The organism is Sphingopyxis sp. PAMC25046 (assembly GCF_004795895.1).
Classification (GTDB): Bacteria; Pseudomonadota; Alphaproteobacteria; order Sphingomonadales; family Sphingomonadaceae; genus Sphingopyxis.
The window spans coordinates 4393736-4448538 of record NZ_CP039250.1 but is presented as its reverse complement, the minus strand read 5'-3'; the positions used below and the strand labels follow the sequence as shown (position 1 = coordinate 4448538).

59 protein-coding genes (2 of these 59 running past the window's edge) are annotated in these 54803 nt (G+C 66.6%); 29 read left to right on the top strand and 30 right to left on the bottom strand.

Features of this window, described 5'->3' with window-relative positions; genetic code table 11:
* The 4 genes in view from E5675_RS21120 to hemC are tightly spaced (at most 41 nt apart) and all read right to left on the bottom strand, a layout consistent with a single transcriptional unit that may run on beyond the window.
* Positions 1 to 703, bottom strand: partial view of an acyl-CoA dehydrogenase gene (locus tag E5675_RS21120; protein ID WP_136176215.1) — the 5' portion only. It extends 500 nt beyond the left edge of the window; the window shows 703 of its 1203 coding nt (coding positions 1-703); it begins with the start codon at positions 701 to 703; its stop codon lies off the left edge, out of view.
* Positions 704 to 744: 41 nt separating this feature from the next.
* Complete coding sequence (locus tag E5675_RS21115; RefSeq protein WP_136176214.1) at positions 745 to 1653, bottom strand: mitofilin family membrane protein; 909 nt, start codon at positions 1651 to 1653, stop codon at positions 745 to 747.
* Between the two features lie 19 nt (positions 1654 to 1672).
* Positions 1673 to 2362: a uroporphyrinogen-III synthase gene (locus E5675_RS21110; RefSeq protein WP_136176213.1), complete on the bottom strand. Its 690-nt coding sequence runs from the start codon at positions 2360 to 2362 to the stop codon at positions 1673 to 1675.
* On the bottom strand, positions 2359 to 3306 hold the full coding sequence (gene hemC / locus E5675_RS21105; protein WP_136176212.1) for a hydroxymethylbilane synthase: 948 nt from the start codon (positions 3304 to 3306) through the stop codon (positions 2359 to 2361). The genes E5675_RS21110 and hemC overlap by 4 nt, the downstream gene beginning before the upstream one ends.
* 62 nt (positions 3307 to 3368) lie before the next feature.
* Between hemC and tsaD the strand changes: the two genes are divergently transcribed.
* The 3 genes from tsaD (at position 3369) to E5675_RS21090 (ending at position 6998) form a co-directional block, all read left to right on the top strand.
* Positions 3369 to 4403 (top strand): tRNA (adenosine(37)-N6)-threonylcarbamoyltransferase complex transferase subunit TsaD, encoded by a 1035-nt coding sequence (gene tsaD, locus E5675_RS21100; protein WP_136176211.1) that lies wholly within the window; start codon positions 3369 to 3371, stop codon positions 4401 to 4403.
* On the top strand, positions 4400 to 5392 hold the full coding sequence (locus E5675_RS21095; protein WP_136176210.1) for an NAD(P)H-dependent glycerol-3-phosphate dehydrogenase: 993 nt from the start codon (positions 4400 to 4402) through the stop codon (positions 5390 to 5392). Before tsaD ends, E5675_RS21095 begins: the two co-directional genes overlap by 4 nt.
* Before the next feature lie 76 nt (positions 5393 to 5468).
* Positions 5469 to 6998, top strand: a complete 1530-nt coding sequence (locus tag E5675_RS21090) for a lipopolysaccharide biosynthesis protein (RefSeq protein ID WP_136176209.1) — start codon at positions 5469 to 5471, stop codon at positions 6996 to 6998.
* Positions 6999 to 7001: 3 nt separating this feature from the next.
* Here E5675_RS21090 and E5675_RS21085 read toward each other — a convergent pair whose 3' ends face one another.
* Together E5675_RS21085 and E5675_RS21080 are read right to left on the bottom strand one after the other, a co-directional pair.
* Entirely contained in the window at positions 7002 to 7259 is a 258-nt protein-coding gene (locus E5675_RS21085; protein WP_037557465.1) for a hypothetical protein, read from the bottom strand.
* A 54-nt stretch (positions 7260 to 7313) separates the two neighbouring features.
* Complete coding sequence (locus E5675_RS21080; protein WP_136176208.1) at positions 7314 to 8312, bottom strand: adenosine kinase; 999 nt, start codon at positions 8310 to 8312, stop codon at positions 7314 to 7316.
* 109 nt (positions 8313 to 8421) lie between these two features.
* Between E5675_RS21080 and E5675_RS21075 the strand changes: the two genes are divergently transcribed.
* Together E5675_RS21075 and E5675_RS21070 are read left to right on the top strand one after the other, a co-directional pair.
* On the top strand, positions 8422 to 9105 hold the full coding sequence (locus E5675_RS21075) for an EI24 domain-containing protein (protein ID WP_136176207.1): 684 nt from the start codon (positions 8422 to 8424) through the stop codon (positions 9103 to 9105).
* Positions 9102 to 9476 carry a hypothetical protein gene (locus tag E5675_RS21070; RefSeq protein ID WP_136176206.1) on the top strand — a complete coding sequence of 125 codons (375 nt, stop codon included), beginning with the start codon at positions 9102 to 9104 and terminating at the stop codon, positions 9474 to 9476. Before E5675_RS21075 ends, E5675_RS21070 begins: the two co-directional genes overlap by 4 nt.
* A 31-nt stretch (positions 9477 to 9507) precedes the next feature.
* Here E5675_RS21070 and queG read toward each other — a convergent pair whose 3' ends face one another.
* Positions 9508 to 10560, bottom strand: coding sequence for a tRNA epoxyqueuosine(34) reductase QueG (gene queG / locus E5675_RS21065; RefSeq protein WP_136176205.1), 1053 nt, complete (start codon positions 10558 to 10560; stop codon positions 9508 to 9510).
* A 49-nt stretch (positions 10561 to 10609) separates the two neighbouring features.
* Here queG and E5675_RS21060 point away from each other — a divergent pair, with 49 nt between their 5' ends.
* From E5675_RS21060 to msrB, 4 genes are all read left to right on the top strand, one after another.
* Positions 10610 to 11584 carry an ATP-binding cassette domain-containing protein gene (locus E5675_RS21060; RefSeq protein ID WP_136176614.1) on the top strand — a complete coding sequence of 325 codons (975 nt, stop codon included), beginning with the start codon at positions 10610 to 10612 and terminating at the stop codon, positions 11582 to 11584.
* Positions 11581 to 12870 (top strand): ABC transporter permease, encoded by a 1290-nt coding sequence (locus E5675_RS21055; RefSeq protein ID WP_136176204.1) that lies wholly within the window; start codon positions 11581 to 11583, stop codon positions 12868 to 12870. Before E5675_RS21060 ends, E5675_RS21055 begins: the two co-directional genes overlap by 4 nt.
* A gap of 88 nt (positions 12871 to 12958) precedes the next feature.
* Complete coding sequence (locus E5675_RS21050; protein WP_136176203.1) at positions 12959 to 14194, top strand: cytochrome P450; 1236 nt, start codon at positions 12959 to 12961, stop codon at positions 14192 to 14194.
* Positions 14195 to 14237: 43 nt separating this feature from the next.
* Positions 14238 to 14723, top strand: coding sequence for a peptide-methionine (R)-S-oxide reductase MsrB (gene msrB, locus E5675_RS21045; RefSeq protein WP_136176202.1), 486 nt, complete (start codon positions 14238 to 14240; stop codon positions 14721 to 14723).
* Between the two features lie 3 nt (positions 14724 to 14726).
* On the opposite strand, the gene E5675_RS21040 is transcribed toward msrB, so the two are convergent.
* The 4 genes from E5675_RS21040 to E5675_RS21025 form a co-directional block, all read right to left on the bottom strand.
* Positions 14727 to 16568, bottom strand: a complete 1842-nt coding sequence (locus E5675_RS21040; protein WP_136176201.1) for a hypothetical protein — start codon at positions 16566 to 16568, stop codon at positions 14727 to 14729.
* The gene (locus E5675_RS21035; RefSeq protein ID WP_136176200.1) at positions 16565 to 16996 is read right to left on the bottom strand and encodes a GtrA family protein; all 432 of its coding nucleotides are present in this window, start codon (positions 16994 to 16996) and stop codon (positions 16565 to 16567) included. The genes E5675_RS21040 and E5675_RS21035 overlap by 4 nt, the downstream gene beginning before the upstream one ends.
* 23 nt (positions 16997 to 17019) lie before the next feature.
* Complete coding sequence (locus E5675_RS21030) at positions 17020 to 18555, bottom strand: NAD(P)/FAD-dependent oxidoreductase (protein WP_210727580.1); 1536 nt, start codon at positions 18553 to 18555, stop codon at positions 17020 to 17022.
* Positions 18556 to 18620: 65 nt separating this feature from the next.
* On the bottom strand, positions 18621 to 20453 hold the full coding sequence (locus E5675_RS21025) for a hypothetical protein (RefSeq protein ID WP_136176199.1): 1833 nt from the start codon (positions 20451 to 20453) through the stop codon (positions 18621 to 18623).
* Between the two features lie 175 nt (positions 20454 to 20628).
* Here E5675_RS21025 and E5675_RS21020 point away from each other — a divergent pair, with 175 nt between their 5' ends.
* The 4 genes from E5675_RS21020 to E5675_RS21005 all read left to right on the top strand — a co-directional run bounded on the left by E5675_RS21020 (position 20629) and on the right by E5675_RS21005 (position 24315).
* Complete coding sequence (locus tag E5675_RS21020; RefSeq protein WP_136176198.1) at positions 20629 to 21591, top strand: patatin-like phospholipase family protein; 963 nt, start codon at positions 20629 to 20631, stop codon at positions 21589 to 21591.
* A 71-nt stretch (positions 21592 to 21662) separates the two neighbouring features.
* A complete protein-coding gene (locus E5675_RS21015; protein WP_348769815.1) occupies positions 21663 to 21965 on the top strand; it encodes a PadR family transcriptional regulator in 303 nt (100 codons plus the stop codon).
* Positions 21966 to 21985: 20 nt separating this feature from the next.
* Positions 21986 to 22591: a hypothetical protein gene (locus tag E5675_RS21010; RefSeq protein WP_136176197.1), complete on the top strand. Its 606-nt coding sequence runs from the start codon at positions 21986 to 21988 to the stop codon at positions 22589 to 22591.
* A gap of 107 nt (positions 22592 to 22698) precedes the next feature.
* Complete coding sequence (locus tag E5675_RS21005; RefSeq protein WP_136176196.1) at positions 22699 to 24315, top strand: serine hydrolase domain-containing protein; 1617 nt, start codon at positions 22699 to 22701, stop codon at positions 24313 to 24315.
* Here the strand turns inward: E5675_RS21005 and E5675_RS21000 are convergent.
* The 10 genes from E5675_RS21000 to E5675_RS20955 all read right to left on the bottom strand — a co-directional run bounded on the left by E5675_RS21000 (position 24269) and on the right by E5675_RS20955 (position 35641).
* The gene (locus E5675_RS21000; RefSeq protein ID WP_136176195.1) at positions 24269 to 27022 is read right to left on the bottom strand and encodes a carboxypeptidase regulatory-like domain-containing protein; all 2754 of its coding nucleotides are present in this window, start codon (positions 27020 to 27022) and stop codon (positions 24269 to 24271) included. The genes E5675_RS21005 and E5675_RS21000 overlap by 47 nt on opposite strands.
* 31 nt (positions 27023 to 27053) lie before the next feature.
* Positions 27054 to 27881, bottom strand: a complete 828-nt coding sequence (locus E5675_RS20995; protein ID WP_136176194.1) for a molecular chaperone — start codon at positions 27879 to 27881, stop codon at positions 27054 to 27056.
* Positions 27882 to 28074: 193 nt separating this feature from the next.
* Entirely contained in the window at positions 28075 to 28572 is a 498-nt protein-coding gene (locus E5675_RS20990; RefSeq protein ID WP_037557523.1) for a DUF4402 domain-containing protein, read from the bottom strand.
* A 248-nt stretch (positions 28573 to 28820) separates the two neighbouring features.
* Positions 28821 to 29783 (bottom strand): ParB/RepB/Spo0J family partition protein, encoded by a 963-nt coding sequence (locus E5675_RS20985; protein WP_136176193.1) that lies wholly within the window; start codon positions 29781 to 29783, stop codon positions 28821 to 28823.
* Positions 29784 to 30566 carry an AAA family ATPase gene (locus E5675_RS20980; protein WP_136176192.1) on the bottom strand — a complete coding sequence of 261 codons (783 nt, stop codon included), beginning with the start codon at positions 30564 to 30566 and terminating at the stop codon, positions 29784 to 29786. It abuts the gene before it with no gap.
* A complete protein-coding gene (gene rsmG, locus E5675_RS20975; RefSeq protein ID WP_247594717.1) occupies positions 30563 to 31225 on the bottom strand; it encodes a 16S rRNA (guanine(527)-N(7))-methyltransferase RsmG in 663 nt (220 codons plus the stop codon). The genes E5675_RS20980 and rsmG overlap by 4 nt, the downstream gene beginning before the upstream one ends.
* Positions 31226 to 31531: 306 nt before the next feature.
* Entirely contained in the window at positions 31532 to 32038 is a 507-nt protein-coding gene (locus E5675_RS20970; protein ID WP_247594716.1) for a hypothetical protein, read from the bottom strand.
* A gap of 34 nt (positions 32039 to 32072) precedes the next feature.
* Entirely contained in the window at positions 32073 to 33941 is a 1869-nt protein-coding gene (gene mnmG / locus E5675_RS20965) for a tRNA uridine-5-carboxymethylaminomethyl(34) synthesis enzyme MnmG (protein WP_136176191.1), read from the bottom strand.
* 75 nt (positions 33942 to 34016) lie between these two features.
* Entirely contained in the window at positions 34017 to 35333 is a 1317-nt protein-coding gene (gene mnmE, locus E5675_RS20960) for a tRNA uridine-5-carboxymethylaminomethyl(34) synthesis GTPase MnmE (RefSeq protein ID WP_136176190.1), read from the bottom strand.
* Between the two features lie 11 nt (positions 35334 to 35344).
* Positions 35345 to 35641 carry a DUF6489 family protein gene (locus tag E5675_RS20955; RefSeq protein ID WP_136176189.1) on the bottom strand — a complete coding sequence of 99 codons (297 nt, stop codon included), beginning with the start codon at positions 35639 to 35641 and terminating at the stop codon, positions 35345 to 35347.
* A gap of 107 nt (positions 35642 to 35748) precedes the next feature.
* Here E5675_RS20955 and E5675_RS20950 point away from each other — a divergent pair, with 107 nt between their 5' ends.
* Together E5675_RS20950 and E5675_RS20945 are read left to right on the top strand one after the other, a co-directional pair.
* Positions 35749 to 36447, top strand: a complete 699-nt coding sequence (locus tag E5675_RS20950) for a dienelactone hydrolase family protein (RefSeq protein WP_136176188.1) — start codon at positions 35749 to 35751, stop codon at positions 36445 to 36447.
* On the top strand, positions 36444 to 36845 hold the full coding sequence (locus E5675_RS20945; RefSeq protein ID WP_136176187.1) for a nuclear transport factor 2 family protein: 402 nt from the start codon (positions 36444 to 36446) through the stop codon (positions 36843 to 36845). Before E5675_RS20950 ends, E5675_RS20945 begins: the two co-directional genes overlap by 4 nt.
* An 11-nt stretch (positions 36846 to 36856) precedes the next feature.
* On the opposite strand, the gene E5675_RS20940 is transcribed toward E5675_RS20945, so the two are convergent.
* The 6 genes from E5675_RS20940 to hemE all read right to left on the bottom strand — a co-directional run bounded on the left by E5675_RS20940 (position 36857) and on the right by hemE (position 41289).
* Complete coding sequence (locus E5675_RS20940; RefSeq protein WP_247594715.1) at positions 36857 to 37243, bottom strand: DUF1489 domain-containing protein; 387 nt, start codon at positions 37241 to 37243, stop codon at positions 36857 to 36859.
* 92 nt (positions 37244 to 37335) lie between these two features.
* Complete coding sequence (locus tag E5675_RS20935; protein WP_136176609.1) at positions 37336 to 38058, bottom strand: TerC family protein; 723 nt, start codon at positions 38056 to 38058, stop codon at positions 37336 to 37338.
* Positions 38058 to 38351 (bottom strand): antibiotic biosynthesis monooxygenase, encoded by a 294-nt coding sequence (locus E5675_RS20930; protein WP_136176185.1) that lies wholly within the window; start codon positions 38349 to 38351, stop codon positions 38058 to 38060. The genes E5675_RS20935 and E5675_RS20930 overlap by 1 nt, the downstream gene beginning before the upstream one ends.
* A 9-nt stretch (positions 38352 to 38360) precedes the next feature.
* Positions 38361 to 39617, bottom strand: coding sequence for a transcription termination factor Rho (gene rho, locus E5675_RS20925; protein WP_136176184.1), 1257 nt, complete (start codon positions 39615 to 39617; stop codon positions 38361 to 38363).
* Positions 39618 to 39810: 193 nt separating this feature from the next.
* Positions 39811 to 40257, bottom strand: coding sequence for a CopD family protein (locus E5675_RS20920; RefSeq protein ID WP_136176183.1), 447 nt, complete (start codon positions 40255 to 40257; stop codon positions 39811 to 39813).
* Positions 40258 to 40260: 3 nt separating this feature from the next.
* A complete protein-coding gene (gene hemE, locus E5675_RS20915) occupies positions 40261 to 41289 on the bottom strand; it encodes a uroporphyrinogen decarboxylase (protein ID WP_136176182.1) in 1029 nt (342 codons plus the stop codon).
* 348 nt (positions 41290 to 41637) lie between these two features.
* Between hemE and E5675_RS20910 the strand changes: the two genes are divergently transcribed.
* The 12 genes from E5675_RS20910 (at position 41638) to E5675_RS20855 (ending at position 50070) form a co-directional block, all read left to right on the top strand.
* Positions 41638 to 42450 carry a pyruvate, water dikinase regulatory protein gene (locus tag E5675_RS20910; RefSeq protein ID WP_037557493.1) on the top strand — a complete coding sequence of 271 codons (813 nt, stop codon included), beginning with the start codon at positions 41638 to 41640 and terminating at the stop codon, positions 42448 to 42450.
* Positions 42447 to 43043 carry a Maf family protein gene (locus tag E5675_RS20905; protein ID WP_136176181.1) on the top strand — a complete coding sequence of 199 codons (597 nt, stop codon included), beginning with the start codon at positions 42447 to 42449 and terminating at the stop codon, positions 43041 to 43043. The genes E5675_RS20910 and E5675_RS20905 overlap by 4 nt, the downstream gene beginning before the upstream one ends.
* Positions 43040 to 43858, top strand: coding sequence for a shikimate dehydrogenase (gene aroE / locus E5675_RS20900; RefSeq protein WP_210727579.1), 819 nt, complete (start codon positions 43040 to 43042; stop codon positions 43856 to 43858). The genes E5675_RS20905 and aroE overlap by 4 nt, the downstream gene beginning before the upstream one ends.
* Before the next feature lie 7 nt (positions 43859 to 43865).
* A complete protein-coding gene (coaE, locus tag E5675_RS20895; RefSeq protein WP_136176180.1) occupies positions 43866 to 44489 on the top strand; it encodes a dephospho-CoA kinase in 624 nt (207 codons plus the stop codon).
* A 19-nt stretch (positions 44490 to 44508) separates the two neighbouring features.
* On the top strand, positions 44509 to 45207 hold the full coding sequence (dnaQ, locus tag E5675_RS20890) for a DNA polymerase III subunit epsilon (RefSeq protein WP_136176179.1): 699 nt from the start codon (positions 44509 to 44511) through the stop codon (positions 45205 to 45207).
* A gap of 44 nt (positions 45208 to 45251) precedes the next feature.
* Positions 45252 to 45824, top strand: coding sequence for a ribosome-associated translation inhibitor RaiA (gene raiA, locus E5675_RS20885; RefSeq protein WP_037557496.1), 573 nt, complete (start codon positions 45252 to 45254; stop codon positions 45822 to 45824).
* Between the two features lie 148 nt (positions 45825 to 45972).
* Positions 45973 to 46437 (top strand): PTS sugar transporter subunit IIA, encoded by a 465-nt coding sequence (locus E5675_RS20880; RefSeq protein WP_037557497.1) that lies wholly within the window; start codon positions 45973 to 45975, stop codon positions 46435 to 46437.
* Between the two features lie 139 nt (positions 46438 to 46576).
* Positions 46577 to 46915 (top strand): DUF1491 family protein, encoded by a 339-nt coding sequence (locus E5675_RS20875; RefSeq protein ID WP_136176178.1) that lies wholly within the window; start codon positions 46577 to 46579, stop codon positions 46913 to 46915.
* A gap of 236 nt (positions 46916 to 47151) precedes the next feature.
* Positions 47152 to 47775: a cell wall hydrolase gene (locus E5675_RS20870; RefSeq protein WP_247594714.1), complete on the top strand. Its 624-nt coding sequence runs from the start codon at positions 47152 to 47154 to the stop codon at positions 47773 to 47775.
* A gap of 68 nt (positions 47776 to 47843) precedes the next feature.
* Positions 47844 to 48491, top strand: a complete 648-nt coding sequence (locus E5675_RS20865) for a DUF4136 domain-containing protein (protein WP_136176176.1) — start codon at positions 47844 to 47846, stop codon at positions 48489 to 48491.
* The gene (locus E5675_RS20860) at positions 48488 to 49597 is read left to right on the top strand and encodes a M14-type cytosolic carboxypeptidase (RefSeq protein WP_136176175.1); all 1110 of its coding nucleotides are present in this window, start codon (positions 48488 to 48490) and stop codon (positions 49595 to 49597) included. Before E5675_RS20865 ends, E5675_RS20860 begins: the two co-directional genes overlap by 4 nt.
* A complete protein-coding gene (locus tag E5675_RS20855; protein WP_210727578.1) occupies positions 49594 to 50070 on the top strand; it encodes a GNAT family N-acetyltransferase in 477 nt (158 codons plus the stop codon). The genes E5675_RS20860 and E5675_RS20855 overlap by 4 nt, the downstream gene beginning before the upstream one ends.
* Positions 50071 to 50137: 67 nt before the next feature.
* Here E5675_RS20855 and E5675_RS20850 read toward each other — a convergent pair whose 3' ends face one another.
* Positions 50138 to 50593, bottom strand: a complete 456-nt coding sequence (locus E5675_RS20850) for an Hsp20 family protein (RefSeq protein ID WP_136176174.1) — start codon at positions 50591 to 50593, stop codon at positions 50138 to 50140.
* A 188-nt stretch (positions 50594 to 50781) separates the two neighbouring features.
* On the opposite strand from E5675_RS20850, the gene gpmA reads away from it, so the two are divergent.
* Entirely contained in the window at positions 50782 to 51468 is a 687-nt protein-coding gene (gpmA, locus tag E5675_RS20845) for a 2,3-diphosphoglycerate-dependent phosphoglycerate mutase (protein ID WP_136176173.1), read from the top strand.
* A gap of 91 nt (positions 51469 to 51559) precedes the next feature.
* Here gpmA and dapD read toward each other — a convergent pair whose 3' ends face one another.
* Positions 51560 to 52402 carry a 2,3,4,5-tetrahydropyridine-2,6-dicarboxylate N-succinyltransferase gene (gene dapD / locus E5675_RS20840; RefSeq protein ID WP_136176172.1) on the bottom strand — a complete coding sequence of 281 codons (843 nt, stop codon included), beginning with the start codon at positions 52400 to 52402 and terminating at the stop codon, positions 51560 to 51562.
* Positions 52399 to 53076 carry a pyrimidine 5'-nucleotidase gene (locus E5675_RS20835; protein WP_136176171.1) on the bottom strand — a complete coding sequence of 226 codons (678 nt, stop codon included), beginning with the start codon at positions 53074 to 53076 and terminating at the stop codon, positions 52399 to 52401. Before E5675_RS20835 ends, dapD begins: the two co-directional genes overlap by 4 nt.
* A gap of 173 nt (positions 53077 to 53249) precedes the next feature.
* Here E5675_RS20835 and E5675_RS20830 point away from each other — a divergent pair, with 173 nt between their 5' ends.
* Positions 53250 to 54803, top strand: partial view of a S8 family peptidase gene (locus tag E5675_RS20830; RefSeq protein ID WP_136176170.1) — the 5' portion only. Its footprint extends 819 nt past the window's final position; the window shows 1554 of its 2373 coding nt (coding positions 1-1554); the start codon lies at positions 53250 to 53252; its stop codon lies beyond the right edge, outside the window.

Genomic DNA, 54803 nt, shown 5'->3' with positions numbered 1-54803 from the left:
CGACCCCGTCCATGACGATCTCGCCGGTGACCGAGGCGCGGAGGCTCACCTTGCCCTCGATCTTGGGCGCCGACAGGCCTTTCATCCCCTTTTCAAGGACGAAGCCGCGGATCGCGCCGTCATGCGCTTCCGACTTCGCCCAAACGACGAAGACGTCGGCGATCGGCGAATTGGTGATCCACATCTTCGCGCCCTTGAGGCGATATCCGCCCTCGATCTTTTCGGCGCGCGTGCGCATCCCGCCGGGATCGCTGCCCGCATCGGGTTCGGTGAGGCCGAAGCAGCCGACGAGCTCGCCCGCGGTCAGCCCGGGCAGATATTTGCGCTTCTGCTCTTCGCTGCCATAGGCGTTGATCGGGTGGATCACGAGGCTGCTCTGCACCGAACAGGCCGACCGGTATCCTGAATCGATCCGCTCGACTTCGCGCGCGATCAGGCCATAGCTGACATAGTTCAGCCCCGCGCCGCCATATTCGGGGTCGATCGTCGCGCCGAGCAGGCCGAGCGCGCCCATTTCGGACATGATCTCGCGGTCGAACCGCTCGTCGAGGAACGCCGAGGTCACGCGCGGTAGCAACGCATCGGTCGCATAGGAGCGCGCGGTGTCGCGGACCATCCGCTCTTCGTCGCTCAGCTCGGCATCGAGCTGGAGGGGATCGAGCGGGTCGAGCGCTTCGATGCGCTGCGGATCGGCGAGGGCCATGGGTCTGCTTTCTTCAAAAAGCGACGCATGGAACCGGGTCGCTACGGGGTCGGTTCGGCCGTTTTACGAGCCACCGCGGCAGGCGGGCTGTCGCGCGGCTCCAATATCGCCGCGGTCTCGATCAGGTCAAGCGCGCGCCGAGCCTCATGATAGCGCCGCGCGTCCATCAGCCACTCGCCAGCGACCTCGGCACCGGGCATCGCTTCGACCTCGGCGATCGCCTGATCCGCCTGCCCAGCCGTCAGATAGCGCCGCGCGCGATCGAGCCGTTCGGATGCGCGCGGCGATTTGGTTCCTGCCGCGCGCACGACGAACAGCTCGCCCAGTTCGCGGCGGAGCCCGGTCCACAGGCTGCCGTCGCCGTCGCCGCCCCGCCCGACGAGCTGCGGCGCCAGCGCGTCGAGTTCGGTGCGAAGCCGCTCGAGCGTCACCGGGTCGCGCGACGTGTCGATGATCGTCTTGACCGCATTCGGCTGGTCGTCGCCGAAGCGCAGCCGCAGCTGCGCATCGAGATAGCCCAACGACAGCCCGCGATCGAGCGCGCGGCGCACCGCGAAGGCGACGAGCAGTCCTTCCGCGCGCGACGCGTTGCCCGACGCCGATTCGGCCTGGAGCGTGATGCGCGACAGCCTTTGTTCGAGTTCGGCGACGCGCGCCGCGAGCGCATTGGCGCCGTCGACCGGCGTCACCATCAGCGGCGGCACAGCGGTGTCGCCCTTTGCCGCCCCGCCGGTCAGCAGCGGATTGGCCGCGCCCGCGGGTGCGCCCGCCGCCTTGGGCGCGGGCGATATATTGCCGCCGTTCAGCCAGCGATTCACCGCCCATCCGCCGCCGACGATGCCGATGAGCAGGAGGAGGAAGGCACCGATGACGAGCGCGCGGAACGATAGCCCCTTCGCCGGGACCGCCCCGCCCGCAGACGGGGAGGTTTCGAAGCTGTCGATTGCCATGTTTCTCTTTCGAACGACCCTATTTCGCACCCTTGTGCCACAAAGCACGCGCCTGTGCCAATATTGCGACATCGTCGGGCCGTTCGGCAACCGCGACATCGCGCCAGCCCTCCCCCGCCGCCGCAGCCACAGCCGGGCTGATCGCTGCGATCGACAGATGCGCGCGCGCCGCGCCGACCAGATCGGCAATGCGCCTTGCTGCGCGCGCCGAATGCGCGAGCAACACCGCCGGTGCGGTGATCAACCCCGCCCACTCCACGGGCGGCGGGAGGGGGTCGACGGCATAGCAGGGCAGCGCCGTGATCGCCGCGCCGCGCGCGTCGAATTCGGACCGGTCGCGCCCGCAAAGCCATAATATCGTTTGAATATTTTGCGATGTCATGGCGTCAAGAAGTTGCTGTGCGTCGGCTGTGCCGGTCCGCGCCACCGTCAGACCAGCCGCTTCGGCCGCGCGCGCGGTCGCCTCGCCCACGGCGTGGACGGGCAGGCCTCGGAGGCGCGTGATTTCGGGACCCCCCAGCCGCGCGGCAAAGGCGCTGGTCAACAGCAGCGCATCGAAATCTTCGGCGGCGGGCGCGCGCCAGTCGAGCGGGCGCGCAGCAAACAGCGGCACCGCGTGGACCTCGAAACCCATCGCCCCGGCCCGCAGGGCCGTCGCGGCATTGCCCGGCTCGGGCCGCGTGACGATCAGCGGCGGCCCGTCCGTCATGGCGCGAACAGCATCCGGACGCTGTCGGGCGCCTCGGCGAGCAGGCGGCGCGCCAGCACGGCGGGCATGTCGGGCCCGGTCACGACGATATGCCCCGCCGCATGCTTGGCGCCATCCTCCGAGAAAATCTCGGCATCGAGGCGCAGCGCGCCATCCTCCTGCCAATAGGCATGCGCGGCGACAGGCGAACGGCAATCACCGCCCAGCGCCGCGAGAAAGGCGCGCTCGGCAGCGACGGCGCGATGCGTCGGCGCGTGGTCGACCGCGGCGAGCAGCGCGATCGTTTTGGCATCGTCGGCGCGGCATTCGATCCCGATCGCGCCCTGCGACGCCGCCGGAAGCAGCACCGCCGCGTCCTGCACGATCCCGACATCGTGCATCCCCAGCCGATCGAGCCCCGCCGCGGCGAGCAGCGTCGCATCGGCGTCGCCGCCCGCGATCTTGGCAAGCCGCGTCGCGACATTGCCGCGCAGCAGCACGGTGTCGAGATCGGGACGCAGCCGCTTCACCTGCGCCGCGCGGCGCGGGCTGCTCGTGCCCAATCGTGCCCCGAGCGGCAAGTCGGCGATCGTCGCGGCCGCGATCCCCTCGCGCACCACCAGCCGGTCGCGCGGATCAGCGCGCTCGAGCATCGCGCCCAGGAAAAAGCGCGCGTCGCGCAGCGTTTCGACATCCTTCAGCGAATGCACCGCGATATCGATCTTGCCCGCGTCGAGCGCCCCGTCGAGTTCGCGCGTCCACAGCGCCTTGCCGCCAACCTCGGCGAGCGCGCGATCCTGAATCCGGTCGCCAGTCGCGGTCATCGGCACGATTTCGAGCGCCTCGGCAGGCAGGCCATGGCCCGCGATCAGCGCTGCCATCGCCATATGCGCCTGCGCCATCGCAAGCGGCGAGGCCCGCGTCCCGATGCGCAGCGGGTTTTCGGGGGTCGGAAGTCCATTCATCAGCCGCCTGCTAGCGCGGCTTGCCCTGTCGATAAAGAGGCGGGTAAAGGAACGCGCAACATATGACCCTCATCCTTGGCCTTGAATCGAGCTGCGACGAAACCGCGGCGGCGCTCGTCGACAGCGAGCGGCGCATCCTGGCGCAGCGTGTCGCGGGGCAGGAAGCCGAGCACAGCCCCTATGGCGGCGTCGTCCCCGAGATCGCGGCGCGCGCGCATGTCGACCGGCTCGCGCCGATCGTCGAGGGCGTGCTCGCCGACGCCGGGGTTTCGCTCGCCGACGTCGACGCGATCGCCGCGACCGCCGGCCCCGGCCTGATCGGCGGGGTGATGGTCGGGCTCGTCACCGGCAAGGCGCTCGCCCACGCCGCGAACAAGCCGCTGATCGCGGTCAACCATCTCGAAGGCCATGCGCTCAGCCCGCGCCTCGCCGATGCAAGCCTCGAATTCCCCTATCTGCTGCTGCTCGTCTCGGGCGGCCATTGCCAGCTGCTGCTGGTCAAGGGCGTCGGCGACTATCGCCGCCTCGCAACGACGATCGACGACGCCGCGGGCGAGGCGTTCGACAAGACCGCGAAGCTGCTCGGCCTCGGCTATCCCGGCGGCCCCGCGGTCGAACGCGTCGCGAAGGACGGCGACCCCAAGGCCGTGCCACTCCCCCGCCCGCTCGTCGGCAGCGCGGAGCCGCATTTCTCCTTCGCCGGGCTCAAGAGCGCGGTGGCACGCGCCGCCGCGAGCGGAGAGCATAGCGTCCCCGACCTTGCAGCGTCCTTCCAACAGGCGGTTGTCGACTGCCTCGTCGACCGCAGCCGCATCGCGCTTGCCGCCTGTCCGGAGGCGACCGCTTTCGTCGTCGCCGGCGGCGTCGCGGCGAACGGCGCGATCCGCACCGCACTCACCGATCTCGCCGCGCGCTTCGACAAGGGTTTCGTCGCGCCGCCGCTCTGGCTCTGCACCGACAATGGCGCGATGATCGCTTGGGCGGGCGCCGAACGCCTTGCCGCCGGGCTTACCGACGCGCTCGACGCGCCCGCGCGCCCGCGCTGGCCGCTCGATCCCGAGGCCGAAGCGGTGCGCGGCGCCGGAGTGAAAGCATGACGTCATACGGGAATTTCGGCGTCGTCGGCGGCGGCGCGTGGGGCACCGCGCTCGCGCAGCTGCTCGCGGCGGGCGGCGCGCCCGTCCGTCTCTGGGCGCGCGAAGACGATGTCGTTGCCGCGATCAACACCGAACATCGCAACCCCGTCTTCCTCCCCGGCGCAACTCTCTCGCCGTCGCTGACCGCGACCGGCGACCTCGCCGAAATGGCCGATCTCGACGCGCTGCTGATCGTCGTCCCCGTCCCTTATCTCCGCGCCGTGCTCGCCGACCTGCCGCCCGGCGACGGCCCGCTGATCTTCTGCAGCAAGGGCATGGAGGCGGGCAGCTTCGCTTTTCCGATCGACATGGCGCGCGAACTCGTGCCGCAGCGCCCGCATGCCGTGCTGTCGGGACCGACCTTCGCGCACGAGGTCGCCGCCGGCCTGCCGACCGCGATTACCCTCGCCGCCGCCGACGCCGATGTCGCCGGGAAACTCGCGCAGGCGCTCGCGCGCCCGCATTTCCGCCCCTATGTCTCGACCGACATGATCGGGGCGGAAATCGGCGGCGCGGTCAAGAATATCCTCGCGATCGCGTGCGGTATCGTCGATGGCGCCGGGCTCGGGCTCAACGCGCGCGCCGCGCTGATCAGCCGCGGCTTCGCCGAAATGACGCGCTTCGCCCTCGCGCGCGGCGCACAGGCCGAAACGCTTGGCGGGCTCGCGGGGCTCGGCGACCTCGTGCTCACCTGCACCTCGTCCAATTCGCGCAACTTCGCGCTCGGTCAGGGGCTCGGCCGCGGCGAAAAGGTCGAGATACTGATGGCCGACCGCCGCACCGTTGCGGAAGGCGCGTTCAGCGCACCGGTCGTCGCCGCCGCCGCGCGCTCCGATGGCATCGACATGCCGATCACCGATACGGTCGCGCGCCTCGTCGCCGGCGAAGAGCGCGTCGCCGACGCCATTCAGGCCCTGCTCAGCCGTCCGCTGCGACCCGAAGGGCGATGAATTGCCGCACACAATTGCCTGCTCCCTCCCACCGCGCTAGACTGCGTTTCAGGGCAAAGCAGAAGGGGCGCCAGGCTTGAGCCAGACCGATAGCGCAGCCGCGCCCCAATCGCCCGACGTCGCTTCGCGCGACGCGGACACAGCGGCGCTCGCGAAGGGCGGGCGCACCAACTTCTTCGGCTTCATCCTTCGCCTCGTCGCGCGCCTGCCCTTCCTCTATGTGGCGGGCCGCTGGTACGGGCCCGAGGCGGTCGGACGCTTCGCCTTTGCTGTGCTCGTCATCGAACTCGTCGCGCAGCTCGCGACTTTGGGCCTCAAGCGCGGCCTCGCCGAACAGTTGAGCGCGGAGGGTGCCGACCAGCGCATCGTCGTCTGGGACGGCATGTTCGTCGCCTTCATCGTCTCTGCGGCGGGATCGGCGCTTCTCCTCCTGTTTCCGCAGCTCATGTATCCGGCGGGCGACGTCGACAGCGCCGATCGCTGGATGGCGCTGCTCGTCTTCGTGATCGCGGGAACCGACATCGCGCTCGCCGCCTGCGCGTATAAATTCGACGTCGGCGCGACCGTGCGCGCGCGCGCGATCGTCGAACCCTGGGTGATCAGCGTCGCAGCGGCGGGCTTCTGGTTCGTTTCGGCGCGCGACGGGCTGATGCTCTCCTATGCCGCCGCGATGGTCGGGGCCTTTCTCACCGCGCTCATCCCGATGATCCGCCACTATGGCGGCCCCGGAGTATGGCGCCCGCATCCGGCGCACCTGATCCTGCTCGCGCGGCGCAACGCCCCGCTCGCCGCCGCCGATGCGATCGAATGGGGCACGCGCCGCCTCGACCTCTTCATCCTCGGCCAGTTCACCTCGCCGACGATCTACGGCATCTATTATATGGCGCAGCAGGTCGCCTCGCTGCCGCAAAAGCTCAAAACGAGTTTCGAGCCGATCCTCGGCCCGGTGATCACGCGCAACCTCGCCGAAAAGCGGCTGAGCGCCGTGGCGGCGCAGGTCAGCCAAGTGGGCTTCTGGATCATCGCCGCGCAAGCCGGCGTCGCGCTCGCGCTCGGCATACCGGGCGAGGCGGTGATGGGCCTCGTCGGCCCCGAATTCGTCAGCGGCACCGCCGCGCTTGCCTTCCTGCTCGCCGCCGAGGTCGTTGCCGCGACCGCCGTCGTCAGCGAAGCCGCGCTCGTCTATGTCGCGCGCCACCGCAACCTGCTCATCAGCATGGCAACGCTCGCGCTGCAGGCGGTGCTCAGCGTCGCGCTGATCCTCATAGCCAAGTCGATGGGATTGCCGCCCATCTATTACGCGGCGGCAGTCGCGCTCGCGCTGATGCTCGCGCTCGGTTTCGCCTCGCTCGTGAAGGCGCGGCTGCTCGCGCGCATCCTCGGCGCGCCGGTGAACAGCCTGCGCTGGGCGCTCGTATGGGCGACGGCGGGCGCCGCGGTGCTCGGCTGGGGCGCGACGCAGCTGCCCGAATGGGCCGAGCTGCTGATCGGCGTGCCCTTCATCCTCGGCATCTACGGCTGGCTGATCTGGACGCGCGGTTTCGGCCCCGCCGACCGCGAATTGTTCCGAAAGCACCCCGACCCGGCCGCGGCACCCGCGAGTTAGGGTCTAATCGACCGCCTTCTGCGCCGCGTCGCCGACATCCTGCGCGGCGTCGCCGACCTGCTGTGCGGCTTCGCTGATCGCGCCGCTCTCGGCCTGCTCGCTCGCAAGGAACTGATAAGCGAAAAAGGCCGCGACCAGGATCGCGACGAGCAGGATCAGCCCGATGCCGATCCCCCCGCCGCGGCGCGGTTCGCGGTCGATAACCGTGGTGGTGTGCGTCGTCCCGTCGGGATCGCGCGTCGTGTGGATTTCGTCGGCCATGTGGACCTCCTCTGCTTGATGCCGCATAGGACGCCCGGACCCGCGCGAAGGTTCCTACCCCAGCCGCGCCGCGACCTTCGCCTTGAGGTCGGTCTGCGCGCGCGGGCCGACCTGCGCGATGATCTCGCGCGCACACACCGCGCCCATCGTCAGGCAATCGCGCATCGACCGACCTTCCGCCAGGCCCGCAAGGAAACCTGAGGCAAACAGGTCGCCGGCGCCGGTGGTGTCGACGACCTGGTCGATCGGCTCGGCGCCGACCTCGGTGCGCTCGCCACCCTGCAACGCGATCGCGCCGTGCGCGCCGCGCGTGACGACGAGCAGCGGCACCTGCGGCGCGATCTTAGCGACCGCGGCTTCGAAATCGTCGGTCTCGGCCAGCGCCTGGATTTCGACCTCGTTCGCGAAGAGGATGTCGAAAAGCCCTTCGCCGATCAGATTACGGAAATCGGCGCCGTGGCGGTCGATGATGAAGGCGTCCGAAAGCGTGAAGGCGACCTTGCGCCCCGCCGCGCGCGACACATCGATCGCGCGCCGCATCGCCGCGCGCGACAGTTCGGGATCCCACAAATAGCCTTCGAGATAGAGGATTTCGGAATCGGCGATCCACTCCTCGTCGATCATCGCCCTATCGAGCAGGTGGCTCGCGCCCAGAAAGGTGTTCATCGTGCGCTGGCCGTCGGGGGTGACGAGGATCAGGCAGCGCGCGGTCGGCGCGCCCTCCTTGAGCGCCGGAGTTTCATAAGCGACGCCCAAAGCGCGCAGATCGTGCGTGAAGACATGGCCGAGCTGGTCGTCGGCGACCTGCCCGATGAAGGCGCAGCGTTCGCCGAGCGCCGCCATGCCCGCGAGGGTGTTCGCCGCGCTGCCGCCCGACACTTCGACCGCCGGGCCCATCGCCGCATAGAGCCGCTCGGCCTCTTCGGCGTCGATCAGCCGCATCGACCCCTTGGTCAGGCCTTCGGCGGTGATCAGCGCATCGTCGGCGCGGGCAAGAACGTCGACGATCGCATTGCCGATGGCGACGACGTCGAAACGGGCGGTGGAGGCCATGGAAAATCCTGTGCTGGTGGGAAAAAGCTGCGCGCGCTTTAGGGACGACGGCGCGCCAACGCAAGCGCGGGCGCTTGACGCGCGGCGCGGCGCCGCACATTCCCGCACCATGGCCCGCGCCGCCCACGCTTTCCTGCTCGCGCTGCGAGACCTGCCTCACCCGCGCGTACTCCGCGTCCTCGCGCAAAGCCTCGCACTCACGCTCCTGCTCCTCGTCGCATCGGGCTCGGCGATCTTCTTCGGCGCGCGCTGGGCGCTCGCGCACTGGAAGTGGCTCGACGGCGCGCAGCTCGACATGGCGGGCGTGCTGATCATCCTCCTGATCATTGCCGGAAGCTGGCTGCTCTTTCGCGCGGTCGCAATCGTCGTCATCGGCCTCTTCGCCGACGGCATCGTCGCCGGTGTCGAGGGACGCCATTATCCCGCCGCGGCGGCGCGCGCGGTCGACGTCGGCTGGCGGCAGAATATCCGCCTCGCGCTCGCCTCGCTCGTCCGCCTGATCGGCGGCAATCTGCTCGCACTCCCCGTCTATATCCTGCTGCTCGCGACGGGGATCGGAACGCCGGTCTTCGCGCTCTTCGTCAACGCGCTGCTGCTCGGCCGCGATCTCGAGGCGATGGTGCTCGCGCGCCACCCGGACCGCTCGCGCTTCGACCGGCCGGCGCGCTGGTCGCTCGGGCTGCTGTCCGCCGCAAGCTTCGTGGTGCCCGTCGCCAATTTGTTGGCGCCGATATTGAGCGCCGCTATGGCCGTGCACATGCTGCATCTCGGCAAGGGGGACCCCGAAATATGATCGATAACCGCCGCCTCGGCGCCGTAGCCATGCTCGGCCTGACCCTCGGCGCCTGCGCCGGTCCCGCGATTCCGCGCGCGACCCCGCCGCGAACCACCGCGCCGCCGCCGACCGTGGTGCGACCGGTGCAGAATAATGCGCTGATCGGGAACAGCGCCGACGCGATCGGCCGCATGTTCGGCAAGCCGCGGCTCGACGTCACCGAAGGCGCGGGCCGCAAGATCCAGTACGCCGGCTCGAACTGCATCCTCGACGTCTATTTCTATGCCCCGCGCGCCGGCGCCGATCCGGTCGCGACGCATGTCGACGCGCGCACCCCCGACGGCCGCAACGCCGAGGTCGATAGCTGCGCGCAGGCGCTGCGGCGCTAGGATCTGTGTTGAGCGGCACCAATCAACGACGTCACGACGCCAGTTCGTGAAGCGCCCATAAGGCCGCATCGGCGACCATCGGCGATTCGTCCTTCGCCAGCCGTTCGAGTGCGGGCACGAAGTGCCCATCGCCGCTGTTCCCCGCGGCGATCGCCGCGTTGCGCACCATCCGTCCGCGCCCGATCCGCTTGATCGGCGACCCCGCGAAGACCTGCCGGAATCCTTCATCGTCGAGGTCGAGCAGGTCGCCGATCGACGGCGCCGCCAGTTCGGCGCGCGGCAGGAAAGCCCTGTGCCTGTGCGCGGTGTCGGCGAACTTGTTCCACGGGCAGGCGGCAAGACAATCGTCGCAGCCATAGATGCGGTTGCCGATCCCGCGCCGCAGCGCGACCGGGATCGGACCATTATGCTCGATCGTCAGGTAGGAGATACAGCGCCGCGCATCGAGCCGGTACGGCGCGGGAAAGGCGTCGGTCGGGCACGCATCCTGGCACGCCGCACAGCTGCCGCACGTATCGCGCCCCGGCACCGACTGCACCAGGTCGAGCGTCGTATAGATCGCGCCCAGAAACAGCCAGCTGCCATGCTCGCGGCTGACGAGATTGGTGTGCTTGCCCTGCCAGCCGAGCCCCGCCGCTTCCGACAGCGGCTTTTCCATCACCGGCGCGGTGTCGACGAACACCTTGACCTCGGCGCCCTTCGCCTCGCCGACAAGCCAGCGCGCGACGGCCTTCAGCGCCTTTTTGACGACGTCATGATAGTCGCCGCCCTGCGCATAGACCGAAATCCGCCCGCGCCCCGAATGCGCCGCCAGCGCGAGCGGATCGAGCGCGGGGGCATAGCTCATGCCAAGCGCGATCACCGATTGGACCTCGGGCCACAGCCCCTTGGGCGATCCGCGCTGTTCGGCGCGGCTTTCCATCCAGATCATGTCGCCGTGGCGCCCCTCGGCGAGCCATTGGTTCAACCGCGCGGCGGTCTGCGGCGCCGCGTCGGCGCGCGCGATCCCGAACGCCGCGAACCCATGTTCGCGCGCGACCGCTTCAAGGCGTTGTTCCAGCGAAGGCAAGGCTTCGGCAACCATTGGCGCTCTATACGCGAGCCGCCTCGCCGTGCCATAGCCTGGTATGGGAATGATTGGGGACCGGCATTTGAACGATTTCAGCGTCGAGGCGGACGGCCTCACCAAATATTTCGGCGATTACAAGGCGGTCGACCATGTCAGCCTCAGCGTGCCGGCGGGCAGCATCTATGGCGTGCTCGGTCCCAACGGCGCGGGCAAGACGACGAGTCTCAGGATGACGCTCGGCATCATCGACCCCGACGAGGGGACGAGCCGGCTGCTCGGCGGGCACCGGCCGCAATCGGTGCGCCACCGCATCGGCTATCTGCCCGAAGAGCGCGGGCTGTACCCGGGCATGAAGGCGCGCGAGGCGATCGCCTTCATGGGCGCGCTGCGCGGGCTCGACTGGTCCGAAGGGCGCCGCCGCGCCGCGACCTTCATGACCGAACTCGGCCTCGAACGCGTGATCGATTCGAAGATCCGCAAGATGTCGAAGGGCATGGCGCAGATGGTCCAGCTCATCGGCTCGATCGTCCACGCCCCCGACCTCATCGTGCTCGACGAGCCTTTTTCGGGACTCGACCCCGTCAACCAGGAACGGCTCGAAACGCTCGTCCGGCGCGAACAGGCGCGCGGCGCGACGATCCTCTTCTCGACGCATGTGATGGCGCACGCCGAGCGCCTTTGCGACCGCATCGCGATCATCGCGCGCTCGGCGCGGCGATTCGAGGGAACGGTCGACGAAGCGCGCGCGCTGCTCCCGATGCAGGTGCGCTACACCCCGCGCGATGCCGGCGATCCCGCCGCGGTCGCCGCGACCCTGCCCGCCGGCGCCGAACGGCGCGGCGACGCGTGGCATTTCGCGATCGAGGATGGCGGCGTCGAACCTTTGCTCGCCCAAATCACCGCGAGCGGCCATGGCGTCACCGGCCTGTCGATCAGCCGCCCGGCGCTCCACGACGCCTTCGTCCATATCGTCCGTCAGGTCGACGCGGGTTTCGACGCCGACGCCGCCGAAGATGCCATCGAGGAGGCGAGCGCATGACCCCCTTCATCCGCAATATGTTCGTAGTTGCGCGGCGCGACTTTCTCGCGATCGTCGCGACGCCGACCTTCCTCCTCTTCCTGCTCGCGCCGCTGTTCATGGTCGGCATGGGGCTTGCGGGCGGCGTCGGCGCGTCGCAGCTCGCCGACAGCGCGCGCGACAAGGGCCGCATCGTCGCGGTCGCCGACCCCGCCCAGATCGAAGCGCTGCGCGCCGCCGACACGCGGCTGCGCGCCGTAATGCCGCGCGAGCCCGCGTTGCTCGAACTGCGCGTCGCCGGTCCCGCCGCCGACCCCGTCGCGATCGCGCGCGAAAAGGGCAGCGACACCTATGCGGTGATGAGCGGCAACCTCGCGGCGCCGCGCATCGTCGAGCGCGAGGAGGGCAGCGGCTCGGGACGCTATCTCGCCCTGCTCGCGGGCGAGGTGCGGCGCGCCGAGGCAGCCGGCGACCTGCCGCCGGTGAACCCGCGCTTCGAAAGCCTGGCGAGCGGCGGCACGAGCATCGCGGTGCAACAGTCGCTCGGTTTCGGCGCGGTGTTCGTCATCTTCCTTCTGACCCTGCTCCTCGCGGGCCAGACCGTCAGCTCGCTCGCCGAGGAAAAGGGCAACAAGGTCATAGAGATCCTCGCCGCCGCGGTGCCGCTCGAAAGCGTCTTTCTCGGCAAACTGCTCGGCTTCCTCGGCGTCGCGGTGCTGTTCATCGCCTTCTGGATGGCACTCGCGTTCGGCGGCGGACTGATCGCCGCGACCCAGATGGACCCCGCGGCGATCGCCGCCGCAGGCAAGGCGGGCAAGGCGGCGACCGCGCTCGCCGCGACGCCCGCGACCGGCTGGCCCTTCTTCCTCGGCATCGGCTTCATCTATTTCGTGATGGCCTTCCTGCTGCTCGGCGCCGTCTTCCTCGGCGTCGGCGCGCAGGCGGCGACGGTGCGCGAGATTCAGATGCTCAGCCTGCCGATCACCATCTTCCAGGTCGGCATGTTCAGCCTGTGCGCTGCCGCCGCGAGCGCACCCGACAGCGGCCTCGCCCGTTTCGCTCAGATATTTCCCTTCTCCTCGCCGCTCGCGATGGCGGCGCGCGCCGCGACCGACGATGCGAAGGCGATCCACCTGCTCGCGCTCGGCTGGCAGGCGCTGTGGGTCGCGCTCGTCGTCTGGATTTCGGTGCGCCTGTTCCGCGCCGGCGTGCTCAGCAGCGGCAGCGGCTGGAAATTCTGGCGCGGCAAAAAAGCTGTCGCTGCGGCTGCGGCCGCCATAGAGGCCGCTTCGTCCCAGCCTCGTTGACAAAGCTGTAAACAGTGGCATCCTGCAACTGATCTGGCCGACGGCGGCAAGCGTCGCGGCGAGTCCCTTTTGAGGAGGAGGATGCCCGATGGCGACTGCAGCCGCGCCCCAGCCCGTCACCGACCGCTACGACATGAGCCCCGCGGCGATCTATTCCGAAGATCGCTGGCAGGAACCTTTCGCCGAAATCCGCAAGGCGGGCGGCATCGTCAAATGCGAGGACAGCGTCCACGGCCCCTATTGGAATATCGCCAGCCATCAGGCGATCCAGCATGTCGAGGCGCTGCCCGACATCTACAGCTCCTCGTGGGAATATGGCGGGATCACGATCCTCGAACGCGACGAGGATGAGGATTTCCGCCTGCCGATGTTCATCGCGATGGACCGGCCGCAGCACACCGAGCAGCGCCGCACCGTCGCGCCCGCCTTCACCCCCGCCGAAATGACACGGCTGTCGGACGATATCCGCCGCCGCACCGGCGAGGTGCTCGACGGGCTGCCGTGGGGCGAGACGTTCGACTGGGTCGACCGCGTGTCGATGGAACTGACGACGCAGATGCTCGCCCTGCTCTTCGATTTCCCGTGGGAGGACCGGCGCAAATTGACCGAATGGTCCGACTGGATGGGCGATGTCGAGCTCGCGCAAAAGGTCGAACTCAAGGAACAGCGCCGCGCGGTGCTCGAAGAAGCGTTCGTCTATTTCCAGAAACTGTGGATGGAAAAGCTGGGTCAGCCACCGACGCCCGACCTGCTGTCGATGATGCTGCACAGCGAAGCGATGCGCAACATGGACAAATATGAGTTCATCGGGAATCTCGTCCTCCTCATCGTCGGCGGCAACGACACGACGCGCAACACCATGTCGGGGCTCGCTTATGGGCTCGACAAATATCCCGACGAGCGCGCGAAGCTCGAGGCCGATCCCGCGCTCATCCCCAATGCGGTGAGCGAGATCATCCGCTGGCAGACCCCACTCGCGCATATGCGCCGCACCGCGCTCGCCGATGCCGACCTGTTCGGGCATCAGATCAAAAAGGGCGACAAGCTCATCCTCTGGTATCTGTCGGCGAACCGCGACGAGAGCGTGTTCGACGACGGCGACGCGCTGCGGCTCGACCGCGAGAATGCGCGGCGGCACCTGTCCTTCGGCTACGGCGTCCACCGCTGCGTCGGCGCGCGCCTCGCCGAACTGCAACTGCGCATCCTGCTCGAGGAAATGGCGGCGCGGCGGATGCGCGTGACGGTCGCGGGCGAGCCCGAACGCGTCCACGCCTGCTTCGTCCACGGCTTCCGCGCACTGCCGGTGCAAATCGCGAAATATTGACGCGCGCTTGTAACCCTGCCGCGGCGTCATACGTATCAAAGCCATGATCGAACGTCGTTACCTTCTCGGCGGACTCGCGCTCGGCGGCGCCATCATCGGCGCGCCGATGCTCTTCGCCAAATCGGCGCGGCCGAAAGCGCAGGCCGGTTGGCAGCTCAGCGACGCCGAGTGGAAAAAGCGCCTGTCGCCGCTTCAGTATCGCGTGCTGCGCGAAGCGGCGACCGAGCGCGCCTTCACCAGCCCGCTCGACAAGGAAAAGCGCGCCGGCACCTTCGTCTGCGCCGGCTGCGCGCTGCCGCTCTATTCGAGCAAGACCAAGTTCGACAGCGGCACCGGCTGGCCGAGCTTCTGGGCGCCGCTGGGGGGTGCGATCGGCACCTCGACCGACTACGACCTCGGCTATGCGCGCACCGAAGTGCATTGCCGGCGCTGCGGCGGCCATCTCGGCCATGTCTTCAACGACGGGCCGAAGCCGACAGGCAAGCGTTATTGTATGAACGGCGCGGCGCTCGCCTTCCGCGCCGCCTGATCTTTACTCGGGGCGCACCCGCCACACCGACAGCCCGGCGCGCGAAGCGATCGACACCGCTTCGAGCCAGGCGGGCGGCGTCTCCGCATAAAGCTGCGCGGCAAGTGAATCCTTCCGAGCAAGGCGATATTTGGTGAAATCGTTCGCGGTGCGGCAAAAGACGACCAGCGTCGCCTGCTGCCGCCGCACCAGCGACTGGGCCTTCGCCGGATCGCCGGCAAAGGCGCGGATCGTGTCGGCCATCGCGTGGCTGTTGCGATGATGCGGCGTCGCGACGAGGCTGTGCCGCGTCCAGAAAACCAGCGGCGCGCCGAGGTCGATCGGCGTCAGCAACACCGTCGCTTGCAGGTGATTGAGGTCGGCGATCGCCGCCGGGTCGAGGCAGTTCGCCTTGTAGGCGTTGACTTCGGCCTTCTCCGTCGCCGCGCGCTTCTCTTCCTCTTTGAGCGCGGGAACCAGCGGCGTCAGCACCGCCGCGACCGCCATGCTGCCGAGCAGCGGCAGCGTCAGCGCCGCCATCGCCGATGCGAGAATGCGCGGCACGGTCGACGCAATCGTCCGCGCCCGTGCCCAGGCGCACAGCCCGAGCCAGGCGCAGCCCGGCAAGGCGAAGAGATGCGCGGTCGATACGGTACGGAATACGAACAAGGACAGCGCCGCCGCGCCCGCGAGCGCGACGATGACCGTCGCCCAATTCCTGCGATCCGCCGCATCGGTGCAATCGCGCCAGGCGAGAATCGCCCCGGCGAGGCCGACGAGCGACGGCACGAGCACGTGAATCATGTCGTGCGGCTTCGCGACCCACAAAGGCTGGCCTTCGAGGACGCCCCGATACCAATATTGCACGACGACCGGGTCGAGCGCCGCGAAGGGACCGTTCGCGCATTGCGGTTCGGTCCAGACGAGCGCCCCCGCAGCCGCCACGCCGGCCAGCCCGAGCAGCGCAAAGCGGGCCCAGAGCGCAGCCGGATTGGCCCGTGCGGCGGCGAAACTCACCGCCGCCGCCGCGACGAACGCCGCCATATAGGGGGCGGAGAGCGAATCGCACCAAGTGCCGATGAGGCCCACCGGACCGCGAGTCACGAACTGGAGCAGGATCGCCCCGCCCGCGAGCGCGCCCATATAGCCGCAAAGACGCGCGCGATCGCCGTTCTTTCCGTTCAGCGCCCAGCGCAAGGCAGCAAGCCCAGCGAACAGCGCGACGACCGGCAGGCCTTCGATCGACACCGCGAGCAGCGCGGCGGCGAACAGTCCGCCGAGCAGCCCCGCCTGCCAGGCTGCGGGGCGCAGCGCTTGCGCCATCACCAGCATCGCGAGGAAAATCTGCCAGCCATGATGGTCGACGCGCAGCGGCCGGAACTGCACGAGAATATAACCCGACATGATCAGGAACAGCGGCACCACATAGGCGATGCGGCGGTCGGAGAGGTTGCGGTAACCGAGCGCGCACGCGACGCTCAGCGCCGCGCCGAGCAGCGGCGGCCACAGCGCCATCACGATCCGCTCGGCCATCGCTTGCCCGAACAAGGGCTTCAGCAGCAATATGCCCGCCGCGAGCGGCGCGTCGACGATCCGCGACCAGTGCATCAGCACCCCGCCGCCCGCCGGATTGACGCGATATTGCGCGAGATCCCACCAGCCTTGTCCGGCGAGCAGGTCGCGCACCTGCGCCATGCGCATCGCATCGTCGGTGTCGGAAAGGTCGAGCGCCCCGATCGCCTGCCATTTGGCGCCGATCGCGATCAGGCTCATCAAGCCCCACACGATCAGCGCGATGCGCGCGGGCGTGAACCAGGGGCCCAGCCGGATGCCGCCCGAACCGGAAGCGGGCGGCGTGTCGGTCACGCCGCGGCGGCCCTGAAGACGATATGGCGGCGCAGCAGATAGGTGGTCTGGAAACTCACGGCGATCGCCGCGAGCTTGGCGAGCCGGGGGTCTATCCCCAGCGCGCTGCCGCCGCCGACGATCGCGGTTGTGACCGCGAGGCCGACCAGCGCCGACCCGACGAAGAGCAATTTCTGGCGATGGCGTTCACCCGTGCCGCGCGCCGCGGCGCCGTCGGCGAAGACGAGCCGGCTCGAGATGATCCAGTGGACGAGAATCCCGGCGCAATAGCCGGTCGCCGACGCCGTCACCGGCGCCAGCCCGGCGTCGAGCAGCAGCAGGAACAGCCCCGCGTCGCTGCCGAGCGCCAGCCCGCTCGCGAGCAGATAGTTCAGCCAGCGGATCTCGCCGCGCCGCACCGACGCGATCAATTTGGCAATAGGTTGCATCGCGCGTCCCCCCGGCCGGATGCTCAGGCGGCCTTCGCGACGCGCGCCGGCACCTCGCGGACCGACGCCAGCGCCGCCTGTTCGCCCTCGGTGCCGCTCTCATGATATTCGGCATCCTCGTTGACGCCCCAGATATCATAGAGCTTCTCGCCCGCGACGATGTTGCGCACCGTCAGCATCGCGGTCATCATCGCATGATCCTGGTTGTTATAGCGGTGCATGCCGTTGCGCCCGACCATATGCAGCGTCGGGTAACGCGCTTCGAGCTCGCTCCGCATCGTCTCGACATGCGCGGCATAATCATCGTCATAGACGGGGTAGGCCTTTTCCTGCCGCACCACTGCGCCGCCGACGACATCTTCGGGATCGCAAAGCCCCAGGATTTCCATTTCCTTCGTCGCAAGCGCGACCAGTTGCTCGTCGCTCGCGGACCAGAGCCCGTCGCCCTCGAAACAGAAATATTCAAGACCCACGCACGCGATCGCAGGATCGGGCACCATTTCGGGCGACCAGCTACGGAAATTCTGCACCCGGCCGACCTGCACCTTGCTGTCGTGGATATAAATCCAGTTGTCGGGGAACAGATCCTCCGAACGAATCTTGAGCGCGACGGTCAAAAAGTCCCGATAGTTAAGCTTGGGCGCCGCGGTGAGCGCGCACGCCGGAAGCGGATGGATCCGCGCCGCGAGTTCGCGCATCGGCGCCGAGCTGATGACATGGCCCGCATCGATCACGACATCGCCGTCGGGTCCGGTCGCGGTCATCCGCCAGCGGCCGGTCTTCTGATCCTGCGTCAGCTGCTTGAAGCTGTACGCCATCAGCACATGGTTGCCGCCCGCGATCACCTTGTCGCGCGCCGCCTCCCACATCATGCCGGGGCCGAGGCGCGGATAGCGGAAGGTTTCGAGCAGGGTCTTGGTCGCCATGCCGTCATTGGGCTTTTTGTTGAGCCCGAGGCTGCGCTTCAACCCGTCGATCACCGCGCCGCCGAGGCTCAGCCCCTTGATGCGCTGCGCCGCCCAGTCGGCCGACATTTCGTCGCACGGCATACCCCACACCTTCTCGGTATAGGTTTTGAAAAAGATCGAATAAAGCTTCTGCCCGAACTGGTTGATCGTCCAGTCCTCGAAACTGCGCACCTTCTTCTTCGGCAGCAGCTTCGCCTTGGCATAGCTTATCATGCACAAGGTCGAGCGCACGACGCCGAGGTTCCACAGCGCCTCGAACGCCCGCAGCGGGTAGGAATAGAATTTGCCCTCGTAATAGATGCGGCTCATCCGCGGCCGCTCGATGAAATCGTCGGGCAAAATCTCGTTCCACAGCTCGACGACTTCGCGGCTTTTCGAAAAGAAGCGGTGCCCACCGATATCGAACCGAAACCCCTCATGCTCGACCGTCCGGCTGATCCCGCCGACATAAACCGGATCCTTCTCGATCACCGTCACTTTATACCCCTGCTGCGTCAGCAGATAGGCGGCGGTCAGGCCCGCAGGCCCCGCGCCGATGATGGCGACGTCGGCGCTCGTCGGACGATTTTTCGACACTTGGGCGTTGGTCACGTGAATATTCCCCCACACAGACAGATGCTGCCGGTCGCAATGGGGCAAACATGGCTAAGAACCGGTTAACGGGGTGGGGGATTTCGTGAGGATCGCGCGCTTTTTCCGGCGATATCGACGATACGATACACGTGGAAGCCGCCCGACGAGAGCTTCGCTTGCGGTTCGAGCCAATCTATCGGCCGCCGTTCCAGCAGATGGGCCGCCAGTCCGCGCGGGCTGACGCGGGCAAGCGGCGCCAGTTCATTTTCGCAAAATACAAGATATCGCGCATTCTGTGCGCCGACCAATCGGCGCGCGGCGTCCGGCGGTGCGAGAAAGGCCGACAGGACGCGGTTGATCGCGGCATGATTGCGATGATGCCCCGTCGTCACCACGCTGTGCGACGTACCGACCAGCAAGGTAGGCGCGATATGGATCGACGAAAAGAGAAGCGCGGGAGGCTCGTCGGCGAGCGCCAGGTCTCCCCGCGACAGGCAGACCGGAGTGCTGCCGCTTTCGGCCGACCGCGTCGTCAACAAGGACAGGTTGAAGCCCAGCGCGATATCGATCGTCGGCATCGACAGCAACAGCAACAGCGTCCCGCACAGCCGGCGCCATGGGCCGGGGCCGGCATCGCCCCAGCGCCAGAAGGCCACCGCCAATGCGGCAAAGGCCGGAATCATGAAGGCGTGGGCGACGGCGAGCGACCGTATCACCAACAGGGCCAGAATCGTGCTGCAAAGGATCAGCAACGCGAGGCGCATCCAGTTTTCGGCTTCGGGACGGCCGCGGGCCCGGCGGCAGGCCCAGACGGTCGCCGCCCCGCCGACGGCGGTCGCGAGGCTATACGCGATCATCCGCGCCGGCACCTGTTCCCAGAGGGGTCGTCCTTCGAGAATGGGTTCATACCAAAAGATGCGGACAAGGGGCTCGAGCTCACCGAAAGGCCCGGCGAGGCAGGGGGCGCCGGTCAGGCTGAAGCTTGCCGCAAACGCGACCCCCGCCGCCGCGACGATCGACACACGCCGCGCGAGCGAGCCGGTCCAGCGCGCCGGCGCCGTCAGGAAAATCAGAAAGACCGCCCCCGCCAGCGCAGCGGCGGCGATATAAGGCAGCGAAAAGCTGTCGCAAAAGACGCTCGACACATAATGGGTACCGCGCAGCGGCAACGACCACAGCGCCGGGAGCAGGACCATCCCCGCCGAAAAGCCGCGCAGTCGGCTCTCCCGCGCGGGGTCGCGCAACCAGTCGAGGACGAAGAGCGCCCAGAAAATTCCTAGGAAAGGAAAGCCTTCGAGCGAAATCTCGACATAGATGGTCGCGACGAAGGCCGACAGAAATCCGTTCGTAAAAGACGCCGGGCGCAGTGCGAGCCACAGAAGAACGACCGAAAGCAGCACTTGCCAATTGTGATGATCGATATTGAGCGGCGCGAAATGATGGAGATAGGTGATCGTTGTGGCCGCGATCGCAAGGCCGACAAGGACGAACGGCCGGTCGCCCAATATCTGCAATATCCGGGAGAAGACGAGCAGCAACGGCAACGCAAGCAGCGGCGGATAGGCCGCCAGCACCCATCGCTCGGCCGTGCGCGGGTCGACGATCAGGCTCAGCAGTTGGATCAGTCCAACGATGGGAGCATCGATGAACCGCGACCAGTGCGTCAGTCCGCCGTTGCCCGGATTCGTGCGATATTGCGTTGTATCGAACCAGCTCTGCCCGGCGATCAGGTCGCGCACCTGCACGAGACGCATCGCATTGTCGGGATCGGAAAATGCCAGCGTCGCGATGGCGTCGCGATGGATATACAGGCTGGCCGCAACGAAGCCCAGCCACAGGATCAGCGCCAGCCGATCGGGGGAAAGCGCGGAAAAGCGATTCCGGTCATCGGGCGTTTTCGCTGTCGGTCCGGCCATTGGTTTCTTCCTGTGGCCATTTTTCAGCCCGCCGTGCTCCCTATGCCACGGCGCGCTAAAAACCGGTTAATGTCGCGCTAGGGATATCAAAGACGGGGATTTTTCGCCGATGGGGCGCCGCGGGCTTGGGCGGCGGGCGGACCTCATGTAAACTTGCGCCGGCAAGGAGGCGCACATGGCAGGCGGTCTGGCAATCGTATTGAGCGGCGGCGGCGCCAAGGGCGCCTTCCAGGTCGGCGTCGTCCACGAACTCGTCGTCAATCGCGGCGTCCGGCTCGACATCGTCGCCGGCGTCTCGACCGGCGCGATTCAGGCGCTCGGCGTCGCGCAGGACGATGTCCCCGCGCTGCTCGACGCCTGGCTCGGCATCCGCGGCAACAGCTCGATCTACAAGTCGCGCCCGCTCGGCGTCGTCGGCGGGCTGCTCGGCGAGGACGCGCTCTACGACACCGGCCCCCTCAAACGCTTGCTCAAGGGCTTCGCGAATGAGACGAAATTGCGCGCAAGCGGGCGCAAACTCCTGCTCGGCGTCGTCAATCTCGGCACCGGCACCTATCGCACGATCGACGAAAGCGTACCCGGCATCCACAATTGGGTTTACGCCAGCTGCGCGATGCCGCTCTTCTTCGATCCGCTCAAAACGCGTGCCAGCGACGGAGCCGAGGAACAATGGGTCGACGGCGGCGTGCGCGACGTGACTCCTTTGAGTTCGGCGCTCGAAATGAACCCGCGCGGCGTGATCGCGGTGCGCGCCTCGCCCGCGCCGCAGCCCGGCGCGGTGCGCACTTTCCCCAATCTCATCAAGATCGGGCTGCGCGCCGTCGACATCCTCCAGTCGGAGGTCTCGGCGAACGACCTCGCCGGCGCGGCGCTGATCAACGACCTGATCGCCGCGCGCGAGGCGCAGCTCCGCGCGCTCCAGAGCGAGGGCATCGGCGGCGCGCAGGCCGCGCGCATCCTCCGCCCGCTCGACGTCCAGATCGCGCGCTACCGCTTCGCGCCGATCCGTATCATCGAGCCCGAGGAGGAAGTCGCCGAAACGCTCGAATTCAACCCCGCGAAAATCCGCGCCGCGATCGACGCCGGCCGCCGCGCCGTCGACCGCGAATGGGACGCGCTCGAACCTTTGCTGAGCTGAGAAAGGAAGCGCCCCCTAACCCCGCGAGCAAATGGCTTGACTCATAATTCTACATATGTGACTTTTTGATCATGGTCCGATCACGACGCCCCTCGAAGCAGATGCTGCTCCTCCTGAACATCCTGTGGGTGCGCACGCAGCAATGGCGGCACGGCTATGAACTGATGAAGGAAACCGGTCTTCAGTCGGGGACGCTCTATCCGCTGCTGATGCGCATGCACGAGCAGGGGCTGGTCGAGGCCGAATGGCGCGAGCCCGAGCGGCCGGGCCGTCCGGCCCGCCACGCCTATCGCCTGAGCGCGGCGGGCGTGGCGCTGGCGCGGGAGGTAGCGGTGCAAGCGGGTGGATTCGTCGGGGAGGTTGCACGAACATGAGGACTTCGATCGCCCGGGCCATGATGACGCTCGCCACGGCCTGCATGGAAGAGAGACATCGCGAATGGGGGCTCGCGATGCGCGCCGAACTCGAAGAGGCGATCGATGCCGGCAAGCCGATCCGCTTTGCATCCGGTTGTCTGGTCGCCGCGCTGCGCCGGATGCCGGTGCATCCGGAGGGCCGCTTCAGCTTGACGGCGCACGCTTTCGCGCTCGGGCTGCTGATCCCCGTCGCCGCGCTCCAGATCGGCTGTGCGGTCTTCGGCTTTCCCCATTCGCTCGCCCGCGGCGGCATGTTGACTTCGGGTCAGAACGCCCTTCTGGCCGGGACCTATCATGCCCTGATCCCGTTGCTGGCGGTGCTCATGCTCCTCCTCGCGATCGGGCATCTGGCCATGGCGTGGATGCTGCTCGATCGCGACTGGTCGCGCCTCCTGAAAACGGGCGCGCTGACGCTGTCGACCACGATCGCCATCGTGACGTTCATGGCCGTGCTGAACCTCGATACCGCTCAAGCAGCGCTGCAGGGCGCCCTTCTCCTCGTTGAATTGGCGGTGCTGGCGGGGCTTGCATCGTGGCACACCGATCTGCCGCAAACTCGCGGAGCCGACCGCACAACCCGATAGATACCCATATTCGACCGACCAGACCGCCGGATGTCGAGCACCGGCGAACGATACCGCGCGCGCGCCAATCAACGTCGCTCCTTGGCAATCGATGAACGAGGGAATTGATGATGCGAAAGAAGCATGGGATCCTGTTGCTCGGCCCGATCGCCTTTGCTGCGTTCGCCACCCCCGCCGCCGCGCAACCGAAAAGCTGCCCTGTTCTCGCCGAGTCGGCGGGCGGGCCGACGAACGCGCATACCCGCTATGTAGAGGCCAATCTGCAGCCCGCCATTGTCGAACCGGGGGCCAAGCCGTTCAGCCTGACCGAACGCATGCGCCAATATGATGTGCCCGGGCTCAGCGTCGCCGTAATCCATAACGGCAGGATCGAGTGGGCGCGCGGCTGGGGCTTCCGCGACATCGCGAGTTGCACGCCGGTCACGCCGGATACCGCCTTCCAGGCGGCATCGATCAGCAAGGTCGTGACGGCAGTGCTGGCGCTGCGGCTCGTCGAACAGGGCAAGATCGGGCTCGACCGGGACATCAACGAAGCGCTGCATTCGTGGCAACTGCCAAAGGATCCGAAGCTGGCGCCGCGCGGCGTCACGCTTCGCCAGCTTCTGAGCCATACGGCCGGGCTCGGCGTCCATGGCTTCGATCGCGGCTACCTGCCCGGCGCACCGCTTCCGACGACCGTCCAGACCCTCGATGGCCTTCCACCGGCCGACAGCCAGCCGGTGCGCAGCATATTGCCGGCAGGGGCGCAGTTCCAATATTCGGGTGGCGGTTATATGGTGGCCCAACTCGCGCTTTCCGACGCGAGCGGCATGTCCTTCGCCAACCTTGCCGAGCGCGAAGTGCTGGGCCCGCTCGGCATGACGCGCAGCGCCTTTGCCATGCCGCCGTCGCCGGCGATCCGCGCCGACATGGCGTTCGGTTCCGCCCATGGCGCGCCGATCCCGGGCAATTATGTCGTCGTCCCCCAACTCGCCGCCGGTGGCCTGTGGGCGAGCGCCGGCGACCTCGCACGCCTGCTGATCGACCTTCAGGCGTCGGGCGCGGGCGAGAAGGGTCACCGCCTTTCGCCCGCCATGACGCGCGCGATGATGACGCCGGTCAAGGATAATTGGGGGCTCGGGCTTGCCCTGTACCGGGATGGCGTCCCGCGCTTTGGCCACGATGGCGTAAATCCGGGATTCGAATCCTTCATGGCCGCCTATGTCGGCGAGGGCGATGGCATCGTCGTTCTGACCAACGGCGGCGACGGCCGGCGGTTGATCAACGAGGTCGTCCGCGCCGTCGCCGCCGACTATGGCTGGCCGGATATCGCGGTACCGGCTACCGGCGAAAAGACCTTGTCGACCGCCCAGCTTTCCCGGGCGGCAGGGCGCTTCGAGGGTAGCGGACTCAAGATCGACATCGAGGCGCGCCCGGAGGGTTTGTTCGCACGTTTCGTCGGCGCGCCCGCGTCCACCGCCGAACGTCTGCTCGCACTCTCGCCCACGCGCTTTCGATCCGAATCGTTGGGCATCACGGTCGAGTTCGCTGGGGACTTTTCAAGCTTCACCTTCATCGATGGCGGCCCACCGATGAAGGTGGTGCGCACAGAGGCGGCGGCGCGAGCGACCAACGACGGCTTATCCCTTTCACCTGCCGCCGCGCCGTTCCAATGCGGCGAAGCGACGGCAAAACCGCTCAAGACCCTTCATCTCCCGCATCGGGCGGCCCGCGCGCGCCGTTGATCCCCAGCGCCTCGCCACCCGTTGCCGCAACCTCTTGCCGCAGCGGCTTCAGCGTCAGCGTCCCAAGCCGCACGCGCGGCGTCGCCTTTCCCGGAACCGCGCTCATCGCGAAACCGCCATCGAGTCGCAGCGCTGCGGCGGACGCCTGGCCCAGCCGCACCGTGTAGCGCCCGTAAGCGACGCCTTCGAACAGGAAATAGCCGTCGAACTCGGTCAACGTCGCCGCGCGCACCCGCCCTTCGGCGTCGACCAGTTCGACGCGCAGCCCTTCGACCACATTGCCGCCGTCGCGCCGGAAAACCCCCTCGATCTCGCCCGCCGCGACCATGGGCAGCAGGGCGCGCGTCGCGACCCCGGGTCGCGGCGCGACGACCACCCCCGGCAGCGCGGGCTGAACATAGGGATCGGGCAGGCTCCCCGCGTCGATCCCGATCAGCACCGGCCGAAAGGGTTCAAGCCCGTCGATCGCGCCGCGCCCGTCTTCATCGGTCGCCGCATCGACAAAGGCGTTGCCCGCGGTCAGCGGCACGCCGGGCAGCGCCGCTTCGCCCGGTTGCCGCACCCCGTCGCCATTCTCGTCCATCCAGACATCGGCGATCACCTGCCCGCGGCTCGCGAGCTTCTCGGCCGATACGCGCCAACCGCCGGCGGATTTCGGTCCGAAGCTGAATGCGAGCGCGAGCGATGCCGCGACCGATCCGTCGCTCGCGACCTCGCCGAACCCGCTGAGCTGCAACTTGTTGAAACGGCGCGTATATCCGAGTCCGGCGCGCGCGCGGTCGAGCCCGCGGTCATAACCGAGTTCGGCGCGCCACTCGGCCTCGCCCTTCCCGGCCCACTCGCCGATCAGCGCCATGCGCGTATCGCTATTCGCGCCCGACAGCGCAAAGCGCGCCTCGCCCCGGACGCGCACCCGCCCGATGCGGGCGTTGGCCAGAAGGCTCGCGATCAGATTGTCGGGCGGATCGGGACCGATCGGCGCCTTCGTCTGGTTCCAGTCGAGCTGGCCGGTGAAGGTCAGCGCGCGGAAACTCGCTGATGCGCGCGCGCTCGCCTCGACACTGTCGCCCCCCGACCATCGCTCGACCTGCCGCACATCGAAATGCAGCGGCAATATCGTCCGCCCGAGCTTCACCGATTGGTCGACCGACACCGAATATATCGCGTCGATATTACCCAATAAGCGGTCCGACACGAAACCGCCCCAGCCGCGCAGCGCGTCGGCGCGCACATAGGTCTCGCCGAACGCCGCGAGCCAGCTCACGCGCGCGGCGACACCGCCCTTCTGTTCATAGCTGCTGCCGACCTCGAGCAAGGTCGGTCCGATCGAGCGCCGCAAGGCGACCTCGCCATAATTGTAGCGGACATTCTCGATCAGCAGGCTGTGCAGATAGGCCGAAGCCGACGTGCGCGTGCCGAGCCCGCGCTCGATCCCCGCCGTCCCGCGCCACCCGCGTCGGAACGCGCCGCCACGCCGGCCGCCGAATTCGATCAGGTCGGCATTTTCCTGCGCGACTCCCGCCCAATACCAGGTCTGCTGCGGCGGGATCGAATCGAGGCCCACCTGCACCTGCTTGATCTCGCGCCGCACCTGCCCCTGCGGCCCGTACAGCACGATCTCGAAGCGGTTCGCGCCATATTGCAGCGGCACGTCAATAAACTCGTAACGCCCGTCGCCATTGGGGCTCGTGAAGGCGAGCAATTGCCCATTGCGATAGAGCTCGGCATCCCAGCCCGTGGGCAGATCGCCCCGAAAATCGGTCTTGTCGAACGCATCGGGACGCTCGACCGGGCGGTTGGTCATCACGGCACCGCGCCCCGGCGCCGACGCCGCGACAATTCCCGTCGACAGCAGGTTGACGTCGCCGACGCCATAATGCGTGGCCTTCAACGGCCCGAGCAATTGCCCTTGCGGGTCGGTGCGATAGAGCCGCATCCGCAGGCTGTCGGGCACGCCCTCATTGTTCGACGACAGCCGCGCGTCGAAGCTTTGCGCGAGCACCTCGCCCGCCGCGAAAATCTCGTAGCGCCCCTGGACATAGGATCCGCCGCGCTTGTCCGACACTGCGCCGACCGACGCGACGACATCGACCGACGGCGTCGCCCACGCCGCATAAGGGCGCTCCGCCTGCGGCAGACTCGCGAGATCGAACCCGGCCTGCGGGCGGATCGACGCGGCGCGCGCGCGGCGTTCGGCGGCGAGCTGGAACGGCAGCTTTTCCTTGGCGTCGACGCGCAGCACCGCGTTCGACAGGTCGGCGGTCAGCGGAACCCCCAGCCACTGGTTCAGACTGTCCAGATCGACGCACCAGCCCGCCGCCGTGTCGCGGATCGTCGTCGCGCCCAGCCGGAAACTCTCGCTCCCCGCGCGCACCTCGCCCGTCTCGCGATCGATCGTCAGGCTGCGCCGTTCGTCGAACACCCAGCCGGTTGCGCGGCGCAACTTCCGGTCGACGCGCACCGCCAGATCGAGCGCGAGCACGACATCGCCCAGGTCGACGCAAATCCCCTGCGGCGTCTGATAGCCGCGCACCCCGTCGCCGAGCCGGTACTGGCCCGAGCGCACATCGAACAGCCAGCTGTCGTCGGCGTTCGGCGCCCACGCCGCGGAGGAGGGGGAAACCGGCGTTCGATCAACGGCTTCGGCGCTGGCGGGCGCAAGACCCGCCAGCGCCAGCGCGGCGACGATGAAGCGCCCCCACCGCATCACGGCCGCGCCTGAACTCTCCGTCCGCTTTCTACTTCACCACGCGCTCGGCCTCGTCGATCGTGCCGCCGCCGATTTCGCGATCCTCCGAATAGCGAATGCGTACCGGCCCTTTCAGCTTCGCCGCCACCTCGTCCGGCACGCGCAGCGACACCGTGCGCGCGGCGACCTCGGGATAGACCGCGATCCCGCGCGCGACGAGCAAAGGCTCGGCCACCCCCGGCCGCGTCACCTCGATATCGCCATAGACCGAGCGGTTGCCGCTCCGCGACAGGTCGAAGTTGAACGCCGGCCCGTCGGTGCCTTCGCTCACCCACGCATCGCCGATCGCCGCCTCGGCGCCGAGGTCGCCGACGCGCACGATTACCGGGATGGTGATTCCGTAAATCGGCGTCAGCGCGATCGACACCCCCGTGCTCGCGGGCTTCGCCTCAGTCGCATTCGCCGCCGCCGCGTCGGGAACCGCGCGAAACAGCATATGCGCGCGATATTCCCCCGGCGGCGTCCCCTCGGGCACGCGCACCCCGACGCGCACGACCTGCGGCTGGTTCGGCGGCAGCGTGACGCGGCGCGGGCTGAAGACGATCATGTCGAGCGCCGCGCGCTCGGCGGGTGTGACATTTTCCTCGGCGATCTCGTCGAGCCCGCCAGCGGCGGTCATCCGCTTGATTTCAAGGCTGATGCGATAGGTCGCGGGCTCGCTGCCGATGTTGTTGAGCACCACTTCGGTCCCGCGCGATCCGTCGAGGATGACGCGCGTTGGCGCGACGAGCAGGTCGCCCGCCGCATGGACGGGAACGGCCGCGGCGCTGAACGCGGCCGCGGTGAGCAGGCCAAAGGCCTTCAGAAAGCGAAACATTGGTCACGATCCCCACAATCGTCCGGGAAGCGGCCCCACACCGTCCCGATGGTCGCATCCTGCTTGCGCTTACATGGTTGATATTTCGCTAACCATCGCTGCCCTGCGCGCAAAAAAAGGGGTCGCCCGGCGCGCGCCTAGCGACCCCATTTATACGGCTGGCGGGTCTCGGCCCGCCAGGCCCCCCAAATTTTTACTGATAGTTGGCGGTGACGTTGAACGTCCCCGAATAGTCGCCCGACGCCTGATTGGCGCCGACGCTCAGCGTGCCGCCGATCTGAAAGCTGCCGCCGGTGGCACCGAGCGTGATGTTCGGCGCCGAATAGGTCAGCGTCGACGTCATCGAGCCGCCGAGCGAGCCGTTGAGCGTCACGCTCGAATCGCCGCCGACAAGCACGACCGCACCGCTCGTGCCCGCAACGTCGAAGCTGCCCGCCGCCGTCGTCCCGGTGCAGGTCAGCCCAGCGCCGCAGGTCACCCCGCCCGCGGTCGACACCGCGACGGTCGACGCGGTCGCGCCGCTGATGATCGTCGCATATTGCAGGTCGCTGGTCTTGGTGAGCGTGATCTGGCGCAGGATCTTGGCCGTCGCCGTGCCCGTGGCTGTCGCCGCATGCGCCGCCGGGGCGTTCATGGCGAGAGCAGCAATCGCGGCGCCCAGAAGGGCGCGCTTCATTCCGAATTTGCGCATATGATTTGGTCCCTTGAATTCGGTCGATATTCGAATGGAAATCCCACCCCATTCACCGACCCGTTTAGGCCGCGACCTGTTCAGCTTTTGCCAGCAAGCTTGGTTAACGGCGCGACAAGGGTTTGCGCGAAAACTGCGCTATATTCTTTAATAATCAGATATTTAGATGAATTTTTAAGCACGCAAGGAATGCGTTTTTCTGCTCTATCGGCCCGTATTGGCACATTCCACGCCGACGACGGCGCGAATCAGATCCCTTCGCCCGAAAGCCGCTGGCAGATCATGTCGAGCTGGTCGAGCGACGCGAATTTCAGCGTCAGCGCGCCCTTGCCATCGCCGGCATATTGGATCGTCACCCCGATGCCGAGCAGTTCGGACAGGTGGCGTTCGACCGCGACGATGTCGGGGTCGCGGCCCGATGCCGCGATCGCGCCCGAATCGCCAGGCGTCTTGCGCGGCGCGTCGCCGCCCTTGCCCGCGCGCACCAGCGCCTCGACCGCGCGCACCGACAGGCCTTCTTTCGCGACGCGGCGCGCGATCGCTTCGGCGTCTTCGGCACCGATCAGCGCGCGCGCGTGACCCATCGCGAGCGATCCGTCGCCGACGAGCGCCTGCACGGCTTGGGGCAGGTCGAGCAGACGCATCAAATTGGCGACATGGCTGCGCGATTTGCCGACCAGCTTCGCCAGCGCTTCCTGATTATGCCCGAAATCCTCGATCAGCCGGCGATACGCGCTCGCCTCTTCGATCGCATTGAGGTCCTGGCGCTGGATATTCTCGACCAGCGCGATCTCATAGGTCGCGGCGTCGTCGAGTTCGCGCACGAGCGCGGGAATCTGGTGCAGGCCCGCGCGCTGCGCCGCGCGCCAGCGCCGTTCGCCCGCGACGAGCTGGAAACCCTCGCCATCCGGCGACCGGCGCACGATGATCGGCTGGAGCAATCCGCGCAGCCCGATCGAATCGGCGAGTTCGGCGATCGCATTCTCGTCAAAATGGCGCCGCGGCTGCCCGGGCAGCGGGCGAATCGCGCCGACGGGGACATGCTGCACCGCATCGCCCACCACCGGCGCCGCGCGCGCCGCGCTTCCGGGGGTCGCGAGCACCGGCGCTTCGACCGCCGCGTCGCCGAACAGCGCGTTCAGTCCGCGGCCGAGCCCCGAGGGGCGTTTGCGAATCGGCGTTGTGCCACTTTCTTTTTCATTATCAGCCATTTATGCCGCCTTGCGGATTTCGGGAAGCCGGTCGATCAGCTCGCGCGCAAGCGCGATATAGGCCGCCGACCCGGCGCAGCGATGATCGTAGATCAGCGCCGGCAGCCCGTGGCTCGGTGCTTCGGACAGGCGGACATTGCGCGGGATCACCGTGTCGAACACCACCGGGCCCAGCACTTCGCGCACATCGTCGGACACCTGGTCGGTCAGCCGGTTGCGCCGGTCGAACATCGTCAGCGCGACGCCCAGAATCGACAATTTCTGGTTGAAGCGCTCGCGCACACGCTCGACGGTGGTGAGCAGCTGGCTCAGCCCCTCGAGCGCGAAAAATTCGCATTGGAGCGGCACGATCAGCGATTCGGCGGCGATCAACGCGTTGAGCGTCAACATGCCCAGCGACGGCGGACAATCGATCAGGCAGATGTCCCACTGCCCCGCTTCGGCGCCCGACAGGGCTTGCTGGAGCCGGTGGAGCCGGTCCTGAAATTCGATCAGCTCGATCTCGGCGCCCGACAGGTCGACCGTGGCGCTGACGATGTCGAGCCGCGGCACCGCGGTCGCGATCGCGCATTCGGCGACCGTCGCATCGCCACGCAGCAATTCGTAACTCGAAAATTCGCGCTGCGACTGCTTGATTCCAAGCCCGGTCGAGGCATTGCCCTGCGGATCGAGGTCGATGATCAGCGTGCGCCAGCCCGTTGCCGCGAGCGCGGTCGCCAGATTGATCGCGGTCGTCGTCTTGCCGACCCCACCCTTCTGGTTCGCCACGGCAATGCGGATCATCGCTTTCCTCGCTGTTTTGCCGCAATCTTTCCACGCCCCACCAAAATCTGGCTCTCGGCGTCGGTGCGGCTCTGTTCCACGTGGAACATTCTCTGCCATGCCTCGGGCAGCAATGCCAGTTCCTTAACCGCGTTTCGCCCTTTTGGCAGCAGCCAGCGCGTCGATTCGGTGGAAAAACGAGCGGATAAGTCGATGAGCTTGTCGAGCGGCGCAAAGGCGCGCGCGCTGATCGTCGCGGCGGGACGTGTTTCGACGCGCTCGAGGGGCGCCTCGGCGACCTCGACATGCCCCAGCTCCAACTCGTCCGCGACCGCGCGCAAGAATTCACACCGCCGTTTGCGCGATTCGACGAGCAGCATTGGCCGTGCGCTCAGGATCGCAACGACCAGCCCCGGCAACCCCGGCCCGCTCCCCAGATCAACCCAAAGCCCCTCGCCCTCGGTATCGAGCGCCAGGAGCTGCGCGCTGTCGGCAATGTGCCGCACCCAGATCGTCGGGATCGTCGACGCCGCGATCAGATTCTGCCGGTCATTCTCGGCGATAAGCATTTGAGCGAATCGATCGAGCTGCGCCCACTGATCGACGGTCGGCGAAAACGCGGCCCCGATCCAGGCCCTTGCTTCATCCTCGGTCACCAGAATCGCGTCGTCCGAACCCACCAGCCGCCCTACCTATTCTTCGTCGTTTCCGCTGAAACGGGAGTCCAGCTTCCGCTTTCACGCCCTAGCGCCTTTCCGCAGCCTTTGGAAAGTCCACCACGTAACAGAACCCCCTTCTCGTCACCCCGGACTTGATCCGGGGTCCATGACTTCGGCGCTACCATGGATCCCGGATCAAGTCCGGGATCACAATGAGAGTTAGACAACGGAATGCCCATTGTGCACCCCGGCGAAAGCCGGGGCCCGTTACCACGTCGGATATGGCACCGACGCCATCGGAACCGCTCTCGACCGGAAACCGCCGTTCTAGCTATCTCTAGACCAAGTTACGCGATCAATATGAGGGTCATATCGGGCAATCACTGATTCCCTGTGATTTTCGGGAGTAAGGATAACTTCTTGGCGGGTCACGCGTCCCATTCGAGCGAGAAAATCTTCGAGCAGTTTTGCGTCGATTGCAGAAACTACGTCTCGCGGATCAAGGTCAAATTCCACCTCGTCCAGTCCGAAGAAATGGCAGTTCAGGGCCATCCCGCCCAACTTGTATGTGGCCAGGAATCCGTGGGACGACGAGCGGCCGAATATTTCTCGCAGATCGCCCGGTGCCGCGGCTCGTTCGCCATCAATACTGAACTCCAGCAAATCGGCATCGGCTATCAGCAAAGTCCAAACAGCATCCCATACCGGGAGAGAGCCTCCAAGAATGTAAATGTCGCGCAATCCGCCGCCCGGCTCAAAATCTCGTGCGATATTTGACCAATTCATCGTCGGTGGATGCAATTTTTCGCGGTCGGGAGCAACGTCGTTCTCCACCCCTAACGTAGGCTCTAGCACCGAACTCGAAAGCTCAAGCCGCGCGCCGCCGGCTATGCACCATGATCGCGGTCAGCGCCGCCGGGGTCACGCCGTCGATCCGCCCCGCCTGCCCCAACGTCTCGGGGCGCGCTTTGGTCAACCGCTCGACCATTTCGCGCGATAACCCACCAATCGCGCCATAATCGAGCGCGGGGTCGAGCAGGATCGCCTCGTTCGCCGCGAGCGCACGCAGTTCGGCATCCTGCCGCGCGATATAGGGCGCATAATGCGCATCCTCGGCAACCTCCGACAGAATCGCCGGGTCGATCGCGTCGAGTTCGGGCGCGAGTAAAGCAAGCCGCGCCATCGTCATCTCGGGATAGCGCAGCAGGTCGATCCGCTTGCGCGCCATTCCGTCGCCGGGCAACGCCAGTCCGACCGCCGAATAATCGGCGGTGCTCACCGCGGCGTCCAGCAAGGCTTCGGCCCGCGCCCGCTCGGCCATCCGCGCCGCGAACAATTCCGCCGTCGCCGGACGAACCAGCCCCAGTTCGATCCCCTTCGGCGTCAGCCGCGTCGCGGCATTGTCGGCGCGCAGCCGCAGCCGATATTCGGCGCGCGCGGTGAGCATCCGATACGGCTCGCTCACCCCCTGCAGCACCAGATCGTCGACCATCACCCCGATATAGGATTCGGACCGGTCGAGAATCAGCGGATCGCGCCCCTGAATGCTGAGTGCCGCATTGGCCCCCGCAACCAGTCCCTGCGCCGCCGCTTCCTCATATCCGGTGGTGCCGTTGATCTGCCCGGCGCACCAAACGCCCGGCATCGCGCGCACCTGCAACGTCCGGTCGAGCGCGCGCGGATCGATATGGTCATATTCGACCGCATAGCCGGGGACGACCATCTCGACCGTCTCGAGCCCTTCCATCGTGCGCAGCATCGCGAGCTGGACGTCGGCGGGCAGCGAGGTCGAAATGCCATTCGGATAGACAAGATAGGTGTCGAGCCCTTCGGGTTCGAGGAACACCTGATGCCCGTCGCGATCGGCGAAGCGATGGATCTTGTCCTCGATCGACGGGCAATAGCGCGGCCCCGCCGCCCCGATCGCGCCCGTGAACAGCGGCGAGCGATCGAGATTTGCCGCGATGATCGCGTGGCTTTCGCTATTGGTGCGCGTGATCGCGCAGAAAATCTGCGGCACCGTGCGGGTGCTGTTCCACGTGGAACAGGTCCAGCTTGCGCCCTCGGCACTGTCCGACGCCTGATCGGCGAGCCGCGCCCAGTCGATCGTCCGGCCGTCGAGCCGCGGCGGCGTCCCCGTCTTGAGCCGCGCCATCGGCAGGTCGGCGGCGCGCAATTGCTCGGCGAGCCGGTTCGCGCCGGCCTCGCCGATGCGCCCGCCCTCCATCCGCTCCTCACCGCGGAACAGGCGTCCGCCGAGGAAGGTCCCCGTCGCGAGCACGACCGCGCCCGCCGTCAGCACCGACCCGTCGGCGAGTTCGAGACCCGCGACGCGTCCCTCGTCCGACAGCCGCAGCGCCGCCGCCTCGCCCGCGACGACGGCGATGCCATCCTCGGCGGCGAGCAAATTCTGGATCGCGTCGCGATATAATTTGCGATCGGCCTGGATGCGCGGCCCCTGCACCGCCGCACCCTTAGACGCATTGAGCATCCGGTAATGGATCGCCGCGCTGTCGGCCGCGCGCGCCATCCAGCCGTCGAGCGCGTCGACCTCGCGCATCAGATGCCCCTTGCCGAGCCCGCCGATCGCCGGGTTGCACGACATCGTCCCGATCAGCGCGGGGTCGAAACTGACCAGCGCGACGCGCGCGCCGAGCCGCGCCGCGGCCGCGGCGGCCTCGGTCCCGGCGTGCCCCCCGCCGACGACGATGACATCGAAAGTTGCGCTATGCTGCATGATGGCGGCGCGCATAGCGCAAAGCGCGCATCGAATCCACCGCGCTGCTTGCCGCTCGATGTTTCACGTGAAACATCATTTCCCGATGCAAAAACGTCCGAACAGCGCGTCGAGCATCTCCTCGACCCCCGCGCGCCCCGTAATGCGGTCGAGCGCGGTCGCGGCGAGCCGCAGCCGCTCGGCGAGCAGGATCAGGTCGCCGGCCTCACGCGACCGCTCTTCGACGGCAAGCCATTGTTTTGCTTCGGCAAGTGCGGCGCGCTGGCGCTGGCGCAGCGCCGCCTCGCCCTCGCGCGGCAATAGCGTCCGCGCCATCTCGACGATCATGCGATGCAGCTTTTCCATCCCCTCGCCCGTCGCCGCCGACAGCGCGAGGTCGCAATGCGCCGCCTCGGCCTCGGCCGCCGCATCGCCGCGCCAGCGATCGGCCTGCGCCGCGATCAGGATTGTTCGCGGATGCTCCGGAGCTTCCTTTGGCGGCCCGAGCCACAGCAGGATATCCGCCGCCTCGACCGCCGCCTTCGCGCGGCCGATCCCGATCGCCTCGATCGCATCGGCACCTTCCCCGCGGATCCCCGCCGTATCCGAAAAACGCATCGCGATGCCGTCGAGCGCCAGCGGCGTCTCGATCACATCGCGCGTCGTTCCTTCGACGGGCGACACGATCGCCAGCTCGCGCTGAGCCAAAGCATTGATTAAAGTAGACTTTCCAGCATTTGGCGGTCCAGCGATCACCACCGACACCCCCTCGGCGATCACCTCCGCCGCCGGCCGCGCCAGCCACTCCGCCAACTCGCCCGAAAGCTCCCCCATCCCCGAAATCAAACGCCGCGCGGCACCTTCGCCAACTTCCACATCATCCTCGTCGGCAAAATTCAGCTCGGCCTCCGCCCCCGCCATCAGCCCAAGCAGCCGATCCTGCCAGCCCGCCACCGCGCGCGACACATGCCCGCTCGCCATGCCGAGCGCCTGCACCCGCTGGCTCTCGGTCTCGGCCGCGAGCAGGTCGGCGAGCCCCTCGGCCTCGGCGAGGTCGATCCGTCCATTCTCGAACGCGCGCCGCGTAAACTCGCCCGCTTCGGCGCGGCGGAGCCCCGGCAGCGCCGCAAGCGCCGCCTCGACCGCCGCAACCACCGCGCGTCCGCCGTGCAGATGCAGCTCGGCCAGATCTTCGCCCGTCGCCGTCGCCGGCCCTGGAAACCAAAGGAGCAGCGCCCGATCGAGCGGCGCTCCGGCAGCGTCCTTCAACAGGGCAAGCGATGCGCGGCGCGGCGTCGGTAGGCGCCCCGCCAGCGCCGCCAGCGCCGGCCCCGCCGCCGGCCCGCTCACGCGCACCACGCCGATCGCCGCCGGCGGAATCCCGCTCGACAGCGCGAAAATCGTATCGCTCACAGAATTTTGGTTCAGCTCTTGCGCCCCTTGGCGGGCTTTTCATCGTCAGCAGTTGCATCGTCCGGCTTCGCGCCGCCCATCAACCCGCCCCCGAACTGACCAAGCAACGACTGGACCAGCCCCAGCCCGCTCTCGCCCATCGGCACCCAGGTCTTGACCATCGACTGCACCATGTCGGGCGTGATCCCCTTCGCCATCAGTTCCTTGACGCGGCCGAGGTAGATATCGTGGAGCGGTTCGAGATCGGGGAGGCCGAACAAGCGCCGCGCCTCTTCGGGGGTGCAATCGATCTCGATATTGAACTTCATCGCCTGTCTCCGCCCCGAAATGCCCGTTAGCCGCTTGAGCCATGCTCGCAGCCCCGCTAGCTTCGCGCTTTCACAGCAAAGAAGCAAGAGACAGGAGAGCTCCCCGCATGGCCGCGACCAACACCGATATCCCGACGCTCGACGGCGCCGGCACCCTTCCCGCCTATGTCGCGCGTCCCGAGGCCGACAGCATCCGCGCTATCATCGTCATTCCCGAAATCTTCGGTGTCAACGAAGGCATCCGCAAGAAATGCGACGACTGGGCGGCCGAAGGCTATCTCGCCATCGCGCCCGACATCTTCTGGCGCTTCGCCCCCGGGGTCGAACTCAGCCCCGATGTCGAGGCCGAATTCCAGCAGGCACTCGGCTATTTCAGCCAATATGAAGCCGACGATGGGGTCAAGGATATCGAGGCGGCGATTCACTGGCTGCGCGGCGAAGGCGCCGAACGGATCGGCTGCGTCGGCTTCTGCCTCGGCGGCCGCCTCGCCTATATGGCGGCGACGCGCACCGATATCGACGCCTCGGTCGGCTATTATGGCGTCATGATTGATCAGATGCTGAATGAGGCGCACGCAATTGCCAACCCGCTGATGCTGCACATCCCGACCGAGGATCATTTTGTCGACCGTGCGGCGCAGAAGAAGGTGCACGAGGCGCTCGACCCGCACCCGAAGGTCACCCTCCACGACTATCCTGGGCTCGACCATGGCTTTGCCGCGACGATGGGCAACCGGCGCGACGATGACGGCGCGCAGCTCGCCGACGGCCGCACGCGCGCCTTCTTCGCCGAGAAGCTCGCATGACGGGACATGCGGGTCTCGCCGCCTGGCACGCCTATATGGCCGGCGGCGGCGACCCGCAGGCCTTGCGCGACCTGCTCGCCGAGGATGCGGTGTTCCATTCGCCCGTCGTCCACACGCCGCAGGAAGGGCGCGACAAGGTCTTCGCCTATCTTCACGCCGCAAGTCACGTCCTCGGCGGCGACGATTTCAGCTATCTGCGCGAGATCGTCGACGGCGATCAGGCCGTCCTCGAATTCCAGAGCATCCTCGACGGCATCCAGATCAACGGCGTCGACATCATTCGTTGGAACGATGATGGAAAGATCAGCGATTTCAAGGTGATGGTCAGGCCGCTCAAGGCGATCAACAAGGTCTGGGAAAAAATGGCCGAAATGCTCGCGGCGCAGGCGGCAAGCTAAGGTCCTGACCCCTAGATCAGGCTGAGCTCGGCGAGTTCGCGATACAGCTCGGGCGGCAGCGCGCCGACTCCGCTCGCATCGTCTATTCCCTTGGGCGCATCGGTGCCGGCCAGGTAACGCCACCCCTGGTGTGCCCGCTTCGGCTTCGGGTGCACCCGCTCAAGTTCTGCAACGCAGACGATATCGACGCGTCCGTCGCTCCGATCCTCGAAGCGCAGGATTTCGACGCGCGCGATGAGCGTATGTTTGACGATGAAATGCAGCTTGCCGCCAATCAGCTCGTCGGCGCGCTTGGGCCGGAAGCGCGTCGCGAAACGAATCTCGCCATCGGCGGCGTAATTCGCAATCCGCGCCTCAAGCGCTGGATAATCGGAGCAGCCGACGGCAACGCGGGTCATATGGAGCTGAGGCATGATCGCGAGATGGGAAGCCGGTACGAAAAAGCCAGCCCCTCACGAGGCTGGCCCTTTCATTTTATGCTGAGAACCGGTCAGCCGAACAAGGTTCCGACGCCGACGCTCGGGTCGACCCAGCCGTCGTAGATCATCTTGACCGCGACATAGACGATTACCGCGAGGCCAAGATAGGCGATCCAGCGGTAACGCTCGATATATTTGGCGATGATATTCGCCGCGAGACCCATCAACGCGACGGCAAAGATCAAACCGACGATCAGAATTCCGGGGTGCTCGCGCGCGGCACCCGCGACCGCAAGCACATTGTCGAGGCTCATGCTGACGTCGGCGACGGCCACCGCCCATGCGGCACCCGCGAAGCTTTTGGCAGGCTTCAGGCCCGAATGTTCATCACCCGCAATCTCGGGCGAACCCTGCGACTGGCCCGAGTGGCGCAGCTCGCGCCACATTTTCCATGCCACCCAGATCAGGAGCAGCCCGCCGACAAAGATCAGCCCGACGATCTGCATCAGCTGCGTCACGACGAGCGCGAAAGCAATGCGGAGAACGAGCGCGGCGAGCACGCCGATCAGAATGACCTTCTTGCGCTGGTCGGCGGGCAGCCCCGCGGCGAGCGCGCCCACGACGATCGCATTGTCGCCCGCCAGGACAAGGTCGATCATCAGCACCTGCAGGAACGCCGCGAAGGCTGCGGGCTCGGTAATATTTGAAAAATCCTTGACGATCGCATCCCACATTCCGGCGGGACCGCCGAAACCGCCGGCGTGCGCCGCGGCCTGAGTCAGAAATTCCAAAATCACAACGGCTCTCCGAAATAGCTGACCTCTGGCATAGGGTCATAAAAGCGATGCAGCAACGCCCGCCACTGCCGATAGCGATCCGATTGCCGAAAGCCGTCGCGGTGATCCGCGATCGACCTCCACTTTACCAAAAGCAGATAGGCCTGTCTGGTTGCCGTCGGTCGGAAAATTTCGAGGGAAATAAAGCCCGGCGAGGCGGTGATCAGCGGTTTGGCTTCGGCCACGGCCGCCTCGAACGCCTCCTCGTTGCCCGCCCTGACGGGCAGCAAGGCGTGCTCGATAACGGCCATGATCCGGCTCTACTGGTTCATGCTGTCGAAGAAATCCTCGTTGGTCTTCGAATCCTTGATCTTGTCGAGCAGGAATTCCATCGCGTCGACGGTGCCCATCTGCATGAGGATGCGGCGCAGCACCCACATTTTCGACAGCTTGTCCTTCTCGACGAGCAATTCTTCCTTGCGGGTGCCCGACTTGCCGACGTCGAGCGAGGGGAAGATACGCTTGTCGGCGACCTTACGGTCGAGCACGATTTCCGAATTGCCCGTGCCCTTGAATTCCTCGAAGATCACCTCGTCCATGCGGCTGCCGGTGTCGATCAGCGCGGTCGCGATGATCGACAGCGAACCACCTTCCTCGATGTTGCGCGCGGCGCCGAAGAAGCGCTTCGGGCGCTGCAGCGCATTGGCGTCGACACCGCCGGTCAGCACCTTACCCGACGAGGGAACGACGGTGTTGTAAGCGCGACCGAGGCGCGTGATCGAGTCGAGCAGGATGACGACGTCCTTCTTGTGCTCGACGAGGCGCTTGGCCTTTTCGATCACCATTTCGGCGACCTGGACGTGGCGCGTCGCGGGCTCGTCGAAGGTCGAGGAGACGACTTCGCCCTTCACGCTGCGCTGCATGTCGGTGACTTCCTCGGGACGTTCGTCGACGAGGAGGACAATCAGGTAAACTTCGGGATGATTGTCGGTGATCGCCTTGGCGATATTCTGGAGCAGCACCGTTTTACCGGTACGCGGCGGCGCGACGATCAGTGCGCGCTGTCCCTTGCCTTGCGGACTAACGAGGTCGATGACGCGCGCCGACTTGTCCTTGACGGTCGGGTCGACGGTGTCGAGCGACAGCTTCTGGTTCGGATAGAGCGGGGTGAGGTTGTCGAAATTGACGCGGTGACGCACCGCTTCGGGGTCGTCGAAATTGACCTTGATCAGCTTGGTCAGCGCGAAATAGCGCTCGCCGTCGCGCGGGGCGCGGATCTCGCCTTCGACCGTGTCGCCGGTGCGCAGGCCATATTTGCGGACCTGGTTCGGCGAGACGTAAATGTCGTCGGGGCCCGCGAGATAGTTCGCGTCGGACGAGCGCAGGAAACCGAACGAGTCGGGGAGAACCTCGATCGTCCCCGACCCGATGATTTCCTCGCCCTCTTCGGCGAGTTCCTTCAGGATCGAAAACATCAAGTCCTGCTTGCGCAGCGTCGACGCGCCTTCGACGCCCAGTTCTTCCGCCATTTCGACGAGCTGGGCGGGCGCCTTTGTTTTGAGTTCTTTAAGGTGCATTGGATGGATTCCAGATAGGTCTTCAGGAGAAATCGGGCGTAATCTGTCGCACCGCTGGGGTGCCTATCCGGCCGTGGGACGACCGTTTCGATAGCATCGGCGCGGGGGACGCGCCGCCCGTATGGAACGGGGTTGAATCGCCCCTATAACCGGCTTCGGATCAAGTCAATCGGGCTGAGCCGGAACGATGAAGTCAGGGACGCACAACGACGAGGATGACGATGATCGCCGCGGCGACGCCGGGCACCTCGTTGAGCATCCTGAGCTGTTTTTCGCTGAGCGGACGCTCGCCCTTCTTGAGCTTCTTGAAATAGCCGATCATCCAGCCGTGATAGCCCGACAGCGCGATCACGAGCAGCAATTTGGCGATAAACCAGCCCTCGCGCCAATAATCGCCGTTGAAGGCGAGCATCAGGCCGAATATCCAGACGATGATCAGCGACGGGTTCAGGATGATCCGGCGCAGCCGGTCCTCGCGCTCGATCCACTTCTTGTCTTCGTCGGACCCGACCAATGCCTGGTGATGATAGACGAAAAAGCGCGGCATCATGAACAGGCCGGCCATCAGGAAGATCACGAAAATGATATGCGCGGCTTTGATCCAAAGCATCGTCGCCCCCAAAAAACCTGCCAGTTCCATAAATTATCCGCCGCGAACGCGTTTGATCAGATGTTCGACATGCGCGATCGGCGTGTCGGGCACGATGCCATGGCCGAGATTGAAGATATGGGGACGATCGGGGAAAGCCGCAAGGATGCGGTCGATCGCCGTATCGAGCGCGTTGCCTCCAGCAACGAGCGCGAGGGGATCGAGATTGCCTTGCACCGGAAGATGCGCCGGCAGCGCGGCGTCGGCCCACAGCGGATCGACCGTCTCGTCGAGACCGATCGCGTCGACTCCCGTCTCGTCGGCATAGGCGCGAAGCTTGCCGCCGGCACCCTTCGGAAAGCCGATGACCGGCGTATCGGGATGCAGCGCCTTGATCCGCCGCACGATCTCGGCGTTGGGCGCGATCACCCATTGCTCATATTGGGCGGGGGAAAGACTGCCCGCCCAGCTGTCGAACAATTGCACCGCGTCGACGCCATTTTCGATCTGCCCCGACAGATAGGTAACGGTCAGCTCGACGATCGCGTCGACAATCGCCTGAAAGGCTTCGGGATCGCCGAACGCCATGCGCCGCGCTGCAGCCTGGTCCTTCGACCCCTGCCCCGCCACCATATAGGTCGCGACGGTCCATGGGCTTCCGGCGAAGCCCAGGAAAGTCGTCTTGGGCGGTAGCGCCGCCGCGACGCGCGCGACGGTTGCATAAACCGGATCGAGGCGCTGCGGCGCCGCTTCGAGCGACGCCAGCGCGCTGTCGACCAGCGGCGGCGCCAGCCGCGGCCCCTCGCCCGCCTCGAACCAGAGATGCTGGCCGAGCGCATGCGGAATCACGAGGATGTCGGAAAAGAGGATCGACCCGTCGAAGCCGAAGCGCCGGATCGGCTGCAACGTCACTTCGGCCGCCGCCTCGGGATCGTAGCAAAGCTCGAGGAAACCGCCCTTGGTCTCGCGGAGTGCGCGATATTCGGGCAGATAGCGCCCGGCCTGGCGCATCAGCCAGAGCGGCGGGCGTTCCTGTCGCACCCCGCGCAGCGTCGCGAGCAGCTTCTTCGGTGACGCCTTCACGCGGCCCCTCTTTCTCTCTTCATATAGTTTTAGATATGATTGTGGTGGTTTGTAGGTCGGCGGACAAGGCGGCTTTAGGCCGGGGCGTCCTTTTTGCCAACAGCTTGACTCCATGCATCGCAGTTGTGGTTACGGAGTCGCCTCGCGTTGTTCCCCTAATTCACAGCCTGTGGATAAGATTCGTCCCGTGTGGATAAGCGGTGGAGCGGAATCGACACGGTCGGGGATGAATCCCCCCTGCCGAAATCATCCCGGGGCTTTTGCCAAATTTATCCACAGGGTGCTTTTCGTCATCGCGCGTGTGATCCGGCATTGCCTTTTTTCGCGGATTCCCGCCATGGTGGCGCGATGGGCCGGCTTCATCTTCACCTCATATCCGATTCCACGGGCGAGACGCTCGAAAATATCGCCAAGGCGGCGATCGCGCAGTTCGACGATGTCGAGGTGGTGCGCCATTTCTGGCCGATGGTGCGGTCGGAATCGCATCTCGACCGAATCATGGCCGAAGTGCAGGCTAGCCCCGGAATGATCCTCTTCACCCTCGTCAATGGCGAACTGCGCGCCAGTCTCGAACGCCGCGCGGGGGCGCAGGGTCTTCCGACCGTCGCTGCGCTCGACGCGGTAACCGACGCGCTGTCGCGGATGCTCGGGCAGGAAGCGAAGGCGCGCCCGGGCCGCCAGCATGTCCTCGATGCCGCCTATTTCGCGCGCGTCGAAGCGATTCAATTTACCGTCGCACACGACGACGGCATCGGCTGGGAAAATTGGGAGCAGGCCGACATCGTCCTCGCGGGCGTGTCGCGCACGTCGAAAACGCCGACGAGCATCTATCTCGCCAACCGTGGTTTCAAGACCGCGAATATCCCGATCGTTCCCGAATCGCCGCCGCCGAACGCGCTGTTCAACTTGAAACGCCCGATGATCGTCGGGCTGACGACCGGGCTCGACCGGCTCGTCCAGGTGCGCCGCAACCGGCTGCTATCGCTGAATCAAGCGCCCGAAACCTCCTATGTCGACGACGAACGCGTCAAGGCCGAACTCGCCTATGCGCGGCGGATGTTCGCCGACAATGGCTGGCCGGTGATCGATGTGACGCGCCGCTCGATCGAGGAAACCGCCGCCGCGGTGATCAAGCTCGTCGAAGATCGGACAGACGCATGAGCCTGCTCCTCGCCTCGCAAAGCAGCGGCCGCGCCGCGATGCTCCGCGCCGCCGGACTGACCTTCGAAACCAGTGCGGCGCATGTCGACGAGGAGGCGCTGACCGCATCGCTGCTCGCCGCCGGGCAGACGCCGCGCAACATCGCCGACGCGCTCGCCGAGGCGAAGGCGGTCAAAATCTCGTCCCGCCTGCCCGGCGTGACCGTGATCGGCGCCGATTCGACGCTTGCGCTCGACGATGGCGCGATGCTCGCGAAACCCGAAAGCCCCGAAGAGGCCGCCGATCATCTCCGCTGTATGGCGGGCACGCGGCACCGCCTGTTCAGTGCCGCAGTTGCCGCGCGCGACGGCGCGCCCATCTGGCGTGCGATCGGTGAGGCGAAGCTCTGGATGCGCCCCTTGTCGGACGCCTTCATCGCCGACTATGTCGCGCAAAACTGGGACAGCATCCGCTGGACCGTCGGCTGTTACGAAATCGAGGGAGCGGGCGTGCAATTGTTCGACCGGGTCGAAGGCGACCCCTGGACCATCACCGGCATACCGATGCTTCCTTTGCTGGCGTGGCTCCGCGCCACCGGGCTCGCCCCGTCATGAGCAATATTCCTTACGCCGAAGTCATTGGCGATCCGATCGCCCAGTCGAAATCGCCGCTGATCCACGGCTTCTGGCTCGACGCACTGGATATTCCGGGCGACTACCGCCGCGCGCATGTGAAACCCGACGAGCTTGGCGCCTATATCGAGAACCGCCGCGCCGATCCCGACTGGCGCGGCTGCAACGTCACGATGCCGCACAAGGGCGCGGTGATGGATCTCGTCGACGACCCCGGCGACATTCGCGGCACGATCGGCGCGATGAACACCGTCGTGCGCCAGCCCGACGGGTCGCTGATCGGCACCAATACCGATGCCGCGGGCTTTTATTCGCCGCTCGCCGAACTCGATCTCGAAGGCGCGCCCGTCGCGGTGGTCGGTGCCGGCGGGGCGGCGCGCGCGGTGCTGTTCGCGCTTGCCCGCGCCAATGTCGGCCCGGTGACGATCCTCAATCGCAGCCCGTTAAAGGCGATGGGCCTGCTCGCGACCTTCGGCCTCAAGGGCGATGTCGTGGCGCTCGACGCGCCGCTGCCGCCTGTGTCGCTGCTCGTCAATTCGAGCAGCCTCGGCATGGCGGGCCAGCCGCCGCTCGATCTCGACCTGTCGCCGCTTCCTGCCGACGCGATCGTCTACGACCTTGTCTATTCGCCGCTCCACACCGGGCTTCTCAAAGCCGCGGCGGCGCACGGGCTCGACACCGTCGACGGGCTCGACATGCTCATCGGTCAGGCTGCGCTCGCCTTTGAACTCTTCTTCGGCGCGTCCCCGCCCGAGGGCCGCGACGAGGAATTGCGCGCGCTGCTGGTGGCCGGATAATTATGAGATGATCTACCGCCCGCGCCCCGGCTCGCGGCTGCGCCGACCTTTCATCCTCGGACTCACCGGCTCGATCGGCATGGGCAAGTCGACCGCGGCGACGATGTTCGAACGCGAAGGCGTTCCTGTGTTCGACGCCGATGCCGAGGTGCACCGGCTGCAAGGTCCCGGCGGCGCGCTCGTTGCCGCGATCGAGGCACGCTTTCCCGGCACCACCGGCCCGAACGGCGTCGACCGCCAGAAACTCGGCGCGCGCGTGCTCGGCAACACCCATGAACTCGCTGCGCTCGAAGCGATCGTCCATCCGGCGGTCGGCAAGGCCCAGAAACGCTTCCTCGCCCGCCACCGGGCGCGCGATTTCGTCGTGCTCGACATTCCCTTGCTCTTCGAAAAGGGTGGCTGGCGCAAGGTCGGCGCGATCGCGGTCGTTTCGGCGCCCGCGTGGATACAGCGCAAGCGCGTAATGCGGCGCCCCGGCATGACGGCGGCGAAACTGAAGGCGATTCGCCGCCTTCAGGTTCCCGACCGGGTCAAGCGGTCGCGCGCCGATTTCATCATCGAAACGGGCCGCCCCAAAAGCGAGACGCACCGCCAAATTCGTTTCATCACCTCTTGTTTCCACGCCCGATAGGGTCCAGATTATCCATTCGATGCGCGAGATTATTTTCGATACCGAAACCACGGGTTTCGATCCCAGAAGCGGGGACAGGCTGGTCGAAATCGGATGTGTCGAGTTGGTCGACCGCCGCGAAACCGGCGTCACCTTTCACGCCTATTTCAATCCCGAGCGCGATATGCCCGCCGCCGCCGAAGCGGTGCACGGGCTCTCGATCCAGTTCCTCTCGGACAAGCCGCTGTTCGCGACGCGCGTCGACGAACTGATCGAATTTCTGGGCGACGCGCCGCTGGTCGCGCACAATGCCGCCTTCGACTTCGGCTTCGTCAACGCCGAACTCGCCCGCGCCGGCCGCCCCGCGCTCGACATGGCGCGCATGTGCTGCACCGTGCAGATGGCGCGCAAACTCCATCCGGGCGCGAAGCACAGCCTCGATGCGCTCTGCACGCGTTACGGCATCGATCGCAGCCACCGCGTCAAGCATGGCGCGCTGCTCGACGCCGAACTGCTCGCGCATCTCTATATCGAAATGACGGGCGGACGGCAGATCGGCCTCGGCCTCGCGTCGGCCGCTGTATCGGTGTCGCTCGATGTGGCGGCGCCCGCCGCGTCGCGCGGTCCCGACCGTCCCTTTCGCGAACCCCGTCCCCATATGGCGTCGGCCGCCGAACTCGCGCGGCACGCCGAATTTGTCGCAGGGCTGAACCAGCCGCTGTGGCTCGATACGGTGTAACGACTCTCCCATTGTCGTCGCACCGGCCAAGAAGGAGAAGAAAAATGGAAATCCGCGTCTCTGGCCACCAGATCGAAACCGGCGAAGCGCTCCAGGCGCATGTGTCGGACCGGATGAACGCGATTGCCGACAAATATTTCTCGCGCGCGATCGGGGCGCACGCGACCTTCGGGAAAGGTCCGCACGACAGTTTTCAATGCGACATCGTCGCGCATGTGATGCAGGGCCTCGTGCTCAAGGGGCACGGCCAGGCGCAGGACGCGCATGTCGCGTTCGAGGGGGCAGCCGAACGCATCGAAAAGCAGCTCAGGCGTTATATGCGGCGGTTGAAGGATCATAATAACGGCGTCGCGGCGCCGTCGCCGACGATCGACGAAATCGAGGATAATGCGGCCTACACCGTGTTCGACGCCGGCAGCGAAGAGGATGCGGGCGACGCGCCCGCGATCATCGCCGAAACGCGCGTCGACATTCCCAGCAGCAGCGTGTCCGACGCGGTGATGATGCTCGACCTTCGCAACACCAACGCGCTGCTCTTCGTCAACAGCAAGACGGGCACGCATAATATGGTCTATCGCCGCGACGACGGGACGATCGGCTGGGTTGAACCACGATAGGGCTGGATTTTCTCCGCCATCCGGCTTAAGGGCCGCGCCCAACGATGCCCGAAGCCGGGATGGCGGGGGGCCTGCCACGACAGATCCGCGACCGCTTGCCAGCCAAGTTCCTGGCGGCGGCCGGCGTTTAACAAGATTTGGCCAGACGATGAATCTTTCTTCCCTTCTCTATCCGGCGACCGTGCGCGCGCATGTTCAGCTCGATTCGAAAAAGGCACTTTTCCCCTTCGTCGGCGATCTCGCCAGCCGTTCGCTCGGCCTCGACGCCGGCGAAGTCAGCGAGGCTTTGCTCGAACGCGAGCGTCTGGGTTCGACGGGTTTCGGACGCGGGATCGCGCTGCCGCATGCCAAGATGGCCGACCTCGGCGGCGTGCGCGGCCTTTTCCTGCAACTGGCGAGGCCGATCGATTTCAACGCGGTCGACGGGCTTCCGGTCGACCTGCTTTTCGTCCTGCTCTCGCCGCTCGACGCCGGGGCCGACCATCTGAAAGCGCTCGCGGGCGTGTCGCGGATGCTACGCAACGAGGCGATCGCCGACCGGCTGCGCGGTGCAAAGAATGACGAGGCGCTCTACGCGCTGCTCGCCGACACCGAAACGCGTGACGCGGCGTAGGTTGATTCACTAACGTGGATTCGGCACCGGCCCGCTCCCCCACCCGGCCTCCCTACTTTAGTATCCTATGGGAGGCCGGGTGGGGGAGCGGGCCGGTGCCGCCTCGTTTCGGCTTTGCCGAAACAGACAATAGATTCCCATGACTCGCCTCAAAAGCCGCTTTCTCGTCGACCTGTTGATTCGCCGCGCCGAAGCCGCCGGGGGTTTCGCCGCAATTCTCGCCAAGGGCGACGACACGTCGGGAATCATTCTCGTCCAGTGCAGCGATCGCGGTGAGCCCGGCCCCCTGCTCGAACGGCGCTTCGGCCCCGACGGCCACTATATCTGGGAGGATGTCGGCCCGACCGACGCAAAAGATGGTGAATCGCGCACCAATTATCAGGAGCGGCGGCGAAGGGCCGATCCCGATCTGTGGATCATCGAACTGGATATCGCAGATGCGCCACGACTCGTCGCGGAGTGGGCCGCGTTAACTTGACTCTGTTGCGGCGCACAATAACTGGCGCCCATTCGATAACGCGTAGGTCGTTCCGCGGGTTGCATCGCCTTGGGCGAAGCTCCGGTAAAACGGTTCGGACACGCAGTCGGACGATGACCGCAGGCGATATTGGACCATAGTCCCCCGCCTGTTTTGAGAGGTTCGGTTCATCGGCCGCCCTTTTGACGGACACTATGAGTCGCATTTTGAACGTGGCCGGCATGGCTGCCGTCGGCATGACTGCCGCCTCCATGCTGCTTCTGGCGGAACCGGGCTTCGCAAGCGATCTTGCCGCCGACGCCAATATCCCCGCCATCATCCTCCCGGGCGCCGATGCGCCGGCGGTCGAGGAACAGGCGAATCTTCCGACCGAAATCGAAACTCCGGTCGAAGACGGTAAAACGATCGAGACCGAAACCGAAGCCGAGGCGAGCCCGGCGCCGGTGACCGCCGCTTCGCTGTCCGAACTCGTCGCCGCGACGCCCAAGCTGGCCGAAATCGATCCAGAACTTCGCTGCCTCGCCGGCGCGGTCTATTTCGAATCGCGCGGCGAATCGCTCCCCGGCCAGCTCGCGGTCGCGCATGTCGTGATCAATCGCGCCCAGTCGGGCCGCTTCCCCAAGAGCCTGTGCGGCGTCGTCCTTCAGAAAAGCCAGTTCAGCTTCGTGCGCGGCGGCCGGATGCCGGCGATCCGCCAGGGCGCCCAGTGGAACAACGCCGTCGCGATCGCCCAGATCGCGCGCGACGGCAGCTGGAAGAACCACGCCCCCGGCGCGCTCTTTTTCCACGCGCGCTACGTCTCGCCCGGCTGGCGCAAGACGCGCGTCGCGCAGATCGACAATCATATCTTCTATCGTTGATTGTCCGGGCGGGATGCGCAGGCATCCCGTTCATTGCCAAGCCATATTTACTGGCGCATGATGCCGGTATGACGCGTCATGTTTCTGCCGCCCTGCTCGCCGCAGCGGCGCTCGCTCTCGGCGGCTGTGCCACCGCGGTTCCACCGGTCGAAGTCACGCGCTTTCATACCAACGCGGCGCCAAGCTGGGCGCCGGGCACGCGCTACGCCATTGCGACCGCCCCGCTCGATGCGCCGGGGACGTTCGATGCTCCCCGGACACGGCCCCCGGGCGCGGCGATGCCCTCGCTCGAATGGAACAGCTACCGCGCCGCGGTCGACCAGCAGCTCCAGCGGCAGGGGCTGGTCCCCGCCGGATCGGGCGAACGCGCGCCGCTCCTCGTCCGCATATCCTTCGACCGCGCCGAACAGCTGCCCGAGGGCGGCCGCTCGCCCGTATCGGTCGGGGTCGGTGGTTCGACCGGCAGCTATGGTTCGGGCGTGGGTCTCGGCATCGGCATCAATCTCGGCGGCGGTCCGAAGCGGATGGCCGATCTCCAGCTGTTCGTCCGCATCGACAATGCCGCCACCGGGCAGGCGCTGTGGGAAGGCCGCGCGCTGACCGCGGTTCCGGTCAAGGCGCCGGCCAACCAGCCCAGCCTCGCCGCGGCGAAATTGGCCGAAGCCCTATTCAAGGACTTCCCCGGCGAATCGGGACGCACTATCAGCGTCAAATGACCATCAGCATCAACGCCGCTTTCGACAGCGGCAATATCGTCGTGGAAAATGTCGACGGCACGTCGGCGCGCCTTTCGATTCGCAAGGATCGCGAATCGGACTTTTTCCAGTGGTTCCACTTTCGCGTTGCGTGCAGCGTCGGCGACGCGCTCGAATTCGCGATCGCCGGGCTGGCCGAATCGGCCTACCCCGACGGCTGGCCGGGCTATGCCGCCTGCGCGAGCTACGACCGCGAAACCTGGTTCCGCCTCGAAACCAACTATGATGCCGGCACCCTGACCATCCGGCACACCGCCGAAAGCCCGCTCCTCTGGATCGCCTATTTCGCGCCTTACTCGATGGAACGCCACCACGACCTGATCGCCTCGGTTGCCGAGTGCGAGGGCGTGACCTACCGCTGCCTCGGCACCAGCCTCGAAGGCCAGCCGATCGACTGCCTCGAAATGGGTAGCGGCGACACGCAGGTCTGGCTTTATGCGCGCCAGCATCCGGGCGAATCGATGGCCGAATGGTGGATGGAAGGCGCGCTCGAAAAGCTCACCGACACGGCCGACCCGCACACGCGCTCGCTGCTCGGCAAATGCCGTTTCCACATCGTCCCGAACATGAACCCTGACGGCTCGCGCCGCGGCCATCTGCGCACCAACTATGCCGGGGTGAATCTCAACCGCGAATGGGACAATCCAACCGTCGAGCGCAGCCCCGAGGTGCTCGCCGTCCGCAATGCGATGGACGAAAGCGGCGTCGACTGGGCGATGGACGTCCATGGCGACGAGGCGATCCCCGCGGTCTTCCTCGCGGGTTTCGAAGGCATCCCGTCGCTGAAGAGCGAGCAGACCGAGAAATATAAGGCGTTCGAGGCGGCGCTCGCCGCGAACACGCCCGATTTCCAGGTCGACCTTGGCTATGAACAATCGGCGCCGGGCAAGGCGAATCTGTCGATGTCGACGACGCAGCTCGCCGAACGCTTCGGGGCCGTCACAATGACGCTCGAAATGCCGTTCAAGGACAATCGCGACCTGCCCGACCCCGAACGCGGCTGGTCGCCCGAACGATCGAAACTGCTCGCCCACGCCTGTCTCGCGACGCTGGACCAGATGTTGTGAGCGAAGCGGGCGGCGGCTGGCGGATCGTCGAGGACGATCTGTCGGGCGCCGCCATCCGCGCGCTGCTCGAGCAACATTTCGCGGGCATGCTTGCCAATTCGCCCGCCGAGAGCTGCCACTTCCTCGATTTCGACGGGCTGCGCGCGGGCGAGGTGACCTTCTGGTCGATCCACCGCGGCGATGACCTCGCGGGCTGCGGTGCCTTGAAGATGCTCGATGCGCGGCATGGCGAGATCAAGTCGATGCGCACCCACGACGCCTTCTTGCGGCAGGGCGTCGCCGCACGCATGCTCGCCCATATCATCGGCGAAGCGCGCAGCCGCGGTCTCGACCGCCTCAGTCTCGAAACCGGATCGGGTCCGGCTTTCGAACCCGCGCTTTCACTTTACGCGCGCCACGGTTTCGAAGAGTGCGAACCCTTCGCCGACTATAAGCCCGACCCGTTCAGCCGCTTCATGACGCGCGCGTTATAGCGAAACGAAAACGGGGCCCGGAAGGGACTCCGGACCCCGCGATTCGGTCAAGCCGGGAAGGCGGCGCTTACGCTGCCTTCTTGTCCTCGATCGCCGGCTGCGTGCCGCCGATCGCGATCTTGTGCGGCTTCATCGCCTCGGGCACTTCGCGCACCAGGTCGATCGTCAGCAGTCCGTCGGCGAGGTCGGCCTCGCTCACCCGCACGAAATCGGCGAGCTGGAAGCGGCGCTCGAACGCACGCGTCGCGATGCCGCTATAGAGCAATTGGCGCGCCTCGCCCTCGGCCACCGGCGCCTTGCGGCCGCTCACGGTCAGCATATTCTGCTGCGCGGTGATATCGATCTCGTCCGGTTTGAATCCCGCGACTGCCACGGTGATGCGGAAATGGTCGTCGGCGACCTTCTCGATGTCGAAGGGTGGATAATTTTCGGCGCCCGACCCGCCGGTTTCGAGGAAATCGAACAGCCGGTCGAACCCGACGGTCGAACGGCGATAGGGGGTCCAGTCAAAGCTGTTACGCATGGATCATTCCTTCCTTGTAAAGCGAAGCAAAGGGACCGCGGCGCGCGCCGCGATCGCCACCCGGCCCCGTATCGGCGGCCGGATGAGGCAAATCTGGGTGCAGCCGAAACCATTTCAAGAGGGGCGTTGGCCTTTGCGGAAAAGCCGCGCTAAAGGGCGGCACACCTCCTCCAGCGCAAGGACTTGAAATGCCCCAGCTCATCCTCATCCGTCACGGCCAGTCGCAGTGGAATCTCGAAAACCGCTTCACCGGCTGGTGGGATGTCGATGTCACCGAAAAGGGTGCGGCCGAAGCCTGGGCGGCGGGCGAACTGATGAAGACAAAGGGCGTCGCGCCCGACACCTGCTTCACCTCGCTCCAGACGCGCGCGATCAAGACGCTCAACCTCGCGCTCGAGGCGATGGGGCGCCTCTGGCTCCCCGTCACGAAGGACTGGCGCCTCAACGAACGCCATTACGGCGGCCTCACCGGGCTCGACAAGGCCGAGACCGCGGCGAAGCACGGCGACGAACAGGTCAAGATCTGGCGCCGCAGCTTCGACATCCCGCCGCCGCCGCTCGAGGCCGGATCGGAATGGGACCTGTCCACGGACCCGCGCTACGCCGGTATCGATATCCCGTCGGCCGAAAGCCTCAAGGATACGATCGAGCGCGTGCTTCCCTATTATGAAGCCGCGATCGTCCCCGAACTCGCGGCGGGAAAAACGGTGCTGATCTCGGCGCACGGCAACAGCCTCCGCGCGCTCGTCAAGCATCTCTCGGGCATTTCGGACGCCGACATCACCGGCCTCGAAATCCCGACCGGCCAGCCGATCGTCTACGACCTCGCCGACGATCTGACCGCGCGCGAGCGTTATTATCTCAGCGAGCGGTAATAACCGTCGCCCCCGCGAAGGCGGGGGCCGCTATCGATCCAGCGCAACAGTACCAGCCGACCTCGCTTGCGCGGGGACGCCGGGAAAACAATCAGTCGCGCAGCAGCTCGTTGATCCCGGTCTTGGCGCGCGTCTTGGCGTCGACGCGTTTGACGATGACGGCGCAATAAAGCGACGGCCCCGGCGTCCCGTCGGGCAGCGGCTTGCCCGACAGCGAACCCGGCACGACGACCGAATAAGCGGGAACCTCGCCCATGAAGACTTCGCCCGTCGCGCGGTCGACGATCTTGGTCGACGCGCCGAGATAGACGCCCATCGACAGCACCGCGCCCTCGCGTACGATCACGCCTTCGGCGACCTCGGCGCGTGCGCCGATGAAGGCGCCGTCCTCGATCACCACCGGCCCCGCCTGCAGCGGTTCGAGCACGCCGCCGATCCCCGCGCCGCCCGACAAATGGACGTTCGCGCCGATCTGCGCGCAGCTGCCGACCGTCGCCCAGGCGTCGACCATCGATCCCTCGCCGACATAGGCGCCGATGTTGACGAAGCTCGGCATCAGCACCGCGCCCTTGCTGATAAAGGCGCCGCGGCGGACGATCGATCCGGGGACCGCGCGAAAGCCCGCATCGCGAAAGCGGTTCTCGCCCCATCCCGCGAATTTCGACGGCACCTTGTCCCACCAGGTCGCGCCGCCGGCGCCGCCCTCGATGATCTCCATGTCGTTTAGGCGGAACGACAGCAGCACCGCCTTCTTCAGCCACTGGTTGACCTGCCACGTGCCGCCCGCATCCCGCTCGGCGACGCGGTAGCTGCCGTCGTCGAGCCCGGCGAGCGCGGCCTCGACCGCCTCGCGCACCGCGCCGGTCGTGGTCAGCCCCAGCGTGTCGCGCGCGTCCCACGCGGCTTCGATCGTGCTCTGCAGGTCGGTCGTCATGAAATTCCCCAAGGTGAAGGCAAGGTATCGAGCCAGTCGGCGATGTCGGTCGCGTGGAAATCGACATGGTCCGGCAGGTGGTCGCGATGGCCGCTTTCGCTGCCATTGTCCAGCCACACGGTCGTCATTCCCAGCCGCTTCGCCGGGGTCAGGTTGCGCGCCATATCCTCGACGAACAGGCTCTTCGCCGGATCGACGCCGAGGTGTGCGACCATCATATCATAAGCCGCCGCGTCGGGCTTGGGCGTATAGCGCGTGACGCGGATGTCGCAGATGCCGTCGAACAGGTCGGCGATCCCGCGCGCTTCTAGTACGCGCGCGGCATAATCGGCATCGGCGTTGGTGAAGACCAGCTTGCGCCCCGGCAGCCGCTCGAGCCCGGCGCGCAGCCGCGCGTCGACGCTCAGCCGGTCGAGCGCGATATCATGGACGTCGACCAGGAAATCCTCGGGATGCACGCCGTGGTGGCGCATCAGCCCCGCCATCGTCGTGCCATGATCGTGGAAATATTGCTTCTGCACCCGCCGCGCCTCGATCGAATCGACGTTCAAAAGCCGCATGATGAAGGCGCCCATGCGCTCATCGATCAGGTCGAACAGTTTCGCCGACGGCGCATAGAGCGTGTTGTCGAGATCGAAGATCCAGCTTTCGATATGGTCGAGCGCGGCGGGCATGATGGGGCGCATAAAGGCTGCGGTGGGTAGCGGCAAGACGCGGGGAAAAAACAGAGGTCAAAAGCCGTCGCCCCCGCGAAGGCGGGAGCCGGGAACCTGCAATTAACCGCATGACGCTACCCCTCGTGCGTCCGTCGCGCTAAAAGGCGGGCATCAGGACAAGGGGAACGGCGATGGCCGACGCGAACCGACTCAGCCGCATCCAGCGGATGGCTGGACGGTCTTTGCCCCTCTTGCTCGGGATCGTCGCACTATCGCTCGCGGGTTGCGGCGGCGGCGGCGCCCGCCCCTCACCCACCCCAGCACCTCCGCCCGCTCCCGCGCCGACACCCACGCCGACGCCCGCCCCCACTCCGCCGCCGACGGGCAATTTCAACACTACCGAAACGCGGATGTCCGACGGCGTCAATTTCCACCGCGCGATCACCGCCTATCAGGCAGGGGCTACCGGGCAGGGCATATTGGCGGGCGTCATCGACGACGGCATCGATCAGGACAGCCCGGAATTCGCCGGGCGCATTTCGTCTGCTTCGGCCGACCTCGCCGGATCGCGGGGAATCAACGGCGAAGGGACCCACGGCACCAATGTTGCACAGCTCCTGCTCGGCGCAAAGAATGACGCGGGCACCTTCGGCATCGCCTTCGACGCCAGCCTGCTCGTGCTGCGCGCCGACCGGCCGGGTAGCTGCGCTACCGAGGATCCGTCGAACGATGAAAGCGGCTGCCGCTATCCCGAAACGGCGATCGCCGCGGGGCTCGACCGTGCGGTCAGCGCGGGGGCGCGTGTCGTCAACATCTCGCTCGGCGGCGCGGATCCGCCCGGCGCGACGCTGCGCGCCGCCGTCTCGCGCGCGACCGCGGCGGGGATCATCGTCATCGTCGCGGCGGGCAACGACGGCGACACGAGTGCGAACGGCAACGATCCGAACAACCCCGATCGCTTTGCGCAGGGGCTGCGCGATGCCGGCGGCGGGCTCGTCGTGATCGCCGGGTCAGTCGACGACAGCGGCGCGATCTCGGCGTTCAGCAATCGCGCGGGCGGCTATGCGGGGTCCTATCTCTCCGCGCTGGGCGAGGGGGTGTGCTGCGCCTATGAAAATGGCGCGCTCAAGACCGAGGGCAATTTCGTCTTTGTCCTCAACGGCACCAGCTTCGCCGCCCCGCAGGTCGCGGGCGCGGTGGCGCTGATCGCAGAGGCCTTTCCCAATCTTTCGAGCCAGCAGATCGTCTCGCTTCTTTACCAGTCGGCCCGCGATGCCGGTGCCGCCGGCGCCGACGGCGTCTATGGTCAGGGTATCCTCGACATCGCGCGCGCCTTTCAGCCGATGGGGGCGACGGCGCTGACGGGGACTTCGACCGCCGTCGCGCTCGACGCGCCGCTCGGCGTCCTCGGCGGTCCGATGGGCGACGCGGGCGGCGCGGGCACGGTCGGGCTCGTCACCGACGGCTTCGGGCGTGCCTTTACCGTCGACTTCGGCGGATCGCTTGGCCTCCGCCGCCCCGATTTCAAGCTGTCGGGCGCGATCGGCGGCCTCGTCCGCCAGCAAAGCGCCGCCAGTTCTTCGCTCGCGCTGTCGCTCGTCACCGCGCCCGGCGCGGGCGGTACCGACGCGCTCGCCGGGCTGTCCTTCCACGATGCGCAGCGCGCGCGCACCCTTGCTGCCTCGGTGATGACGCGCCTCGACGCGCGGACGCGTATCGGCTTCGCGGCGGGGCGCGGCGCCGGC

What these genes read in the sequence shown, in the direction of transcription:
- E5675_RS21115 (WP_136176214.1), bottom strand. Translation starts at nt 1,653, where the DNA reads ATGGCAATCGACAGCTTCGAAACCTCCCCGTCTGCGGGCGGGGCGGTC.
- E5675_RS21110 (WP_136176213.1), bottom strand. Translation starts at nt 2,362, where the DNA reads ATGACGGACGGGCCGCCGCTGATCGTCACGCGGCCCGAGCCGGGCAAT.
- hemC (WP_136176212.1), bottom strand. Translation starts at nt 3,306, where the DNA reads ATGAATGGACTTCCGACCCCCGAAAACCCGCTGCGCATCGGGACGCGG.
- tsaD (WP_136176211.1), top strand. Translation starts at nt 3,369, where the DNA reads ATGACCCTCATCCTTGGCCTTGAATCGAGCTGCGACGAAACCGCGGCG.
- E5675_RS21095 (WP_136176210.1), top strand. Translation starts at nt 4,400, where the DNA reads ATGACGTCATACGGGAATTTCGGCGTCGTCGGCGGCGGCGCGTGGGGC.
- E5675_RS21085 (WP_037557465.1), bottom strand. Translation starts at nt 7,259, where the DNA reads ATGGCCGACGAAATCCACACGACGCGCGATCCCGACGGGACGACGCAC.
- E5675_RS21080 (WP_136176208.1), bottom strand. Translation starts at nt 8,312, where the DNA reads ATGGCCTCCACCGCCCGTTTCGACGTCGTCGCCATCGGCAATGCGATC.
- E5675_RS21075 (WP_136176207.1), top strand. Translation starts at nt 8,422, where the DNA reads ATGGCCCGCGCCGCCCACGCTTTCCTGCTCGCGCTGCGAGACCTGCCT.
- E5675_RS21070 (WP_136176206.1), top strand. Translation starts at nt 9,102, where the DNA reads ATGATCGATAACCGCCGCCTCGGCGCCGTAGCCATGCTCGGCCTGACC.
- queG (WP_136176205.1), bottom strand. Translation starts at nt 10,560, where the DNA reads ATGGTTGCCGAAGCCTTGCCTTCGCTGGAACAACGCCTTGAAGCGGTC.
- E5675_RS21060 (WP_136176614.1), top strand. Translation starts at nt 10,610, where the DNA reads ATGATTGGGGACCGGCATTTGAACGATTTCAGCGTCGAGGCGGACGGC.
- E5675_RS21055 (WP_136176204.1), top strand. Translation starts at nt 11,581, where the DNA reads ATGACCCCCTTCATCCGCAATATGTTCGTAGTTGCGCGGCGCGACTTT.
- E5675_RS21050 (WP_136176203.1), top strand. Translation starts at nt 12,959, where the DNA reads ATGGCGACTGCAGCCGCGCCCCAGCCCGTCACCGACCGCTACGACATG.
- msrB (WP_136176202.1), top strand. Translation starts at nt 14,238, where the DNA reads ATGATCGAACGTCGTTACCTTCTCGGCGGACTCGCGCTCGGCGGCGCC.
- E5675_RS21035 (WP_136176200.1), bottom strand. Translation starts at nt 16,996, where the DNA reads ATGCAACCTATTGCCAAATTGATCGCGTCGGTGCGGCGCGGCGAGATC.
- E5675_RS21025 (WP_136176199.1), bottom strand. Translation starts at nt 20,453, where the DNA reads ATGGCCGGACCGACAGCGAAAACGCCCGATGACCGGAATCGCTTTTCC.
- E5675_RS21020 (WP_136176198.1), top strand. Translation starts at nt 20,629, where the DNA reads ATGGCAGGCGGTCTGGCAATCGTATTGAGCGGCGGCGGCGCCAAGGGC.
- E5675_RS21015 (WP_348769815.1), top strand. Translation starts at nt 21,663, where the DNA reads ATGGTCCGATCACGACGCCCCTCGAAGCAGATGCTGCTCCTCCTGAAC.
- E5675_RS21010 (WP_136176197.1), top strand. Translation starts at nt 21,986, where the DNA reads ATGATGACGCTCGCCACGGCCTGCATGGAAGAGAGACATCGCGAATGG.
- E5675_RS21005 (WP_136176196.1), top strand. Translation starts at nt 22,699, where the DNA reads ATGATGCGAAAGAAGCATGGGATCCTGTTGCTCGGCCCGATCGCCTTT.
- E5675_RS21000 (WP_136176195.1), bottom strand. Translation starts at nt 27,022, where the DNA reads ATGCGGTGGGGGCGCTTCATCGTCGCCGCGCTGGCGCTGGCGGGTCTT.
- E5675_RS20995 (WP_136176194.1), bottom strand. Translation starts at nt 27,881, where the DNA reads ATGTTTCGCTTTCTGAAGGCCTTTGGCCTGCTCACCGCGGCCGCGTTC.
- E5675_RS20990 (WP_037557523.1), bottom strand. Translation starts at nt 28,572, where the DNA reads ATGCGCAAATTCGGAATGAAGCGCGCCCTTCTGGGCGCCGCGATTGCT.
- E5675_RS20985 (WP_136176193.1), bottom strand. Translation starts at nt 29,783, where the DNA reads ATGGCTGATAATGAAAAAGAAAGTGGCACAACGCCGATTCGCAAACGC.
- E5675_RS20980 (WP_136176192.1), bottom strand. Translation starts at nt 30,566, where the DNA reads ATGATCCGCATTGCCGTGGCGAACCAGAAGGGTGGGGTCGGCAAGACG.
- mnmG (WP_136176191.1), bottom strand. Translation starts at nt 33,941, where the DNA reads ATGCAGCATAGCGCAACTTTCGATGTCATCGTCGTCGGCGGGGGGCAC.
- E5675_RS20955 (WP_136176189.1), bottom strand. Translation starts at nt 35,641, where the DNA reads ATGAAGTTCAATATCGAGATCGATTGCACCCCCGAAGAGGCGCGGCGC.
- E5675_RS20950 (WP_136176188.1), top strand. Translation starts at nt 35,749, where the DNA reads ATGGCCGCGACCAACACCGATATCCCGACGCTCGACGGCGCCGGCACC.
- E5675_RS20945 (WP_136176187.1), top strand. Translation starts at nt 36,444, where the DNA reads ATGACGGGACATGCGGGTCTCGCCGCCTGGCACGCCTATATGGCCGGC.
- E5675_RS20940 (WP_247594715.1), bottom strand. Translation starts at nt 37,243, where the DNA reads ATGACCCGCGTTGCCGTCGGCTGCTCCGATTATCCAGCGCTTGAGGCG.
- E5675_RS20930 (WP_136176185.1), bottom strand. Translation starts at nt 38,351, where the DNA reads ATGGCCGTTATCGAGCACGCCTTGCTGCCCGTCAGGGCGGGCAACGAG.
- rho (WP_136176184.1), bottom strand. Translation starts at nt 39,617, where the DNA reads ATGCACCTTAAAGAACTCAAAACAAAGGCGCCCGCCCAGCTCGTCGAA.
- E5675_RS20920 (WP_136176183.1), bottom strand. Translation starts at nt 40,257, where the DNA reads ATGGAACTGGCAGGTTTTTTGGGGGCGACGATGCTTTGGATCAAAGCC.
- E5675_RS20910 (WP_037557493.1), top strand. Translation starts at nt 41,638, where the DNA reads ATGGGCCGGCTTCATCTTCACCTCATATCCGATTCCACGGGCGAGACG.
- E5675_RS20905 (WP_136176181.1), top strand. Translation starts at nt 42,447, where the DNA reads ATGAGCCTGCTCCTCGCCTCGCAAAGCAGCGGCCGCGCCGCGATGCTC.
- aroE (WP_210727579.1), top strand. Translation starts at nt 43,040, where the DNA reads ATGAGCAATATTCCTTACGCCGAAGTCATTGGCGATCCGATCGCCCAG.
- coaE (WP_136176180.1), top strand. Translation starts at nt 43,866, where the DNA reads ATGATCTACCGCCCGCGCCCCGGCTCGCGGCTGCGCCGACCTTTCATC.
- dnaQ (WP_136176179.1), top strand. Translation starts at nt 44,509, where the DNA reads ATGCGCGAGATTATTTTCGATACCGAAACCACGGGTTTCGATCCCAGA.
- raiA (WP_037557496.1), top strand. Translation starts at nt 45,252, where the DNA reads ATGGAAATCCGCGTCTCTGGCCACCAGATCGAAACCGGCGAAGCGCTC.
- E5675_RS20880 (WP_037557497.1), top strand. Translation starts at nt 45,973, where the DNA reads ATGAATCTTTCTTCCCTTCTCTATCCGGCGACCGTGCGCGCGCATGTT.
- E5675_RS20875 (WP_136176178.1), top strand. Translation starts at nt 46,577, where the DNA reads ATGACTCGCCTCAAAAGCCGCTTTCTCGTCGACCTGTTGATTCGCCGC.
- E5675_RS20870 (WP_247594714.1), top strand. Translation starts at nt 47,152, where the DNA reads ATGACTGCCGCCTCCATGCTGCTTCTGGCGGAACCGGGCTTCGCAAGC.
- E5675_RS20865 (WP_136176176.1), top strand. Translation starts at nt 47,844, where the DNA reads ATGACGCGTCATGTTTCTGCCGCCCTGCTCGCCGCAGCGGCGCTCGCT.
- E5675_RS20860 (WP_136176175.1), top strand. Translation starts at nt 48,488, where the DNA reads ATGACCATCAGCATCAACGCCGCTTTCGACAGCGGCAATATCGTCGTG.
- E5675_RS20850 (WP_136176174.1), bottom strand. Translation starts at nt 50,593, where the DNA reads ATGCGTAACAGCTTTGACTGGACCCCCTATCGCCGTTCGACCGTCGGG.
- gpmA (WP_136176173.1), top strand. Translation starts at nt 50,782, where the DNA reads ATGCCCCAGCTCATCCTCATCCGTCACGGCCAGTCGCAGTGGAATCTC.
- dapD (WP_136176172.1), bottom strand. Translation starts at nt 52,402, where the DNA reads ATGACGACCGACCTGCAGAGCACGATCGAAGCCGCGTGGGACGCGCGC.
- E5675_RS20835 (WP_136176171.1), bottom strand. Translation starts at nt 53,076, where the DNA reads ATGCCCGCCGCGCTCGACCATATCGAAAGCTGGATCTTCGATCTCGAC.